Origin of the sequence: Prosthecobacter debontii, assembly GCF_900167535.1 — a bacterium.
GTDB lineage: Bacteria > Verrucomicrobiota > Verrucomicrobiia > Verrucomicrobiales > Verrucomicrobiaceae > Prosthecobacter > Prosthecobacter debontii.
Genome location: NZ_FUYE01000005.1, coordinates 288356 through 345827, shown reverse-complemented (window position 1 = coordinate 345827; position 57472 = coordinate 288356). Strand labels below are relative to the sequence as shown.

Genomic DNA, 57472 nt, shown 5'->3' with positions numbered 1-57472 from the left:
TATGGTAGAGCAAGTCCACCACACCATCCAAGACGGCATCGATCGAAAACGCTTCATTGACCAAGTCTAAACGTCGAGCTTCGATTTTCGAAAAGTCGAGGATATCATCAATGATGGTCATGAGTGCTTCGCCACTGTTTCTGACGGCCTCAGTCATCTCTCGTTGAGACGGCTCCAATCGCGACTCCAGCAGCAAGGAGGACATCCCGATGATGCCATTCATCGGCGTGCGGATCTCATGGCTCATCGTCGCCAAGAAATCACTCTTGGCCTGATTGGCTGCCTCCGCGAGTTCCTTAGCCGCCACCAGAGCCTCAGCAGCACGCTTCCGCTCCGTGATGTCTGAAGCTACCCCCATATAGCCTGTGACCACACCATGAGAGTTAAACAATGCGGTGACACACAGCAAAGCGGGAAAGGTCGAGCCATCTTTCCGCACGTAGGTCCATTCTCCTTCATCAGGCGTGCCAAGTTTCGCTTTGGCCACGAATGTCTCAAAACCCGGCTCGACGGGGTAACCTAATTCTTGAGTCAGTTGTTCAGCACGTTTTTCGATTTCTTCTTTGAGGTGAATGATCGCTGGAGTTTGTTTACCCACCATTTCCTCGGCTTGATAACCTAACATTCGCTCAGCCGCGTGATTGAAGGTTCGGATCGTCCCATCCAGATCCGCCGCAATGATGGAATAGGTTGCTCCAGCCAAAATGGCACGTTGCAGCGTGTGCGCTTCTTGGAGGGCTTCTTCCGCCTTTTTACGCTCCAAGAACTGGCCAAATTGATTGCCAATGCCATTGACCGTCTCCAGCAGATTTTCATCCGGTTCTTCAATACGGCTGCTGAAGAACTCAAGCACGCCCAAGACCCGTCCCTGGTTCACAATAGGGAAGGCCAAGCCACCATGCAGTCCGGCCTCCTTAGCCACGCTAGCGCGGAGAAAGCCCGAATCTACAGCCACATCAGGGATCCAGACGCTCTTACCCGTTTCCCACACACGCCCGGGTAAGCCCACCCCTTTCATAAAAGCATACTGGCGGCTCGTCTGAACGAAGTGGGCCAAATCCTGGGACTCGTCATACCAAGCTTCCACAAGCGAGAGGTGTTCTCGCGCCTCATCCAGCATCCACATCCCACCCTTCGCCCAACCTAACCGACAACAGACATCTTGAATGATCCTAGCACTGGCCTCCTCGATGGAGTTCACCTCTGTCAAAAGTCGTGACACCGTGAATTGCAGGTCTCGACGTTTCTTATCCCTCAATTCTTGAGTGATATCACTCTCGATCGCCATGAAGTTCGTGACCTTCCCGTCTTCATCGAAGATGGGCTGGACCTCTAAAGACAGCCAGTAGCGCGAACCATTTTTGTGATAGTTCAAAATTTCCCCTTTGAATCCCTTCCCCGCAAGCAACTGCTGGCGCATGTAAGCCACCATGACCGCATCCGTATCGGGACCTTGCAATACGCTGCCAGGCGTTTTGCCCATCACTTCTTCAAGTGTCCATCCAGAGATTCGCACAAAGCCATCATTCACCCACTCGATGCATCCCTGGGCATCGGTCACCACGACCGCGTTGTCCGTGCGTGCAGCAACCAGGGCTAACTTTTTATACTCAGCCTCTCGCTGGCGTAACAGTGAGCGCTGCTCGGTGAGTCGATTCGTCAGCTTCTGCAAATCCTCATTGGCCATCTGCTGAGTTTGCAAAAGCTGAAGCAAGTCCAGCGACGAATCATGGATTGCAAAGTCTTCAAAGGTGATTCCCAATGCCTCCATCTCCGCCGTGCTTTGCAGCCACGGGGAGCAGAGCATCACCATCACCCCGGATTTCGGCAGTTCGACGATCTGTCCACGGAAACTCGTTTTGCTTTTCCGATGGCGGAAGAAAAACAGCTCCTTCAGATGTTTCTTCAGGACTTCTGCTTCAAAACCGACCTCTGGTCGGATCATCTCAAATAACTCTCCGATCCAAATCCCCCGTTGGACATCTTCACAAATCTTCCCCAAAGACGGACCAAAATTCACAATCCGCTGAGTTTCATCCCACGCGAAAAAGAATGGGAAGACCCTGAGGAAAGTCTCCCCGGGAAGCTCGATGACGCGTGATAAGGGGATGGTCTTGTTCGTCATACTAGAGTCCAGGCCACCTTAAAGACATCGTGCTCGGCGCCTTGATCCTGCCGAGCCAGAATCTCACATGTCGCTGGTGTGTTAAAAAGTTTGCCCAGCCCTTGCACGAGCCCGACAACGAAAGTCGTCAATCCTGGACGATGGGTGAAATAGTGCAGCTTGAGAGAACTATCCTCAATGTCAGAACACTCGAAACGCGGGGGTTTGAGGTCGGGGTAAATCATGGCCACGCGCGTGTGAAAGTTAGGCAAGTTGATGAGAAAATCGCGCAGGTTCTTCCCCCCCGCCTTCATCATTGGGCCGTAACTTTCACTCGCGGTCTTCAAGACCCAGTGCTCACCAAAGGCGATTAAAATCTGCTCGGCAGAAATTTTCAGCACTTCACTAGCTGCCCCGACGAGGCGGTAGGTGATTTCATCGGGGTAGGCTTGATTACTGACAAAGACTTCCACATCCACACCTGCGGTGGCTTTGATAGCCTCCCATTTGTCCTGACCGAATTGAGTAATGACCAGTTCTTCGACCGCTTTGTTGACGAGGCCATACATAGTTTATGAAAAGTCTTTGAATTATGGAAAATCTCTTCTGAATGAGGCCAGATAGCAACCTAAAGATGTACCTAACATTGTCAGATTAATATCCTGAATTGCCCCTCCACCGCATCCCCTCACCTGGGGGGATGGCGGCATTGATGGTTCCACGACAGTTTTGGAACCATGGCAGCCCGCATCATTCACGTCCCTCGCCGCTTTGTGTCCCATGAATGGGGAGGCACGGAGACTGTCATCACCGAAATCGCCCGCCAGCAGAAGCAAGCCGGCTTCGAGCCGAGAATCATCACCTCCATGGCCCTGGCTCATGAGGCCCATGAGATCATCCAGGGTATCGAAGTGCAGCGACATCGCCACTGCTATCCGTTCTTCGGGCTCACCGACGCTGAGAAAGCCGCCCTGGATAAAAAGGGCGGCAATCTGCTTTCCCTGCCCCTCTTCGGAGCTCTGATGCGTGAGCAGGACGTGCGGCTTTTTCACGCTCACTCGCTCAAACGCCTCGGTGGCATGGTCGCGACAGCGGCCCGGCTTCGCCGCAAACCCCTCGTCGTCTCCCTCCACGGCGGTGTTTTTGACGTTCCCGCCGAGGAGATGCAAACCATGATCCAGCCCATCTCGGGCAAGTTTGAGTGGGGGCGTCTCTTTGGCGCAGTCTTCCGCTCCAGGCAGCTTCTCGATGACGCCGACATGATCATCTGTGTGGGCCAGAGTGAACTGGAAGCAGCGCAAAAGAAACTTCAGCACAATCGAATCGATTACCTCCCGAATGGAGTCGAGAGTCACCGCTTCACTCAGGGCGAAGGAGCCCGCTTCCGCGCCGCACACGGCATCCCTCAGGATGCCTTTCTGGTCATGAACATCAGTCGCATTGACGCGCAGAAAAACCAGATGGTTCTCGTCAATGCCTTCTCTGACCTGGCCAAGGAAGATGCAAGCGCCCATCTCGTCCTTATCGGCCCAGAAACCCAGCCTGACTATGCCGCCAAACTGCGTGCACGCATCGCGGAATTAGGTCTAGCTACCCGCATTCATCTCCTCCCAGGTCTGCGTAATGACGATCCTGCTCTGCTGGATGCTTATCAGGCCTGCAATGTCTTCGTGCTCCCCTCCATGCATGAACCCTTTGGCATCGTCGTGCTGGAAGCTTGGAGCGCAGGCAAGCCTGTCATTGCAAGTCATGTGGGCGGTCTGAAAACGCTCATCAACCATCAACGTGATGGCTTGTTCTTCCATGATGAGGCGGACCTAACCGCCGCCCTTCGTGAACTCAAAGCTCACCCGGAACGCTGCTTGGCTCTCGGCCAGGCAGGCCAAATGGAGGCCAGGACGCACTACGACTGGAAGCGCATTCATCAGCGCCTAGAGACTCTTTATCAACAAGCCGAGGAGCACCACAACGGACGCTACCGCTCTGTTTCCGCCCCCACCTACTCCACCCGTCATGTCTGAAGCGAACATTCATCATCAAATGGTGAGAGACACTCTCTCCAACTATGTACGCACCGCCGTGGCCATGGCGGTGGGGCTCGTGACCTTTCGGCTGCTTTACCAGCATTTCGACCGGGAGGAATTTGGCTTTTGGTCGCTGCTTTGGAGCGTTTTTGGTTATGGCATTCTCTTAGATTTCGGGTTCGGTTTTGCAGCTCAAAAAAGAGTCGCAGAGCTTTCCGTGCAGCATAAGTGGGATGAGCTCGGTCATGTCCTGAGTTCCATCCTGATCTTCTATTCGGGCATCGCAGTGCTTCTCGCGGGAGGTGCCTTGCTTTCAGCGCCTTGGCTCGTGGAGTGGTGCGGGGTGCCAGCCCAGAGGGCGGCTGAGTTTAAGACTGTGCTCGTGGTTTTCTTCGTGGGTATCGGCTTAGCTTTCCCGTTGGGCATTTTCCCTGAAATCCTGCGTGGGCAGAGGCGCATCAGCCTGGTCAATTGGATCACTACCCTCGCCTTAGTCACCCGCCTTGCGCTCATCCTCGTCGCCTTGTGGAAGCAATGGAGCTTTCTGAGCATCATGCTCATCGCACTCGGCTCAGCCCTTGCCCCCGACTGCATTTCCGCCTTCTTCGCCCTCCGCCGCATGCCGAAAGTGAAGCTCCGACCCACCTGGGCAGCGATGGGAACCATGCGCCACACCATGGCCTTCTCCCTCTTCGCGTATCTGGGCACAGCCACCAACTTGGTGTTAGGCAAAACCGACCAACTCGTCATCACCAGTGCTCTGGGCGTGGCCGCTATCGCCCTTTATCAATCAGGTGCGAAGGTCGCTGAAGTCTTCCGAGAATTCACCCGCCAAGTTCAGGACACCCTCTCACCTGTGGCTGCCCACTTGCATGCCGGCGCTCAGCACGAAGCTCTCCGAGCCCTCTTGGTGCAGGGCACACGCTGGAGTATTCTCATCGCAACACCATTATATTTGATGTGTGCTTTCTATTTGGATGAATTGTTGCATCTCCTCACGGGCGATGCCGCACTGACCCATGAAACTTGGCTCACCGGACAGATTCTCCTCGTCTGGTATTACACCACCATCCTAACTCATAGCGTGTCGAAGCGCGTCTTCATCATGACCGGCCACGAGAAGAAGCTGATGTGGTTAGGGCTGGCCGAGGCAGGTGCCAATCTCGTGCTGAGCGTAGGACTGGTGATGTGGCTCAAGAGCGTGACCGCTGTCGCTCTCGGTTCTTTAATCCCGACCTTATGGTTGGGCTGGCTCTATCTGTGGCCATGGCAGGCCCGTGAATCGGGCATGAGTAGCCTCGCCCTTTTAAGGAAAACCGTGCTGCCTGCTTGGACAGCCTCACTGCCAGTTCTGGCCGCACTTCTGCTTTTGAAAAATCTACCGCTGATTCCAGATGGGCATCCTCTGCTGGTGTTGTTGAGTGAAGGTTCCATCGCCGGTGTTGTCGCCCTCGTATCGCTGTGGTTCCTGGCCATGAGCCGAGATGAACGGCAAAAAATCAAACGTCGTTTCATCCGCAAGCGCGTCACTAAGGTCTCCGTCGTCATCCCTATATGAAGGACCCTCTCGTCAGCATCATCATGCGCAGTTTCAACGAGGCTTGGGCTCTCGGAGACACCTTAGCTGCCCTGCAATCTCAGGAATACACGGACTGGGAACTGATTGTCATCGACAGTGGCAGCACGGATGGCTCACAGGAGCTGATTCGTGCCGCGCGCCCCGCAGAATTCGTTCAGATACGACCTGAAGAATACAACCCCAGCCGAGTGATGAACCAGGGGATGCGGCTCGCTCGTGGAGAAATCTGCATTTTCCTCAATGCCGACGCCACACCGCAAGGCCCCAACTGGCTGCGGCCGCTGGTTGAAGCGCTTCAAGATCCCGCGGTGGGAGCGTGCTTTGGTCGGCAAATTCCGCGTCCAGATTGTCAGGCTGTTTTCGCTTGCGACTATGATCGCTGCTTCGGTGAAAATCGTGAATCCATACATTGGGATCACTTTTTCAGCATGGTCAGCAGCGGCCTGCGCAAGGATGTGTGGAGTCAACGCGGCTTCCGGGAAGACCTCCAATACGCCGAAGACGACGAATACACGCGTTGGTGTAAGCAGCAGGGTTACCACGTCCACTATGTGCCGGAATCCCTGGCCATGCACAGCCACAATTATACGCCTGAACAAAGCTATCGCCGATCTTTCGGAGATGCGCGCGCGATTGGCCGCGCATGGCAAAGATCCCCACAGGAGTTTCGTTGGCTGAAGACCGTCTTCCTGGGCTTCATCAGCGACTTGCGCCACGACGCTGCGTATTGTCTCCGCCAGCATCGTTTGCGGGAACTTCCGCACGCGCTGCATATCCGCTGGCAGCAGCGCCGGGGTAAGCTGGCTGGTTTTCGCCAGGGCTGGCACGAAACCCACACAGCTTGAGTGAGTGGGGAACCGTTACGTTGCTATAAGCTTGCCCGATCGAGGATCACATTCGCGTTGCGAAGTGATTGACGTGGTCTTCTGGGCAAACGTTCTACCTAGCGGCCTCAAATTGGGCCCAAGGCTCAATAAGTTTACACATCGCACGGCGTCGAACGCTACGCCCTTTCCTCGGAAGGGTTAGCGTTTACAGCACCTCTTTCAACGCCGCAGGTGTGACTGGACTCGCAAGAATGGTCTCAAATCCCGGCAGGACTTGATCTTCCAACTCCGCGTTCAATCCGATCACTCGAACAGACCCGCCACAGAGGGCCGGAAGCTTTTCCACACCCTCCAAATGCACATCGGCGAGAATGAGCGATGCAGGTTGCTGATGCAACGCGACTTCAAGCTCTCCCAAGGACTTTACCAAACGCACATGACATCCTTGTTTCGACAAGAACCCACGAACGATGATCCCGGTCATGCGCTCTTGAGTTAAGACGATGGCTTGTTGGAGCTCTTGCGGAGGCACCTCTGCTACGAAGCGACAGGGTAACACCAAATGGAAATCAGTGCCCTTCCCTTCGACCGTGTTCATCCATAGACGTCCCCCCATGGCCTGGCTGAGTTTTTTGCACAAAGCCAATCCGATGCCCATGCCGCCATGACGACGTGTATTGGTAAAGTCGGCCTGATTGAACGGCTGGAAAAGTATGGTCTTCTGTTCACCGCCAATACCAATCCCCGTATCGGACACTTTAAAGTGCAGGCTAGTGCCCTCGGTGACATCCAAATGCACCTTCACACTGCCTTGATCGGTGAATTTCACCGCATTGGCGATCAAGTGTCTCAAGACTTGACGGACACGGTCACCATCCATCAGGACCTTGGTGGGGCATTTCGGGCTGGTTTCAAAATGAATGCGCAGCCCTTTCTGACGAGCGAGAGGCTCAAACTGCTCCTGCAGTCCAGCCAAGAGCGCACGTGGAGCCACGGGTGTGGTTTTTACCGTAATGCCCGTCGCATCCAACTGACTGAAATCCAGAATGTCAGTGATCATCTGAAGCAACGAATCCCCTGAGCGGCGGATGGTCTCGACGAATTCCGTCTGCTGCTCATTCAACGGGGTATCAGCCAAGATTTCACTCAACCCGATCACCGCATTCATCGGGGTTCGAAGTTCGTGGCTCATGGCCGCCAGGAATTGACTTTTGGCTTGGGAGGCTGCCAGCGCTGCATCACGAGCGATGACTGTCTGCCCGATCGTTTTTTGCAGCCTGCGGTGGTAGCCGGCCATAAAAATGCCGGCGAGGATGGCCAGAAAAACCGAACCGATCGCACTCAATCTCGTCACATGATGCAGTCCGCGTAACTGAAGCTGGTAATCCTTCAGCTCCATATCCACACCGACGACAGCCACGACATTTCGGCGAGAGTCAAATATCGGCGCATAGCCGCTCAAGAAGGTTCCCCAACGGTCCGTGTAAGGTGTCGTGTCCACCGCTGCCACCCCACTGACCAAAACATCCCTCAGCGTGGCGCTCGCTTCATCATAGCTTTCCATGATGTGGGCTTTGTCATCCTGGCCATCATGATCGGCATCTCCGGGCGGTGTCGGATCCAAGACCAAATAGATCTGATCATCTTTTTGGACGCAGGTATAAACGAAGCGAATCATGCCCTGGGTATTCAAGGCATCTTTCATGCGTTCCATGTGCATAATGGCCTGATGATAAGGAGCACTGGCTTCCTGATCCTGGCGCTGAAACTGCCCATGAGTATCCCCATCCACCACCTCAGCGATGCTTTTGGCAGCAGAAATTAGATTGCTTTTGATCGACTCCTCCAGAACCAACTCAGCTCGCTCGTGCACGTTCCAAATGACCGCTAGCGCAGGGACAGCGAAGAGGAGGAAGACCAGCACTCCGACTACGGCGGGATGCCATCCCAGCCAAACGTCTTTCGCCTTGCGGCTAGCCGATGGGGCAGAAAGAACGTTTGGCGGGGAAATGGCGGGGGGCATTGAGGATTCAGTCGAAACTTTCCTAAACTACGCAGAAAGGCACCCCCCACCATCCCCCGCAAATGGGGGGGATGGATTCCCCCCATGTCCCCGCCGTTGGGGGGAATGACGAACGCAGGATGAAACAGCAGACTGACGGCATCCCATTCGTCATGCGCATTCTCGTCCTTACCAATCTCTATCCCCCGCACTACATCGGCGGCTATGAACTACGCTGCCGAGACATCACCGAAGCCCTGCATGCCCGGGGCCATGAGGTGTGTGTGCTAACCTCTGACCACCACATCTCCAAGGCTGATCCCGAACCGGAACGGTCCTACCCAGTGCGGCGGTCACTCAAACTGCACGGGTTTTTCGGGCATCCATGGTTGGGTATTCATAACCTGCAATCTCAGGAGCAGTATAACAACAGCACCCTGATGGCCGCCATCCAGCAATTTGAACCCGACCTCGTTCACGTCTGGAATCTGGGCGGCCTCTCTAAATCTCTAGCCCTCACGCTTCAGCGCCTCAATATCCCCACCGTCTTTGACGTATCAGACCACTGGATCGCCCGCAGCCTCACGGCTGATGTTTGGCTGGACTGGTGGAATCGTCCGCAAGGTTCCCTACCCAGCCGTCTGCTCCGCGGCGTGTGGCAGATCAATGGAACCCGCCAACGCTGGGACCGCACAGCCCCCACCAACCCCGTCCAGCATTTACGGTTCTCCCGCATCTACTTCTGTAGCCGCCGTCTGCGTGACATCACGGAAGAGGCCGGGTATCCCGTCCATCATGGAGCCGTGATCCACTGCCCTGTGGATATCGAGCGTTTTCAAGGCCAGCCCAAACCAGCATCCGCTCCCCTCAGCAAACTTTTATATGTCGGCCGCCTTGCTGAAGACAAGGGCGTGCTCACAGCCCTCAAAGCCCTGCATGCTGTGAGAGGTCGCTTCAAAGGCAGCCTCAGCATCTACGGCCATGGGGATCCGTGCTACGAAAGCATGCTGAAGGATTATGCAGCCACCTATGAACTTCCGGTCACGTTTCATCACGCCACACCAGCTCAGATGCCCGAGGTTTATCGCAACCACGATGCCCTTCTCTTCACCTCAGAATGGGAGGAACCCTTCGCTCTCACGCCTCTGGAGGCCATGGCCAGCGGCTTGCCCGTCATTGGCACAACGACCGGAGGCAGTGCTGAACTCCTGCGCCACGGGGATAACGCCCTGACCTACACTGCGGGCAATGCCCGTGAACTGGCTGCAGAGATCTTAACCCTCGAGGAAGACAACCTCCTGCGTGCTCGTCTCGCCGCTACGGGTCATGCCGAAGTGCGCGAGAAATTTCCACTCCAGACCATTGCCACCCAGATCGAGGATTATCTCCAGGAATCGCTACACAGCTGGAGAGTGTCTTCACTTCCCCAATATCAATGACCTATGAGCAGCCGATTCACACGTGATGGCAGTGCCGCTCTGGAAGCCCGACTGGCAACCATCTGCCGGGATACGACCAAACGCCTCCGCAACCGACTGCCTCCATCTATTCTTGAAGGTATCGCTCTGGGCGGCGGGTATGGCCGGGGAGAAGGCGGAGTTTTCAAAACGGCCACCGGAGATGCCCCCTACAATGATGTGGAATTCTTTGTCTTCGTCAGCGGCCCGCTGCTTCTCCAGCAGCAACGCTGGGGTAAAACGCTTCAACAAACGGCCCATGAGCTCACTGAGGATTACGGGATTGAGATCGAATTCAAGATGCTCACACTGGCCAAGCTGAGGCGCAGCCCCACTAGCATGTTTTATTATGACCTCGTCATGGGGCACCGCTGGGCCCTGGGAGACGACTCACTACTCACCGGCTGCGAGCACCACCGAGACAGCTCCAAAATCCCTCTACATGAGGCCACTCGCCTGCTGATGAATCGCAGCTCTGGGCTGCTCTTCGCCAAACAGCGCCTAACCAAAGACATATTCACCGATGAAGACCGGGATTTCGTCGCTCGAAATCTGGCCAAAGCTCAACTCGCACTCGGAGATGTGCTCCTGGCCGCACACGGCTACTATCACTGGAGCTGTCTGGAACGCCGGAAACGACTGATTGCTCTCGACTTGCCGCTCGTGTCGGCCTTGAACCTGATCCCTCATCACACGGCAGGGGTTATGTTCAAACTTCATCCCACCGTGAGCCAGGCCCCTCGTGAGGAACTCGCCGCACTCCATCACACTCTCACCCAGGCCACGCGAAGCCTATTCTTATGGCTGGAATCACGTCGTTTGCGCCATCCTTTCACCACAACGGCCAGTTATTTGGAAAGCAATCTCGATAAATGCCCGGAAACAGATCCCCTGCGCAATCGTCTGATCAATGCCCGCCAATTTGGCTTCCGTGCCCTGAGCGATACCCGCTATCCGCGTCAACGCCTTCTCCACGGACTCTGCGAGCTCCTCTGGGAAGATCCATCCTCCGAGCCGACCTCCATCGACATTCAAGAATACGAACGCCTTTGGCACCACTTCAATTGAACGGCCATGTTCGAAGACCTTCGCCAAGACATCGACCGCAACCTTGCGGACTACGGCCCGCTTTCACCGGTCAAGCGCTTCCTGCTTTGCCTAACATTGAATAGCATTCATGTCGTTGTGTTGATTCGCCTTCAATTTTGGTGTGCTCGTCATCGTATCCCGACGTTCTTCGTGGCCAAGATTCTCTTCTGGTTCTTCAAGATCGAGGTCAGCAGCAAGGCCGTGATCGGTGCTGGCTTGCGTCTGCCGCACCCCATGGGCATCATCATCGCACCATTTTCGCAGATCGGTCGGAACTGCGACCTCTACGCCGATGTCCGTCTCGTACTTTCCCATGGCCGCAAACAAGGCCCGGTGCTGGAAGATGGCGTATTCATGGGAGATGGGGCCAAGGCAGTCGGCGCCGTGCGCATCGGTCAGGGTGCCACCATTGGTGTCTCTGCCGTGGTCACTCGAGACATCCCCCCAAATGCGGTGGCTGCGGGCATCCCAGCGCGGGTGTTAACTTCATCACGTTCCACAGAGCCATGAACATACTCGTTGTTTATCCCTACATTCCTTTCCCTCTGGATCGCGGCACCTATCAGCGCACGTTTCACCTGCTTCGTGAACTCGCACGCGAACACACCGTGGACTTGATCGCTCTCAGCGAGGAAGGCGAGCGTTTGGAGCAACGTCCCGTCTTCGAAGAGTTTTGCCGTGAGGTCCGCTTCGTATCCTTTCAGCACCCGAAATGGCCGAAGTTACTGACGGGACGTCTTTTCAAAGCCCTCCCCTCCACCATCCGGCACTGGAGTCTTCCGCAGATGGCGCAGGCCATTCGGGAACAACTCAAAACGAATCATTACGACCTCGTGCATGTGTGCGACATCGTCATGGCGCAGTATTTCCTCAAAGAGCATCGCGACATTCCTCTGTCCATTGATCGCAGCCGAGTCGATCTCCAATTTCAACAGCAACAAACCACTCATCACACCCGCTCCTGGAAAGATAAATGCCTCGCTTATGAAAACATGGTCAAGCTCTGGTTCTACGAGCGTCGCGTGGCTAAACGCAGCCAACTCCAGGTGCTCTGTGGACCTGATGATGAAGTGTTCGTTCGGCAGTGGATCAGCCGCAAAGCCCCCCTCAAAGTCGTGGCCAATGGCGTGGACCTCGACTTTTTCAAACCCAATCTCATTCCTGCCCCCCGAGCCGCAAAACCCACCATCCTCTTCTGCGGAGCCATGGACTACACGCCCAACGTGGATGCTCTCCGTTGGTATTTCAGCGAGATCCACGATGGCGTGCGCGCTCAGGTGCCTGACCTTGAAGTGTTGATCGTGGGTAAAACGCCCGTCGCTGAAGTGCAGGCCTATGCTGAAAAGTCAGGCGTCACCGTCACCGGCAGTGTCCCTGATGTGCGCCCTTACTATCAGCGGGCCTGGCTTCAGATCGTGCCTCTACGCATCGGTGGTGGCACACGCCTCAAGATCGTTGAGAGCCTCAGCATCGGCACGCCGGTTGTCTCCACCACCATTGGTGCCCAAGGTCTGAACTTGGACCATGACTCCCAGATCTTACTGGCCGATAAAGCCGCCGACTTCATTCATGAAACCGTGCGGGCTTTAGCCACACCACCCCTCCGGGAAAAGCTTCGTGAAGCTGGCATCCGCACCGCCCAACGCCGGTTTTCATGGAGCCAAATCGGTGCCGACTTGGCCAAGGCTTATACCGAACTGGTCCCTGCTCAGCCCGAGCGCATTCACTTGATGGATATCCCCTTTGACCGGGTGACGATGGCCCAGACGCTTGATCGCGTGGGTAACATGATTACCTCCCGTCAGCCTCACTGCATCGCCACCGCGAATGTGGATTTCCTCGTGCAAGCCAAAGGCGATGGCGATCTACGTCAAATCCTCCATGAAGCCCATCTCGTCGTATGCGATGGCACTCCTCTGGTGTGGCTTTCACGGCTCCTGAAAAAAGCTCTGCCGGAGCGTGTCGCCGGATCAGACCTCGTGCCTCAACTTCTCCGTCAGGCCGAACAAAAAGGATGGAGTGTCTATTTCCTCGGTGGTCAAGAGGCCGTTCTGAAGACAGCAATCCAGAACGTCCAGGCCAAGCATCCCGCCCTGCGCATCGCAGGTAGTGAATCACCACCCTTCCGCCCCTTGGCTCAGATGGATCATGAAGGCATCTGCGCTCGCATTCGAGAAGCCAAGCCAGACATTCTCCTCGTGTCGTTTGGCTGCCCCAAGCAAGAGAAGTGGATTCGTCAAAACTATGAGGCCGCAGGAGTGCCAGTGAACATTGGCGTCGGAGCCACGATTGATTTCCTCGCTGGAGCCATGAAACGCGCTCCCCGCTGGATGCAGGTCTGTGGCCTGGAGTGGGTCTTCCGACTCTGCCAAGAGCCCCGCCGCCTCATCAAACGTTATGCCCTGGACCTCGTTGTCTTTGGCATCGGTGCCTGCCGTGAACTTCTACATAACCGCCGCCCTGCCCACGTATGAAAATCGCCCTTTCTACCAGCGTCATTCAGAGGGGGAAGACCGGGATTGCCCAGTATGTCTTCGCTCTGGTGCAAGCCATGCTCCAACAGGCTGAAAATCACGAGATCTATCTCCTAGTCCTCGAAGAAGATCTGCCGCTTTTCGCCTTCGCCAAAGGCCGGGCCACCCTGGTTCCAGTCAAGGAATCCTGGCGTCCTGCGCTCAAGAACATCTTTTGGCATCAGTTCGTTTTACCACGCTGGCTGAAAGAGCATGGCATCGACGTCCTGCATGTGCCCAGCTACCGCCGTATGGTCTGGAATGCCCCCTGTGCCACCGTCTCGACGATTCACGATCTAGCTCCGTTCCATGTGAAGGGCAAATACGACCTCGCCCGCATGATCTATGGGCGGGTTATCGTCAAGCATCTGGCGCGCAAGCAGGATGCTGTGGTCGCCATCAGCCAGAACACCGCACGAGATATCGAGCGCTTTTTTGGCATTCCGCAGAAGCGGCAAAACATCATTTTAAACGGTCTCGATCACCTGCGCTTCCACCCTGAGTTGGAGATGCCTCAGCAGGAGCCTACCGATCCCTCGGCGGCACCGTTTTTCCTCTACATCTCTCGCTTGGAGCACCCGGCTAAAAACCATGTTCGTCTGATTGAAGCGTTCAATCGGTTTAAAGCCGCGACGGACTCGCCTTGGCAATTGGTCTTGGGAGGCAGTGACTGGCATGGAGCCGAGCACATCCACGCGGCCGCTGCGGCCTCACCTTACTCGAAGGACATTCGCTTTCTGGGTTTTGTGCCGGATTCCGATTTACCCGGCTTGTATCGCCGGGCCGGTGCCTTGGTTTATCCCTCCTTATTTGAGGGATTTGGAATGCCTCCTGTAGAAGCGATGGCCTGCGGCTGCCCGGTCATCAGTTCAGCAGCCGGCTCCCTAACCGAAGTCGTGGGTGACGCCGCTCTCATCATCGATCCTGAAAGCATCGATAGCATTCAGAACGCGCTCGCCATGATGGCGTCTGATCCCAACACCCGCCAGAGATTGATCCATGCCGGCTTTGCCAATTCTTATCGCTTCGATTGGCGCGACAACGCTCGCAAGGTCCTGAAAATCTATCGAAAGTGCGTCCCCTCGCTTGGGGGGGTTGAGGCTAGGGTTGCTGAAAGCGAGACTGAGGACGAAATTCCATCCCACTATGCTCGACCTACTTCAACATTGGCAACTCGTCACGCGGCCATTTGAGGCCACGTGGGACACCCGTTTCTTTTTCCGCAGCACGTCGCACCAAGAGGCGCTCGATCGCCTCGCCTACGTCGTGCAGGAGGGCGGCATGAATATCGGCATGCTCACCGGCGAGATCGGTTGTGGTAAGACGCTGACCCGCGCCGTTCTCCAGGCCAGCCTCCCGGCTCAGGAGCATCACGTCATCGCTCTCGAAAACAGCGGCTTTGCTTTTGAAGATCTCCTCGCGGCCTTGCTACGCCGTTTAGGCCCGCAAGGCCTGGAGATTCCGCCCAGCCAACTCGCTCGGCTGGACCTGCTGGAAACCTTGCTGATCAAGCAAGCCCAGGAGGGTCGTCAAGTCGTCGTGATGTTGGATGAAGCTCAGGACATGTCCATGCAGACCCTGCATGAGCTGCGCTGGTTAACCAACTTGAATGGGGCAGGGCAAAATCTCATCACCATTCTACTCATCGGTCAGCCCAACCTGCGTCCGATGGTGCAGTCCTGCACCGATGTGGATCAGCGCGTCGGGCTGCGCTATCACCTGCAACCCCTCTCGCTGGAAGTGCTGCCCGAGTATCTTGCTCATCGTCTCCATGTGGCCGGGCATCCCCATGGACTGTTGTTTGATGCATCTGCCATCGCTCAACTTCACGAACTTACCCGAGGAGTCCCTCGCACCGTCAATCGTCTCGCTAAGCTGGCCCTGGAATATGGCTGGACGAAAGATGCCCACCAGATTACAGGTTCCCATGTGAATGCTGTAGCTCAAGACATTGCCCTTCATCAGGCCGTGCCTTTGGCTGCTTAATGACTACCCCATCGCCATGGACTCGAATGGTTCAGACTTTAGCCTCAGCGCAGTGCGAGGCAGACGTGGTGTTTCCCCCGCGTCGTCTGCCATTCAAGAAATCCCTTCTGGGGTGTCCATGCCTCCAGCAAGATTGGATCGTGGACCTGCCGAGTTTGAGGCAGGTGGTTCCTCCGGGGGTTTCTCGCTTCCTTTCGATCCGTTGCGGATCGTCGATGCCATTTACCGCCATCTCTGGTGGATGCTTTTGGTTGGTTTGGTCGCTGCCGCAGGTCTTGCCGCCGTCGGCTTGAAAAGGTTTGACACCCATTACATCGCCACGGCTCAGTTGATCAAACAAGCCCCCTTGGGAGCTTTACGTCAGTCTGAGCAGGGGGATCCTTACCAAGCCCACGAACTGAGTCTGCCCACGCTGATCGCGCTCATGCGCGGTTCGGTGCTGATGGAAAAGACCAGCCAACACCTCGGTGGGAAAGTGTCGGAAGGCGTGATTAAAGCGGGCCTACAGATCGTGCCCGAACGAAACAGCGACATCGTCAGAGTCAGCATGACCTCGGATTCCGATGCTGACACCGCGCTAAACATCCTGAGTGCTTACACGGATGAAGTGCTCACCCTCACCCGTGACATCCAGCAGCACGATGCCGCCGAAATGCGCGCCCTGTTGTCCAAGCAAGTCGAGCAGACCGATCTACAGCTCGTTCATGTGAACGAAGAACTGCTCGACTACGCGAAGCGGGAACAATTGGTCGATGCGGATAAGCAGATGGATGCCTACCTGACCGAGCTGGGCAATTTCAACCTGCGTTATGAAACCATCCGACTGGATCGCGAAACCGTCGATCTGAAGATTCAGAGCATCGAACGGGAATTGGCCAAGGTCAGCGTCGCGGCAGCAAAACTACAGCAGGCCCGCGAAGAACTGGCTCAACTGGAACTGCGCTACACCCATGAGCACCCGACGCTGATCGAGGCCATGGAACGCGTGAAGCACATGGAAGCCGCGCTAGCGGGTGACAAACCCAATTTGGATGCACCACCCAAGCCCGGTGAGAGCACCGTCGCCGAGAGCCTCTACCTGGATCTGGTGAAGCTGCGCAGTGAAAAAAACGTGCTCAACGAGCAAATGAGCAAGCTCGAAAAAGTGCGTGATAACATCAACGCCAAGCTCGAACAACTTCCCCGAAAAGCCCTGGAATACGCCAAGATCCGCAGCCGTAAGCAGGCGCTTGAAACCAGCCGCTCACTGCTAGCCGCCCGTGAGCGGGAGGCCGCCGTCCAGGAAGAAAATGCACCTGGCTCCTATCGCCTCCTATCGCTATCCCGACTGCAAGACGTCGCTGTCGAAAGCCCCACTCAAAAGCTCGCCATGGTGACCGCCGCCGGTTTTGCAGGCACTGTCGGTGGACTCGCTTGCCTTGTCGGTCTTATCGCTGGGCTGGATCGCCGAGTGATCAGCCGCTATGATCTCAAACGGGCCACAGGCCTCACCGTCATGGGCAGTCTTGGAGCTAAAGAAAGCTCTCCAGAAGAATGGGCTTTCCAAACGTGGACTAAACTCCAACCCAGCTTACTCATACCCGCCTCAGGTGGAGCCGCCATCTGCGGTCTGCTGATGCCCAAAGCGGAGAGTCAATCTCAAATGCCCATGCTCCTGGCCAAAGCGGCCGCCAGCCGTGGCATGTCCGTCATCCTGATGGCTGCACCTCACTCTGAAACCGCCTCCATCACGGCACCGCTCGAAGGTGCTGTCTGCGAGCCGGAGAGCGTGCTCCAGCACCTGCGTCAGAGCCCCCAGCAAGTCATTCACTTGGTCATGGATGACACCTGGACCTGGACACATGAGCAGCGTCAACAATGGCAGCGTGCGCTCGTGTCCTGGGCACCCGCTCGCGGCACTGTCATCCTCGTCCAACTGGCGTCTCCTGGACGGCCTGAAACTTTGCTCGTCGCGGAAAGATTACCCAATCTCGTCTGGATCGGCCAAAGCGGCAGTGATGAGGTGGAAAGCACCCAAGCTGTCTTGAAAACGTGTCGGGCCGCGGGTTGCAGATTGGTCGGAGCCGTTCTCGATCAAGCCCCACGCTATCGTTTGGGTCTGCTCAATAAGATTACCTTAGCCGCTGCGCTGTTCCTCGGATGCTTTTCATCTGTTCAGGCAGCCGAGTCCCTGACGCTGGGTCCGGGTGATGCGATCAACATCACGGTCATTGGTCAGCCGGAATATGCCCGCACCGGTGTGACCATCGGCCCCGACGGCCGACTCACTTATCTCCAAGCTCAAGGCATCCAAGCCGCCGGCCTAACCATTGATGAGTTGCGTCAAAAATTAAGCTCCGATCTGAGCCGCTATTACAAAAATTTCAATCTGGTGGTCACGCCCATGACTTTCCAGAGCCGTAAGGTCTATGTGCTGGGAAAGGTTGTCAAAAAAGGAGCCATCAATCTCGACCGACCGCTGACTCTCTTGGAGGTAGTGGCCGAAGCAGGAGGGCTGGAAACCGGTCTCTTCCAACAGAACACCGTGGAGTTGGCTGACCTCGGTCGCAGCTTTCTCATACGCGGTCAATCTCGCCTCCCCGTCGATATGGAGGCACTTTTTTTGAAAGGGGACATGACCCAAAATGTCCTCGTTCAGCCCGGGGATTACCTCTACTTCCCTTCGGCCAATTCGAATGAAATCTACGTCATGGGCGACGTCAAAATGCAGGGCACCCAGGGATTGTTAGCGCACACGTCCGTACACAGCGCCATCGCTCAAGCAGGTGGTTTCACGCCTAAAGCGTACACCAAACGCGTTCTTATCGTTCGTGGCTCATTAGAAAAGCCCGAAACCTTTGTGGTGAATATGGATGATATCCTCAGCGCCAAGGAAAAAGGCTTCCGTCTCGAGCCCAAAGACATCGTTTACATCGCCGACAAACCTTGGGCTAGGGCTGAGGAACTTCTTTCTTTTGCCCTCAACGCATTCACGCAAGGTGCGGTGTCAGCTTGGGCTGGTGGCAATGTCGGCCCCCTAATTCAGGAAGCAATTTTACCTACCTTAAGGTAATTTCGCAACTTGCATTCAGCAGATGGTTTGTGGTTAATTACTGCATGGCCACCCCAGCTCCCGAATCCTCCTCTCCTTCTACCCGAGTTCTCCGTGTTGCGGTCGTTGAGGATGATCCGACTCTCCGGCTATTTCTAGAAAAACTAGTAACGAAAAAGGGCAATTTCTTCGAATTCGTCGGCGCTTGGGAATCTGCTGAAGCCGCTGCTGTCACACTGCTCAGTGAGCGCCCTGACGTTATTGTTGTGGATCTCGAGCTTCCTGGGGTTTCAGGCATGGAGTTGATCAAGCAGCTCTCCCCTCGCCTGCCGAACACGGCCTTCGTCGTGCTTACCATTCATGATGATCCGCAGAAGGTGTTTGCGGCTCTTCGTTCGGGGGCCAACGGCTATCTGCTCAAATCGGCTCGCCCCGCGGACATTGCCGCCGGTATCCGGCAGGCCAGTGAAGGCGGTGCGCCTCTGAGTCAGGACATCGCTCGGTTGCTCATCCAGTCCTTCCAAGAAGAACCGGCCAAGCCCGAAAAGAAAGAGATCCCCGGCCTCACGCCACGTGAAACCCAGATCCTCGAACTCCTGGCCCATGGCAAGGTACCCAAAGAAGTGGCCTATGAACTCCACCTCAGCTACGAAACAGTGCGGGATTATCTGAAATCCGTGTATCAGAAACTCCACGTGCGCTCCCGCACGGAAGCTGTCATCAAATACCTGGAGCATAACCCCTAATCACCCTCATCTGCGGGGATTGTTGATACAGTTCGTTAGGCCATCATGCATCTCGTCATCGTTGATTTCTTGTTGAATTCAAAGGATGATGCGATGGCATGATTCTCACCGTGAGGGATTGTGTCATCGCTTTTTACTTTCCAGACTTCTCATTCAGCCGTCATCATGTCGTTCCGTCACGTTCTACTGTGCGCAGGCTTGTTGAGTTGGGGCATCTCCTGCACCAGCACGAAGAGTCAGTTTGATCCTCGCGATGACACCTCATCGGCGATTGATCCTGCCTTCTCTCAAGCTGCTAAGGAATCTCCCCCAGCGAGCATGCTCCAGGCGTCTGCGGAGGAGTTCAAACTCGGGCCCGGAGATAAACTCGACATTGAGATTCTAGGGGAGACAGGCTCACGCGCGGAGACCTTCGTCACACCGGATAACAAGGTGTATTACAATCTGCTGCCTGGCCTCGATGTCACCGGTCATACCACCGGCACTTTGAAAAAGCTGCTCGATGAGAAACTCACGCAGTTCTACAAGCATCCGCAGGTTACCGTCAATCTCGTGCAAGCGGTTAGCCAGCGCATCTGGGTGCTGGGCCGGGTAAATCAGCCTGGTATCTACCCCATCACTCGCCCTCTACGTGTCCTGGATGCGGTCACTCTAGCAGGGGGGCTTTTCACCTCGCGTTTCACCGGCACTACGGAGGAACTGGCAGATCTCGCCCATAGCTTCGTCGTCCGCCAGGGTGCACGTTTACCGGTCGATATGGCCAAGCTGCTCCGAGATGGTGACCTCAGTCACAACATCTATCTCCAGCCCAACGACTTCATCTATCTGCCCTCTGCACTAACCAACGAAGTGTATGTCCTGGGAGCGGTGATGGAGCCTCGCCCTGTGGGTTTCATGAACGATATGAATCTCATGGCCGCGCTCGGTCGTGGCTTAGGTCTGCGGCCAGATGCGGATCTCCGTCGGGTCAGCATCATTCGTGGCTCGCTCTCCTCACCGAAAATCGCGACCATCAATGCCGCAGATATCTTGAACGGCAAGGCCACCAACATCCGTCTTCAACCCGGAGACATCGTCTTTGTACCAGGCGCAGGGCAGATCTCCGGTATGAACATTGCCAAAGAGGCTGTGAACACCTTCGTCCGAGTAGTAGCTGCGAATGAAGGTAGCAATGCCGCCTTGGGTGACACCAGCTCAGGGGTCGGGCTCAATATCAACGTCGGCGGTTCAGGTTCTTCCAATTGATATGCCCGATGCGAAGCCCATTCGACCTCTGCTCATCGCGGAGGGTGCTAACCCCACCCTGACCAGCGCATCGCTCGTCGGCTGGTCCTGCGCACGAGCCATCGCTCAGGTTACCGATGCCCACATCGTCACCGAGTGGCGAAATCGCGATGACTTCCTAAAGGCCGGTCTCGTCGAGGGCCAGGACTTCACCGCCATCGATATCCGGCGCATTCAGAACCTTGCGTGGCGCACGACCAAGCTGCTCAGCCGTGGTGAGCACTTTAGCTGGAGCCTGTATGCGATCTTTTCCAATCTCGTTTATCCTTTCTTCGAGCGTGAAGTTTGGAAGCAGTTTGCGGGGCGGCTCAAAGCCGGTGAGTTCGATCTCGTGCATCGCATCCTCCCCCTCTCTCCAACCACGCCGAGTTGGATTTCCAAGCGCCTGCAGGAGATCGGTGTGCCCTGGGTATTGGGTCCCTTGAATGGGGGTGTGCCTTGGCCTCACGGCTTTGACGATGTGCGTAAGCTGGAAAACGATGGGGCTGGTCGTCTGCGCGCCCTTTATCGTCTCCAGCCTGGCGTGCAGCGCACGCGCCGGGATGCCCAAGCCATCATCACCGCAGCACGCACAACGCTGCGTGAGATGCCAGAGCCGCTCCACACTCAGTGCGTCTTTATCCCTGAAAATGCCATTGATGCCCAACGCTTTGATCTCGCCCCCAGCCTCCCCCGCTCCCCTGGCCCGCTCCAGGCCGCCTTCGTAGGTCGTCTCGTGGCGCTCAAAGGTGTGGACATGCTCATCAACGCGGCCGCCCCCTTGGTCCGCGAGGGAAAGCTACGCCTCGACATCATCGGAGATGGTCCAGAGCGGGAACGCCTGCAAAGCCTGGTGCAACAGGAGGGTATCCAGTCCGGAGTCCGGATGGAAGGCTGGGTGGATCACAGCGTGCTACAGCCTCGCTTGCGCGAGAGTCACGTCCTTGCTTTTCCAAGCATCCGAGAATTCGGCGGCGGTGCGGTTTTAGAAGCCATGGCCCTCGGCGTGCCCCCCATCGTCTTGGATCATGGAGGACCACCGGAGCTCGTCCCTCCGACAGCCGGCTTCGTGTTACCCCTCGAAAGTCGGCCACAGATCGTGCGTGATCTCGGTGCTTTGCTTGCGCGTCTGGCAGAGGCTCCTGAGCAGCTCGCCCCTTATTCCGCCGCCGCGCAGGCACACATCCGACGCTTTTACACCTGGGAAGCGAAAGCGCAGCAAATGCTGGAAGTCTATCGCTGGGTGCTGGGTCAGCGTCCCGATAAACCTACCTGGGGCATCCCCATGGGATTTGAATAAAGGCTCTAGTGGGGAGATTTCACAGATCTTGAGGCTGGCATCTGGCGACGATTCATCTCCATCCCGGCCACCACGCCTGCGAGCATCAACCATTGCGACAGGTTCTTCGTCTGTGTCAAAATACGCTCGACGGTGCCATGAAGGTAACAGATGCCTAGAGCCACCAAGAGTCCAGCAGCGACGGCCCCCATGAGCGTGCCTCTCTGTGCCCAGGCATTGCGGAGTGCCCACCAGAGCGTCATGAGGATGAACAAGATGAAACTCCCAAAACCTAACCAGCCCGTTTCAGCCAGCCACAGCCAATAGAGGCTTTCGGTCAGCGGATTAGCATAGTAATTTTCATCGTAGATCGTGAACCCACGATCGCGATCCCATTCTTCCAAAATCTCGCTGTAGAGATCTCCACGTGGTCGGCTATTCGCGATGCCGAAGTTGTTCCAGCCGACGCCCGTCATGGGATGGTCGTGCAACATCGCAGCGCTTTGTTTATTCAAAATGTCACGCAGATCTTCCTCGACCGTTTCGCTGCTCGCAGCGACTTCGTTCAACCGAGCCTTGAATGAATCGAGCGCGAAGAGAAACACGAGAGCTGCCCCCAAAGCTCCGAGCAGTGTCAGACTGGCCACCCGCACCCCTCCACCTCGTAGCCAGGCCAAGCTCATCATCACCACAGCGCCTGCGGCATAGGCGGCTAAGGCGGCACGCGACACCGAAAGGATGATGCACAACCCCGCCCCTCCGAAACCGGCCAAGCATAACCCAAACAAGGCCCCTTTCACCCGCTTATCCAAGAGTGTGGCGAACACTGGAATGGCTCCCAAATAACACCACATCGCCATCGGATTTTGGTGCTCAAACCATCCTTTCACCTGCCAGGAGCCATCCAAAAGGCGCATTTTAAGGCAGAGCAACCCATGATGAAAAAGAGCTCCCGCCAGCGCCCCGATTGCCCAACGTAGATCGTCTTCATCTCTCAAATAAAGCGCCGCTGCCGCGAAGATGAGCGCTCCTTTCACAAACCTTGTCGCAGCCATCAGCGCATAGGTCGGCTCATAGCTGCCAAAGGCTGAAAACAAGCACACGAAGCACCAGCCTAGATACAACCAAAGCCCCGGAGGAGAACCTCTCCTTCCCTGCCCGCTCGAACGGCTTACGGCGAAAATCAACGCGATGGCAAGCACTTCGATCAATGAGATTTCATACCCTTTGGTGTGCCCCCGATAAGTCTCGATGCTGCCGAGCATCATCATGAAATTCCCAGGCCTCAAAGCAGTCATGACGATCATCGTGGCAAACACCGCCCGCTGCCAGACACGGCGTGGCCCTAACCACAAACCAAGCAAAGGCGCCAAGCCTGCATAGGCGCCTAGAGCGAGGATGAATTTGATCAGGTCTTTCATGAACAATACTAGCATCGTCTCTTTAAAGAGATCTGCCTTCCCCTCAAATGCGGGCCTGTCCTGCGGAATCAGGACGGGGTATCTCCATCCACAGCCAAGCCTGAACCACCGTGAAAATCCCCCCCCTCTCCTCCCTTAGTCTAGCAGTCATCTCCTTGATAGTGGCTACAGCCGCTCCTGCGGCCGTCATCATCACCTATGCCGAACAGCCAGATGCCACGACCTCATCACTCATCGGCACAGATGTTTTTACTTTCGACAACCTAAAAACTGGCGTGAATACGAATGTCAGTTGGGCGGGGGTGGGCACCTTCGATCAGCTCTACATCAAGTCTGCGGATGCCTACGGAGGTGCCGCGACAGAAACCTCTCCCAATGGTTCCCGCTATTCTTTGCAAGGTGCTGGCACTCAAGTGCTCTCCAGCACGTTGACCTTGGACACGGCCAGTTCCTATTTCGGTTTCTGGTGGTCCGCTGGCGATCCCTACAACGTCTTGAGCTTTTATAATGGCGATACCTTGGTGGGTCAGTTCACCACCGCCAGCTTGATGGCACCTCTGCCAGATGCCTATGATGGTAATCCTCTCAACCGCGCCATCAATGGCAGCGAGCCTTATGCCTTCATCAACTTCTTTGGCGATAGTGAAACCAGTTGGGACAAGATTATCCTCACCAACAATCAGGCCTCCGGCTTCGAATCCGACAACTACACCACCCGAGTCGAGGCCTGGGACCCGCTCGTGGACGGTGCCCTACCAGGTGTGCCTGTAGCTCTGGTTTCAGGGAAAGACACCCAACTCGTTAGCTCTGCCGATCTCGAAGGCACCCTCTGGAGCGCCGCACCTGGTGCCCCGTTACCCCCGTTCTCGTTGCTCGCCTTTTTCGGTCTCGTGGTCATCGCTCGGAGTCGCCACTTGCTCGTTCGCCAGTCGGCCGCGGTTTAATGAAACACTGACTCCCGCGCCCTCCATGAACATCTGCCATGAACTCTCCTAGTCCTTGGTTCAATAATCTCAGGCTTCTCGCTACAGCGGCGATCTCGGGATTGCTTCTGGCAGGTGCTCCTCGATACGACGGATTCACGGATCTCACCCGACCTTTCATCGTGGGATTACTTCATCTGTTCGGCGCGCCCGCTTCGGACTCCGCTGAAGGTTTGACGGTAGGTCGCTTGACCGTGCCTTGGACTCAAGACTGCTCAGGCATCAATCTTTTGGTTATTCTCTTGAGCCTCACCGTTTGGATTCATCGTCATGCGCCGCCCGATCGACGTTTCTGGCTCCGCCTCGCGGCTGTCTTTCCAGCCGCGCTTCTGGCAAATGTTTTACGAGTGTTCTCTCTACTGGCCTATCGCCATTTGTTTTTTCCAGCCGTAGAAAGCCCGCAGCTTCATTACTTTCTCGGCTTCCTCTGGTTGGTGCCCATGATTCTCTGCCTGACGCCAAATCAGAATCGTAGCATCAGCGTGCGGAGTTTGGAGACCCTCCATGCAGCAGCGATTCTCGCTTGGTTATCGCCCATCATGGCAGGCATCGGCGGACTTTGGATCACTACCGCGGCTCTGTTGCTACTCTCACAGTGCCAGTTCTCCACCGACCACAAGTCATGGCGTATCGCTCTGACCTTGGGCTGGGCTCTCGCAGGTTTGGGTATCGGTTTGGTGAGCCTGGAATCTCTCTGGCTTCCCTGGCTGCTCATGTGCCCTCTGATGTGGCCGTTCGCCAGCCTTCAGCGTCCATCGATTTGGCTTACTTTAGCAGCCACACATCCTTTCCTGACGCTGATGCCAGGCGGTAAAGGGATCGCAGCGATCGGCATCGCTTGGCTTCTATGGCAAAGTTTTAGTTTGTCACATCCCTCTGCGTTCTCGGCCAATCTTCAACTCGACATTCGCTTACCGATTCAGGGCGTCGCCGTGCTGGCGCTTTTTTTACCTTTTACCGCCTCCTCCTTCTTAGCGGGGCGTTATCCGCCGCTGATGCCTCCTTCTGAACTGGTCATCTCCTCCCTCGGAGCCCAAGGCTACGAACTTAGACTACCCGATCAAGAGGCCAACATCCGCACGGTCTGGTATGCGGCTCAGAATAATGACCGACATCACACCGTGCAGGTTTGCCTGAAATACCGCGGGCGCGATCTCGATCTCTCCGCCGATGATGCCGAGGTCTTCACTGACGGGCATCTGTGGTTACGCGAGTATTTCATTCAAGACGGTAAGCTTTTAAGCAGCTATTCATCCTATGCTAAAAACACACTCGCTCCCCGATCCCACCCAGGCGCTCACATTATCTTCGTGACGTCACAGAGAAGCATGAGTGCATCGAAGTTTAACCAAAAGTCTCACCATTTGGCCGCGGCGCTGCATGAACGCTTGCGTCAGACGCCCTCTGCTTCCGAATCTTCCATCGCCTATCAGCCATGAGATCGATCTTCTCTCCCAGTCGCCTCAGTGTAGGAGTGCTCATTCGCTTTGCCAATTCGGCAGAGACACTACCCGCCGTGCTGGCCGCCTTGAAAAATCAGACCTTGCCTCCTGATGTCATCTTGGGTGTGGCCAATCAAAGCACCGACGGTTCGGCCGATCTCCTAACCGAGGCGGGTGCCTGCATCGTCGAGTGGAAGGAGGCCTATGAACACAGCCGTGTGCTGAACTACGGCCTGCATTACCTCACGACGGATCTCGTGCTCATTCTGAGTTCCCATACCGTGCTCAACTCCCCAGAAGCGATCGCTCAGATGGTGGCCTGCTTTCAAGACGAGCGTGTCGCCTGTGTGAGTGCCTGCTGGGACTCAGACCCTTACTATAGTGATGCCGTGACCTGGGACGAGCTCAAACGCCGCGGTCTGCGGTTCGGCTCCATCTACAGCAACAGCATGGGCATGATCCGCCGCAGCCTTTGGCGGCAAAAGGCCTTCGACGAGAAACTGCCCACCGCAGAGGATTATGATTGGGCCATTTCCCAACTGCAAAAAGGCAAGATCTGCCGTCGGTTAAATCTGCCTTTCAGCTATCGGCGGAGTGGCAATGTCCGCGATGCCGAGTTTGCCCAAATTGTCTTTCAATTCGCGCGCAAGTATCGCCTCAAGGTGGCTTGGCTTGGAGTTGTGGGCAGCCTCAAACACCTTTTGAAACGCCCCTCCAGTGAGGATACTCGGGCCGTGAAAGAACGGCTGAAAGCTTGGCGCACTCACATTTGGCTTCAAGTCACGCATCATCACGCGACTTGAACAGCCAAAGCCGAGACGTTCACTTCATCGGCTCCATGTAATAGACCCCGGTGGTCATGGCAAAGGCATTGGCCACAGGCATGCGCTTGAGAGCATGTTCCGCACCCCACGAGTCCGTGTAGAGGATCTCTGAGGTCTTCAGATTGTAACCGATGATGAGGCGCATGTGACCGCCAGAAGCCTGGGGAATCTCTGGCTCGGGTAGAAGACCGAGCATCACTCCCCACATGACAGGCACCCCCTCATCGATAAGACCCGCGATACTCCGCTGAAATTTGCCAAAGCCGGATCGGTCGCGCTCCGTGCGGGAGGTCTTCAGCACCTCTCCATCCATCGCTCCGTAGATCTCATCGATGTAGATGGTGCCGTTACGAGGCTCTGCACTCACTTCACGCTTACTCGCCCGTTTGGCTTCACGGTTGTAATCCCCCACCATGTCCACAAACTTTTTGTATTCCCAATTCTCCACCACACGCACCCGCACTCGCAGCCGACCTTCAAGTTTATTGAGAGCCTCATACATCTTGCTCGGACTGGTTCCGCTGCCATCTGACGTATCCGCCACCTGCGCCATCTCATGCTGGTCCACTGGGATGCCGTAATACTTGAATACACGCTCTGCGGTAGCGACTGCACAGTAGCCCTTGGGCCCTTGATCCACCATCGGCACATTGGCGATGAACACATCTCCATTGGCCTCATGTTTCACATTGGCCACCAGGGCTTGCTTCGACACCATGGGCAGACGTGCGTTCGCCGTTGCAAGCGGGGCTCCAGTCTTCGCCACAGGTGCCACACGCAACCGGATGAACTCAGGCCGGAACTCAATGCCGCGAGAACGCATCTCTCGCTGAAAGCTATACTCGAGCAAATAAGCCGAGGGTGGTTTCATCCACACAAAACCCTCTGCTGCCACCGCGCTCGTTTTATCCTTACCTCGCTCTGTTGAGGGCACGGCCAGCTTCTTACTGATGCTCTCTTTCAACTGGCTTACAAGACCTTCGAAGCGTTCCCGATTGAGCGTCTGGTCCTGGGTATCACCACGATTGAAAATGGAAAAACTCATCCGCGCCGGATTCCCCTCTGGGGAAAATTCGATGATCGCCTCATTGAGCGGCACCGCCCCCTCCCACAAGCTCAGTCCAGGGCCAAAAAAACGTGCCTGATCCCGCCGCTCTGAAAGCCATTGAAAACGCGACGAAGCGAACTGTTGCTGAAACTGATCCGCCGTCATCTGCCAGACGGTGTCCTGCATCAAGGGATCCAAAGGCCTCTTTGGAGCTTCCTGAGCCATCGTCTGCGTCCCCACCGAGAACGCCAAAAGGTATAGGAGAGAAAGTGCTGTCCTCATGCGGTTGTTTAGAATTAACGAATGGCAATGCCATTCTTTGGGACAATCTCATACGAAAAGGGATGAAAAAAACTCATTCAAGACACGAAGTTCCTGAATGAGTTGACCGGATTTATGGCTTGAGCCCTAGGCACAGCCTTCTGACGGGCTCGCTGAGCAGATGCGCCTTAGTGCTTGGCGTCTTCTTTCTTTTCACCATGGGCTTCAGGGGCCGCATGAGCCTCAGGCTTAGCGTGCTCACCTTTAGCTTCCTCAGCGTGATGAGTGTCACCGTGATGCTCATCGCCATGGCCTTTGTGCATGCCTTCATGCAGCACTTGGGTCTCTTCCCAGGAGTGCTTGTCACAGGAAACGGAGGCAAAAATCAGAGCGGCGGCAGCAAGGAGGGCGGCTGGAGCAGTTTTCATGAATGGGGAGATTCCATCCTAGAGCTAGTTCAGCCGCCTGCAATCACCTTTTGCCACCCGCCATTATCCGCAGACTCCCCTTTCTGTCAGGTTGCCACGGCAGATTTCCCATTTACCATCTATTCTTCCCCCAAAAAATTTCCCGCCCTACATGGCAGATCATACCTTCCGTTTGTCCTCCGGACGCTTGCTCGGTTACGCTGAGCACGGTGATCCGCAGGGGACGCCATGCTTTTACTTTCACGGGTGGCCCAGCGCGCGCGTGCAAGGAGAGCTGATGGACGAGGCGGGGAAAAAATACGGACTGAGAATCATCTCGCCAGATCGGCCCGGGATCGGACTGTCGGACTTTCAACCCCATCGACAGCTCAGCGATTGGCCTCCCGTTTTGTCGGAGTTAGCCGCACATCTGGGCATTGATAAATTTCATGTCATTGGCTGGTCGGGAGGCGGCCCTTATGTCTTGACGACAGCCTTAGCCATGCCAGATCGGCTGCTCAGCGCCACCATCGTTTGCGGGGCACCTCCCCTCACATTCCTAGGCTATGAGCACATGTTTTGGGTTTACCGCTTGATGATCCGGCTCCGCCATGCCTTTCCCACGGTCCTTGGGCTTCTGCTCCGTGCCGGAGAACGCATCTGCCAGGGGCAGCCGGATCGTGCTCCGCTCAAGTGGTTCATGGGCATGCTGGGAGAAGCCGACCGCAAAGTCCTCTCCAATCCGACCACCTTTGCCGTCATCCGTCAGGGCATTCTCGAAGCCCTTTCTCGTGGCCCCAAAGCCGTTATTGCCGATGCAGATATCTATCTCTCGGAGTGGGGCTTCGAGGTCAGCTCCATCACCCCGCTCATCCACTTTTGGCATGGCAAGCAGGATCGCAACATCGCCTGGCAATACACCGATAAGCTGGCCAGCATCATGCCTCACACCACCACCCGTTGGTTGGATGAAGAGGGACACTACTCCCTCCCCATTACCCATCTCGATGAGATCCTGCGCCAGGCACTCAATCTCCCGGAGCCGAGCTAATCACTCAGAGCCTGGGTTCATCACTTCCACAAAGTCCGAAAAGTGATCCGCTATCGCCTCCTGGTCTTCAGGCGCACACCGCAGCCGGATGACTCGATGCCCATTCGCTTCGTTCAACGGCTCTAGGTAAAGGGTCAAACCATCGTCATAGGGCACGAAATTATACCGGACGAAGCGCCAAGTTTCTCCCACCAGATGTTCCTTCCGATCATAATCGACAAACGCGGCCTTCACCCGATAGATCTGGCCCGGCTTCAGTGAAAACGCTGTAAATGAATTCGGCATGGCTTGAATAACAAAAACGTTTCACCGCAAAGCCTGCGGCGGTTGAAAGGTATGATCTGAGACCAGTTTGACTCCGCAGTGACTGCAATACCCAGTCGCGACCGCAATGGCCATGGCCTGAGCATGCACCATCTTGTCACATGAAGGGCAATTCAAACCAAAGGAACGCACCCGCCTTTTAAGCAGATACACCATCAAGGGGAGGTTACCGATCAAAACCACCATGAACAATCCAAGCCACGCGGGTTTGACCCACACAGGCAGTGTTGCATTACTTTCGATCCAATTGACGAAGGGCACATTCGCGAACAGAAAACCGAAGAAAAGGATCAAGAAAACAATGGAGGATCTCGACTCCGCTTTTACACACTGATCCCGTCTCTGCTTGAGCTCCTCCAGGGAAATAGGCCACTCCGCTTGGGTATATCGGAAAGATCGAATCATGAGTGAGATCCAAGCATCGGCTCGTGTTGTTTCCTATTATAAAATGCTCCTCGGAATGCATTCCCACTTCATTTTGTCAAGAAGCCCAACCTTGGGAAGAGCCTTCGCCGAGTTGAGCATTCATCCAACGACTTGACGTGCGATTGTCGAAATCAATCTCCTGCCCTAAAGGCAGTTAGAGGTCTTTAAAATTCGGATTCCAGACGATCTCCCAAACATGGCCATCCGGATCTCGAAAATAACCGGAATACCCACCCCAGAAGGTGTCATGGGCCTCCTTCACAACGCTCGCGCCCGCCTGCCTTGCCTGCTGCATGATGGCACCCACTTCCTCCCTCGTCGCCACATTATGACCGAGCGTCATATCCGTGGATGATGCCGGGCTTTGTGGGAGACCCGTATCGTAAGCGATGCTGCTGCGTGGCCAGAGCGCGAGTTTCAGTCCCGGCTGAAGATCGAAAAAAACCACTGCCCCATGCTCCAACTCCTGACCGATAATCCCCTTCGTGGAAAAACCCAATCCGTCCCGATAAAAGGACACAGCGCGTTCGAGATCATCCACGCCCAGGGTGATGACAGTGAGGTGAGATTTCATGGTCGCGAATGCCTGATGTCAAAAAGCTCTTCATTAGCACTCTTATCTTTCATGACACCACAGAGAGACGAAACTGAGCCCCTTCTTTCACGGCGGCATCCAAGACACGGATGAACTCGGAAAGTTCTTCCAGAAGGTAAGGCACCGCATCGGGATCACTCAGAGATTCAGGATCATCTTTCAGATGCGCGTGCAGTCGCGTCCAGGTTTCTTCGCCTGCTGTGGCAGCAAACCAATCCGTCCAGGGTCCAAGAACCTCATCCAGTTCCCAAGGTGCCCCCTCATAACCCTCCGGCGCCTCGCGGCAATCGCTGAAGTCAGCAAGCGATGCCACGCCGAGTTCACCCGCCAGCTCATCCAATTCCTCAGCAAAATCCAAGGTAGTGCTGCCATCAAAATCGAAGTTGAACTTCGTGGTCTTAAGTTCTGGGAGAAAAACAGGGATGATACCGAGACTCATAGATGCATGGATTGGAATGGGAGAAACATCGCCTCACGGCTAATGGCAGACAGATTCGGCAACGCGAATGATGCCATAGGTCATCACCGTATGAAAAGCTCCGTCTTTAAAGACTTCATCCACCAACACGCCTTCACGGGTTAGGCCTGACTTTTCCATCACCCTACCAGAGGCGGGATTCCCGGCGATGTGACAGGAATTGATCTTGTGATAACCGAGCCCCTCAAACCCATATTGAATCACGGCTTTTGCAGCTTCTGTGCAATAGCCCTGTCCCCAAAACGGAACGCCGATCCAGTAACCCAGCTCGGCTCTTCGATGTCGCTTACAAGCGACGAAGCCGATTGCGCCGATCAGTTCTCCCGTCACTTTCAGCACCACCGCCAGATTGACCGCCTCCCCGCTTTCAAACAAAGCCGGATGCGAAGCGATCCAGGTCTCCGCCATGCCCTCCTGATAGGGATGCGGCACATTCTGCGTCGTCGCGGCAATCTTCGGATCCCCAGCCAACGTCCTCACCCGTTCCGCATCGGAGAGATCAAAAGGCCGGAGAATCAGCCGACCTGTCTCAAGGGTGGGTAAAGAGGACTCTTGCGTCGGATGATTCTTAAACGGCATGGTAATGCCCCAATAGCACATGATCCATCCAGCGAAATCAATGATGTTCGTAGATATTTTGTTGAAACCAAATCTTTTAACCCGCCACTCCTGCCCAAGCCAACAGATCAGATCCTATCCGATGTCATACCTTTCAGCAAAAGTGCTCATGTCAGGATAAGCTCTCAGCGCCCCATGAGGATGGATGGTGATGAACGGGGGAGGCACCTGCCGCCAAAATCGCTGCCAAAAGTGCACCATCCTTGAAGGGGGGCCCCCTCGCTTCAGCGCCTCTCTCAAGGATCGCTCAAAACGAGGAAGAATGCGCTCCACCCAACGCCTTCCATCATCCACGGAAGCCGGACAACAGCCAGAGCAATACTCAAGCAAGCTAAACCCAGCCTGCCTGTCATGGCTCCAAGAACGGAACCACCCCACCTGCACTCTAAAGGTAGGCGGGGTCAGCTCATCGAGACCAAAGATATAAAAACCCGCCCCCAGGGTGACATCGTCCAACGGTAAGTGGCTAGCATCCAAACAGATCCCCCCGTCGGCGAACTTCGGGCCTATCTCGTAAACCCCACACTCCACCAGCCGAAAGCGACCCTGGTGGCTCACGGGTTCTTGAGCAACCGACCAAACCCTCTCGAACATAGGAAAGCAGGCCTCGGCTATCTTTTCCGTCAGAGTGGTCATGAGGTTTCTAAATCTCTGCAAACGTCGAAACCGAGCCGGGCTTCGGATGTGAATGTGATCTCACCTCCCACTCCCGAGCCAAAAGCGCAAAGACATACTCGCTGGTCCACGTGCCCTTGTAGGCTCGGTGCTCCACATGATGAGCCTCCTGCCGGAATCCCAGCCGCCTGAACAAGGCAGCTGCCGGCACGTTCAGGACATCCGTCGTGGCGAAAATCCGGCGGGCAGATCGCTCGGTAAACAAATAGTTTAGCAAACACTCCAGTGCCTCGGTCGCATACCCCTGTCCTTGCCAATCAGGCGCAAAAGTGACGCCAATCTCAAACTGACAGGGCTCGTCAGCGAGACAGTGCAGGCCGAAGTCGCCGATCATCTGACCTGTCCTAGTCTCGACGACAGCCACCTGAAGCCATGTGCCCGGCATACCAATGTCACGATCCTGCTGATCGTGGAGAAGACGCGCCGCGTCCTCGGGGCCATAGGTCTCCCATGACTGATACCGAGCGACCTCAGGCAGCGAACGATAGGCACAAAGGGACTCCGCATCGGCTCTCTGCAAACGCCTGAGTTGCAACCGGCGAGTGGGCAATGAGATCGGAAATGGCAGGTTCTTGGGTGAGATGCTCATGGGTTGTCAGAGTCGCTCGAGCACTCGCCACCGGCACTTGGTTCGGCTTGAACAGATGTCAGGCACCCTCCGACGACCATCCCGATAAATCCAATCGCCGAGTGGATCAGCCAAGTATGGAGTCCCTCCTTCTCAAAGTAGCGCGCATAGTCTTCATTGCTTTCAAAGTGCACCGCTAACCCTCCCTGTTGGCGGAACTCTTCAGGGAAATCGGCTCCCGTTTCGCGAATGGCCTCCATAAACGGTACCTCGAGAATGTCAGTGATGCTCGCCCCACCCGTATGCAGGAAGCGATAAGATTCGACCCCGGAAAACTCTAACCAAGTCACTCGTTCGGGTTCGCCTCCACGGATCAGATCAAGAACGATTGATCTCCCGTAATCGCGAACCGTGTAGCCACGAAGCTGGAAATCGTGATCCTCGAATCCTTCTACAAGCTGGGACGAACTCATCGATATGTTTTGCCCAAATGTCTAGGCCGTGGCGACGGCGAGCGCAAGACTAGGATCATGTGACTGACGGCTGCGAGCCTTGCCTCCAGTGGGGTAATGAGCGATGCAAGGTCGGCCCCATGGTTAGGCTTTTTCATGAAGTTTCGATCCCATTCGTTGGATCACTCTGGCTACACGCAGACGATTCCATCTTTGGGTAAGCAGAGGATAGACATGAAAAAATAGGGTGATCACGGCAAAAGAGAGTGCGACCGCCACATGCCCGGTCATGGCAGATCCGATGGAGAAACCTAGTGTCATCACCCCCCCGATCAGGTGGGCACCTTCGGCAAAATTCATTTGTCTCAGCAGGTTTTCGAGGCCCGATCTCTGGCCTGTCAGCCGGATGGCAGGATTAAGCCAACCCAGCGGGCTATGCCGCAACAACCAACAGAATGCCTCAACGCCAACCCAGCGGTAAACCTGGCCAGAGCGTTCCCATGACGCAAAACGAAAATGCCAAGGGTTCCTGCGAAGGAGCGTGTTTTGAGTGAAGAGTCCGACAAATCCACTAACAACCCATGAGACCGCAAAAGCAAAGCCCATCGGGTGCTTGTCAATCTGAGGCACTGCCATAACCATGCTGACACTCGCAAGAGCAGACAACACCCAAACGGTCCACATCCACTTTGCTTTTGCCTTCGCATCGATAGGGGTTCGCCACGCGTTCATACGAGATGGAGACCTAACGACTAAGCGGTGGCGGCGGCGAGCGCAAGACTCCGCTGAGATGACCAACGGCTACGAGCCGTTGTCACCAGCATTTTGTTCGGCTTCCTCCTGTGTCTTATCTTTGAGATAAGACTGGGTTGCGGTGACATATTCGAAAAAAGAGCAGCCAACGCGGACGAGCCCGATGCATATCCACATGACAAATGTGTAGATGATCAAAGACCACTCCGGCCCTGAAGTCCTCAAAAGCCAGAAGACGGGCTGAGAAATGGGAGCGGTGGGTCGCCAGATGGCAAAAAGCAGAGGACCGAGAAAAAGTCCCGCAAATGCACCCAACATCCATACGATCTGGCAGATGAATCCGACAATGATCCCGATACGCTGAATCAACTCTCGATGCTTCTCCGGTGTCACACGTAGAATCCAAGGCAACTGCGGCCGAGCCGTTGAAGAGATCTCCAGAGTGTGGTGCTTCATAAGACGATAGATGACCTGCCAGTGTTAGGCGAGCATGGAAAAGGTTTCGAACCAAGGAAAAGCTATGAACAAACAACAGATCAGTGGAATGACCTGCCTCCGTTAGTTTTCCTTTGGTTGAGGGTAATGATGTCTCATGCTCTGGATAGTCTGGCTCTGATGTCCTTCACCGTTTCAACCCATGATTCAAAATCATCCGTGTCCTCCCAACAATCCTTCAGATCCGAGGAAGTCATCACTGAATCGATAGCCTGGATCGCCAGTGCGACGATCTCGTCTGTGACCTTGATGTCTGGCAAATCCGCTAAATCTTCCATCGCATCAACGGCTGGATGGCCTCGAAGTGTAGCGAGGATCTCTGCAGCGGCCAATACGTCTTCACCATCGAGTTCAGGAGGTGAAGCGCTCGAACCACCGCCAAATAACTTAGAGAGGAAGCCCTTCGGAGGCTGAGGTGCAAATGTCTGGCGAAACTTCGCCTCAGACGGAGCATCTCGAAAGTCCCCCAGCCAATCCAACGCGCCATCGTTTTCAAAAGTCTTGATGCCCCATGCTCCCATAAATGTATTTTCGGTTAGATTGGTTTTGTTGAAAACGAGTGACGCATCGAAGTTGGCAGAACGTCTAAACGACAACAACGGCGAGCGGGCAGCGTCGATGACACGACTGATGCCATTCAGCGTTGATTGCATCCGTTTTGTTCGCCCGTGTTGTTGGATGTGTGCCGCTCATGCCCAAGGCTCGATAGAGTGCCCCTTCCCTCCCCAGAACTGAAACCACTCGCCAGCAGTCCGAAAAATCTCGACTTGGCCAGCGATGGAATCCAAAGGGTCATCATCTGGCGATACTGCGACCGTCGCAACATCTAGGCTGTGCTGTCGAGCTGCCTCACGGGCTCGCTCAAGAAGCTGTCTTCCGTAATCCACGGCTTCTTCTGCTGTGAATGATCGATACCCGCGGTTGGCGATCTCATCGGTAATGAGATCCTTGGAGTCCATCACAAACTGCCCCCGATAGCTCGTCGGGTCCGCTCCGGCGTAGAGGCCCCCATGAGTGAACTGGGGCAATCCGGGAGACTTTACCAACTGCAGCACGTCGTAACCGTGCATTCTTTGAAGAAACTCTTCCTCACTACAATCCTTGTGGGCCTTCTTGGCGTAACGTGCGCGAGCCCACTCGTCTGCCACCCGGTCAACGCCCACCCTCGGAGCTCCAACACTAGCGTGCGCAGGAATCACAATCTCATTGTATCGCTTCCGCCATCGAGCGGTGAAGTAGGGGAGATTCCACCTGATGCGCTGACGGAGCTTCGCTCTCTCGCCCTCGAAGCCAGGTTTAGCGATGTCGATCGGTATCCAGTCAAGTCCCATGAAGTGATGTTGGAGTGTGTTGGGTGGCCAAGACTCTATGACTGCAGCCCCGTTTGGCCCATGGTCTGCTGCGTCGCGATCATGCGAGGAAGACTATGAAGGACGTCGGGCCTCTCGCCAAGCACGAAGACGTTCTCGGGTGGCATCAAATCGCTGCTGAAGTCTGGCTGGCAGTGCCTGCCTCTTGAGTCGTCGGGTAAACATGTCTCGCGTGTATTGGGCTCGGAAGTAGAACGGACGCAGTTCCAAGTATCGAATGGCGGTCTCAATTGCCTGCATGTCCCCAGCCTCGATTCTGCGAAGCCCCGACTGCAAGCCGCCCGGAAAAGCAAGCTCATCCCACCGCTGGTGAAACTCCCTGCACGCCCGCTCCCAAGCTACGAGAGCTTCCGGCCCCTCGGAGCGATGTCGAAATGTCTCATGTATCGCCTGGTGGAGCTCACGAAGTGAAGCAGCATTGGACTCGATGATGGATTGCATTGGAAGCGAGGGTATTCTTCGTTAATTAACGGCTTAACTTCGAGTCCTTCCACGCCGGACCAGGGACGAGGCTTCGACTGCGGCTTGAGGTGATGAAGACTGCAACTGAGGACAGGTCAGACGTTAGGAGGGAAGTCTTGTTCGCCACTTGGTGGCTTCGGTGGCGGAGTCTCTCCTTCAAATGCGAAATCGTCCCCATGAAAGTAGATATCGAACCATACTTCAATGTCGAGCGCAGCAAGACGTGACATCTGAATGGGTGAGAGAGTAGGTCCACCGTGGCCGGATACGGAATCCCAGCGAACACAAAGATCTACCAGATATCCACGGCTATGAAGCACGCTAAAACCAGCATCTGAATCAGCAAGCTTGGAGAGAATGAAGTCAATGTGATCTCGCGAGTCTTTCGACGATATCAATCCCTTTGACGAAATCCACCATCCTGTCTTATTGTAGGCCTGCTGCCTTGAAGCCGACCGTAAATCCCCCTTCTTCTGGGTTTCTGTTGGCTCGGCCTTGACCAGTGACGTCACCTCCTCAAGGTCCATATCATCCGACATGATTCGGAGCCACGCGTGAGTATAGTGACACGTAGCATACTCGGGATCATGTGGAGTCTGAATGCGCATTTCTAGGCGAATGTCTAACCTGTGGCGACGGCGAGCAAGACTCTGTTTATGCGACAGACAGCTACGAGCTGTTGCCTGCATCCTGAATCCATTTGTTCGGATTGGTTGGTTTTATTTGGCTCGCTTTTCACGAAGTTCTTTTGTAGCAGATTTTGCTTGGGATAGCGCGTCTGTTATGGTGATGAGACGGTCGCTTATCTTTGTCTCGAGGGAATGCAGGCGGATGCCATCAATCAAATCTGCTACATGCCCTTCAATAGTTCTGGCCTGCGAAAACTGATCAACTCGGTCGAAGTGGAAAACTCCCACCCCCTGTAATACAACTCCGCGAGTCAGAATATCACAACTATACGTGTAAATTAACCTACCTCGTTCAGCATCAATGGTTGCGGCTTCGGTAGTCCAATTGGCATGACTCGATCCTGTTTCAGTGAACGATTGACCACGAATGGTCAACCCATCAATAGTCTGTTCAAAGTGCTCGACGATATAACGAATATCTCCAGCCCTCCCAGTAAAGTGCCCAACCCACGTCCCCTGCATGAAATAAGGGCCAAATACAAAAGACTTCAGCCAGAGCCAACGCTCAATTAGCCAGCCAAGAAACCACGCAAAAACTCGATATATAGCTATGGATGAGAGTATAGCAGCAAGGGGAGCCGACCATCGTGATCGCATTTCTGGAACAATTACCGTCAAGGAAAACCAAGTGATGAATATCGTAACGGTGGTTACTATCATGCTAAACTTGGCGGCTGGTCTCATTGCTTGTGAGGTTCTTTTAGTCTATTTAATGAGAACCAATTTTGTTGAGTGCGTCAATAGCGTTACGGACAACAATTTTGTCTGAGTACTAACTCAGTTCCCATGGATGTCTCTTTAAGCCCAAATACCAACGATAAGCAATATCATAGTCGATGATGACGGCAATACGCTTCATCATCTTTTGAAATGAGCCCGTGGGATGGGAGCCGATGAGTGGCCAGCGTGACCACGTCAGAAATCGTGGCCGCCGGTGACCTTGTTCATGTACCAATCCACGACCTGCGGACCATAAAACACCCACAGACCAGCCCCGGCAGCGAGGTAGGGGCCGAAGGGCAGTTTGCTCCCCCACTCGGCACGCCCGGTCACACGGGTGAGGGTGGAGATGAGGGTACCCAGAATGGAGGCGGCAAAGATGGTGAAGAGCACGGCTTTCCACCCTACGAAGGCGCCGATCATCATCATGAAGTGGACATCGCCCAGGCCCATGGCCTCGCGCGGGATCATGACCTCGGTGGCCTTCCCTTCCAGCAAGGTCACCTTCTCCAGATCAAAGGTCTCTTCCTTGCCGGTGCTATCTTTGATCTTGAGCGTCTCCACATACAGCTCAGCGATGATGTCGGAGAACGTTTGGTCATTGACCCGCAGGACGGGGCATGTGACGACGAGGCGATCCGTGGGCCGCTGCATGCCAAAGAGGTCCACCCACTCGATCTTATCCTCTCCCACCGTCACGATGGGCGGCTCGTTTTCATCCGGCTGGGTCACGCTCCAGGCTTCGGCCTGAGCAAACTTCAGGCGTTTGCGCCCAAAGGCGAGTTTGCCAAGCTCGACCACGATGCGCAGCCCGCCAAAACCGACCGCAGCACTGGCGATGGCCATGAGCCCGCCACGCCACCACACGTCCTGATCCTGAAAAGCAGGCACCCAGAGCGAGGCCAAGATGCCGGCAATGGTGCCATTCCGTGTAATCTCGGCGGGCAGCAGGTAGTGCTCGATATCAATGAAGGTGCCAGCAATGAGCAGGCTCATGAAGACCCACAGGCAAACCACTTTAGGTCCCCAAATGACAATCTCGGCCCAGTCACCACCGAAGCACCAAAGCACGGCGTAAAAGACCAACCCGGTGAAAAGCTCGACCCCAAGATAACGCGGAGAAATCGACACCCCACAATTGGCGCACCGTCCCCGCAGCAGCAGCCAGCTCACGATGGGGATGTTGTGATACCAGGGGATCTGATATTTGCAGCTCGGGCAAAAGGAACGCCGCGGTTCATTCACGGAGAGATCCCGCGGCAGGCGGTAGATGACCACATTCAAAAAGGAGCCAATGCCCGCCCCGACGAAGAAAAAGAGGAAGTGCAGAAGGGCATTGAGAATCTGGTAACGGGTCATGGGCAAGAAGACTGGAAACTTGCCTCGCCCTGTGGGACAGAGGAAGCAAAAAATCATCGGATGCGCTCACTCCTCCAGATTCTGCTCATCAGCCTCCTGGCTCTCCCCCTAGCCTGCTCCGCAGCCAAGAAGAACAAAGGGCTCGTCGAGGTCAGAAAACGGGTGCCTGGAGTGATGGTAGATCTGCGCTACAGCACCACGCAGAATGTCCTCGGGCGTCCCGTTTACCCGCCGAACATGCCCTGCCTGCTGAGAGCCTCCACGGCGAAGAAGCTGAAGAAAGCCCAGACTCAACTGAAGCGACAGGGCTACGGGATCAAGATCTGGGATGCCTGGCGCCCCCCGGAAGCGCACCAGTTGCTCTTTGGGCAAGCGGACAGTTCAGGTATGTTTCTGGATCCCATCCATGGCTGGTCACGGCACTGCGGTGGCATCTCCATAGATGCGACCTTGGTGGATCTGCAGGGTCGTGAGCAACGCATGCCCACCGCCTTTGACGAAGACCTTCACCAGGCTTCCAGTCATCAGCAACCGAAGGACCCTGAGATCCGGCGCAATCTCACCCTCCTGCACGAAGCCATGACCGAGGCTGGTTTCAAACCTCTGCCCGGAGAGTGGTGGCACTTCGATGACCTGGAGTTTCTCTACCGCAGGATACCGGTCATTCGCGCCAAAGATGTCGGGGTGAAGATCATCGAATGAACTCCGCCGTTCCAGCTCAGGGGTTACTTCACCGCAGGCAACTTGTCATAGGCCGACTGCGGCAGTTCCAGTACCTTCTGCCGACTGCCCTCTCCGCGCAGGAGGGTGATCTGGCTTTTGGAACAGCCCAGGGTTTTGGCGAGGAACTGAATGAGCTCTGTGTTCGCCTTCCCGTCCACCGGCGGTGCGCCGAGCTTCAGGAGGAGAACCGAGCGGCCTTTTTCATCCATGCCCCAATTCAGGATCTCGGACTTCCGCGCATTGGGCGTCACACGCACCACCAACTGGGTCAGGTTTTCAGCATTCATTTATCCACGAGTCGCCAAGATGCCCGCAGCGATGCCTTCTGCAATCGCTTGTCGATGACTGGGGCTGGCACAGCGTTTGGCCTCGGTGCGATTGCTGAGATAGCCACATTCGATGACTGCCGCCGGCATGAGCGTGGAGCGGAGGACCTTGAAGTTGCGGTTGAACACGCCCCGATTCGTCCCCGTCACGCGACGATCCATGGACCGCAGGATGCTGGCCGCCAAGATTTTCCCTCGGCTGCTCCGGTAGTAACCCTCCATGCCCGTGATGCTGGTCTTGCGGTTGGCATTGAAATGAATGCTGACGAAGACCGACTTCAAGTAGCGGTTGGCGATGCGAGCGCGGTTATCCAGTTCAACAAACACGTCGCTCCGACGGGTCATCACCACCCGCACGCCCTTGGCCTTCAAGATCCGCTCCACGCGCTGGGCCACATCCAGACAGAGCCGTTTTTCCACCAGACCGTGCCACGCCGCGCCGCCATCATGACCTCCATGCCCGGCATCCAGAATGACCGTGCTGAACGTCAACGCCTGGGCAGCACTGAGCCCAAAGCCAGCCATGATGAGCCAGATCAAGCCGAGACGGAGCAGCGGAAAACGGTTCATTTATTAAAACTACTAAGAATTCAAGAAAAACGAAACTCAAAAAAGGCGGAGCTTTTACCAAAAGAGAGCAAATTTTCACCTTTGTTAGCCGCCAGCCTCTGCTAAAAACGATCTCATGTCCGGCCTCGCCAAACTCGATCATCTCATCTCCCTCCTGGACGATGACTCCCAGGTCGTCCAGGAAGCGATTCAAAAAGAGCTGCTGAGCATGCGCCAAGAGTTGCCTGAGCGACTGCGGCTGATGGACCGGCCTCTGACCGAAGAAGAGGAACAGCGGATGGGCCGCCTGCTAGAGCCTGCCCGCCGAGCGGAACTGGAGGAACGCTGGATGCGCTGGCGCTGGCTGGATCATCCCACGACACAGCTTGAGGAGGGCATTGCCCAGATTTCCGCCTATCTGCATAGCTGGCGCACACAGCCCGGCGAGCTGTCTCAAAAGCTGGACGCCTTAGCTGAAGAAGCCTTTCGTGACCAAGGCCGGATGGATGCCCGCGAGCTGAGCGATTGGCTCTTCTCCCCCGTCAATGGCACCGCGCGCTTCCGAGGGAACAGCAAAGACTATTACACGCCTCACAACAGCAACCTCTTTTGGGTGTTGGAAACCGGTCTGGGCAATCCCATCAGCCTCTGCTGCCTTTATCGCCTGTTAGGCCAAAGATTCGGCCTCGACATCTACGGCTGTAACTTTCCCGGTCACTTTCTGGCTCAGGTGGAGCACGCTGAGCGCACCTGGCTGGTGGATTGCTTCAATCGCGGCCGCTTCATGCTCTCCACCGATGTCGCCCGGCATCACCCAGCGGCAAATCCGTCCATCGAAGATGTGATCCGCACAGCAGCTAGCACAGACGCGATCCTCCTCCGCATCCTACGAAATCTGGATGAGGCCTTTGATCGCATCGATAACTTCACCAGTCGCCAAGTGATGCGAAACCTCGCGGTGAAATTGATGGAAGACTAAGGCGTCGGTGCAATGTTGGCGCTCCAGCGCATGCAGATCGGATATGATCAATGGCTCCTAACTCCACCCAACTCCGTGAGCGCTTCCTGCGTGCCTTGGCCCCGGAGAGCCAATTTTACCGGGTGTTAGACCACCTGCCGGGCATCTCCTTTTTTGCCAAAAACAGCCGTTTTCAGATCGTCTGTGCCAATCAGCACTTCGTGGAAAGCCTCGGTTATAAAACCGAACTGGACCTCATTGGAAAAGAGGATTTCGATATCTTCCCCACCCGACTTGCGGAGAACTTCCGCCGCGATGATGAGCAAGTGCTGACGACAGGTGAAGCGCGTCTGAATCTCGTCGAGTTATTTTTCAATCCGCAGGGAATCCCAGACTGGTTCATCACCAACAAGCTCCCAGTGAGAGATCGCAAAGGCAAAGTGATCGGCATCATGGGCACCACCCAGAGCTACAGCCATGCCGCTCAGACAGTGCATCCCTATCAACAGATCGAAAAAGCGCTCACCTACATCCGGCAGCACTTTCGCGAGCGCATCACGGTGGAGGAACTGGCAGGCATGGTTCATATCTCCACACGTCAGCTCCATCGGAAGTTTGTCGAGACGTTCGGAGTCAGTCCTCAGACCTTCATCATGAAGCTGCGCATCCAAGCCGCGTGCGATGCGCTCCAGCATGAAGATGCCCAAATTGGCATCGTTGCCACCGAGATGGGATTCTGCGATCAGAGCAGTTTCACTCAGCACTTTCACCGCCACGTCGGCATCACGCCTTTAAAATATCAGCGCCAATTCCGCTTGGTTAGAAAAACTGGAGAATGACCCCACAAACTGTCCGCGAACCCACCCCCCTCTTTGCTTTTCTGACCACTCAATGGCCAGAAGTTAAACGCACCAAGCTGAAACAATGGCTGCGCTTCAGCGGCATCCAGGTCAATGGCCATCCCGTCCACAAGCATGATCACCCCCTTCAGCCCGGGGATGTCGTCAGCATCCATCCGCAAAAAGCGCCGCCTCCAGTCACCGTGCCCCTTCCGAAAGGCCTGAGCATCATCCATGAAGACGCGGCGCTTCTCGTGATCCAAAAACCAGCAGGCCTGCTCACCATCGCCACAGAGACCGAGCGCACTCGCACTGCGTTCCGCGTCATGACCGACTATCTGAGAGAGACGTCACGCGGCCGTCAAGAGCGCCTGTGGATCATCCACCGTCTAGATCGGGAAACCTCTGGCCTGCTTGTTTTAGCCAAAACCGAGGAAGCGAAAACCTGGATGCAGGAAAACTGGGCACGGATGGAGAAGACCTATCTAGCCATCGTCGAAGGCAGCCCCTCGGCCACATCTGGGACACTCCAAAACCACCTGGATGAAACCCAACCCCATCGAGTGTATGTGACTCAGCGGGCGACCTCGACTACTCGCGAGGCGATCACCCACTACCGTCGCCTCGGTCAGGGCTTCGGCCGCAGTTTACTCGAAGTGACCCTCGATACGGGGCGCCGCCATCAGATCCGCGCTCAATTGGCCGCCGCAGGGTGCCCCATCGTGGGAGATGCTAAATATGGAGCCAGCACAGACCCTGCAAAGCGCATCGCCCTCCATGCCTGTCGCTTAAAAATACTCCACCCTGATGATGATGCCGAGATGGTTTTTGAATCGGCGCTACCCCAGGAATTAGCCCGCTTAGTGCCCAGCACCCCATGCTAGACCGATTTCGTTGTTGCCAAAAAAGGTTGTTTAAGATGAAAATCGTATTTCCCCCCCATGAATTTCTCTTTTGCTGATTTCGGGGTCCTTTCGAGGACCATGCTCGGACTGACCGCCTTGGCGATGGCTGCATGCACCTCAAGTCCGTATGTCTCGGACTCGAAAGTCTTTGACGCTTCTCCTTCCGTGAAGCGTGCTCGTTTTCCGAAAGTGCAGAAGATTGGCGTGGTGGAACTATCCGGTGCCCGTATCACTAGCCGTGCTTATCAAGGCTCAGCCGATCAGCTAGAATACATCGCTTCAGGCGGCGCTCTCTTGGAAAAGCGCATGGATTCACCCATCTGGGCTCAAGCCGAAGAAATTCTCGTCACTCCGGATGCCGCCATTCTGAAAGGTCGGCAAGCCATGGTTAAGAAAGCAGGACAACTCTACAAAGCCGAAGCCGAGAGCACCGAGTTTGTCATCGATGGCACCCAGGTCAAAGTCGAGGGACCTCACAGCATTCAAGACCTAGGCAGCGAAAAAACAAAGATGGTGGGTGTAGCCGCCCCCCTGCCCGCACCAAGTGTCCCTGAGAAGCCAGCTAAAACCGAGGTCAAAAAAGCCCCGCCTAGCAAGCCTATCGCTGAGAAACCCACGGTTAAACCCGCGCCTGCTCCAGTCGTAGCGACCAAGCCAAAAGAGACAAAACCCGGGCCTCAGACCAAGCCAGAGCAGAAGCCCACCCTTTCCGCAACGCCAAAACCGAAGCCACCGGCAGCGTCGGCGCCGAAGCCGACAACACCGACTAAGCCTGCAGCCAAACCGGAACCCAAGGTGAATCGTCAAGAATTGCTCAACTTGATGCGGGAGCCTTCTGAATAGACCCCGTCAAGTGCAACGCATGTACATACTGTAGCAAGGCCATCTCGCTTAACCGAGAGTGCATCAACGAGGCTCAATCGCCACTCGTTGGATACCCCTAGCGTTGAGCAAGGCGTCGGACAGTGCGTGTCCAAAGTGTAAAACGGCAGTAATCTGACAGGCTCTTGTAAGATTTCTGGCTCGACAGGGTTTCAGAGATGTAGTTGTAAATAAAAACAACGGTGGCCATGGCATGCCTTCTGCATCCAGAAACCATCTCAGTTTGCCGGAGCCGGTTTGTTCTTTCAAGGCGGGTCTGTCACTGAAAAAAACACAGCACAACGTTGACACTCAAGTCGCAGCCAACCTATAGTAATTCATGCTCAGGCAAATCATCGGACAACCCTCTGAAGGGCAAAAGGAAACAGGCCGTGTTGAGGCCCCCGCACCGGTCTCATTCGCGGATCGTGGCCCCAGCTTCACCGCTCCAGCTCCTGCTGCACAACCACAACGCGCATCCTCATATAACATGACCTCCAGCAAAAACGTTCTCGCCAACGACGTCGAGATCAAAGGCTCCATCAAATTTTCTCATGACCTCATCATCGATGGTAAAATCGAAGGTGAAGTGCACTCCGACGGCAGCCTGACCGTGGGTGAAAATGCGCTGATCAAGGGTGAGATCCGCACCCGTTCCGTCATTATTTTCGGCAAAGTCGAAGGTAACATCACCGTCACTGAGCGTTGCGAGCTGAAGAGCAATGCCATCCTCGTCGGTGACATCGAAGCTGGCACATTGTCCATCGAAGAAGGCGCCACCTTTATGGGTGCCTCCAAAGTGGGTCGCAAGCCAGAGCCTGCCAAGCCAGCTCCTCTGGGGGGCCGTCCTGCCGCTCCTGCGCAACCTTAAACTGATTCACACGTCGAAGTGTTCCGAAGTTTCTTCGGCTCTAGTAGCGACAAACCGGGCCCACCCAAGAACCAAATTGAGGTGGTGTGCCCGGCCTGTGGCGCGGCTCAATACGAGCCGCGTCTTGTTGTGTCCACATTCTGCAAAAAGTGCGGTGTGCACCTGACCATTCATCGCAAGAAGGTCACTGCGTCCACCGTCACCCGCTCAGGCATGGGCATGCCTGATCCATGGGCAGATTCTAAACCCAAGCCTCCTGCCGACATCCCATCTTCGCAGCAAGAGGAGGACACGGCACCGACGGGCTCGACACCAGAGCCCAGCGCACAGCCCGCAGCAGCCGATCCACTCGTTGCAGAGATGCAGCTGCCTGTTTCCGAAGAAGAAGCAGCCGAGGGCGGATTTGGCGTCTTCCTCAAACAGCAAGCCACTCAAGGGACAGGCCCAAGCGCCAGTGAGAAAGCTCCTATTCCAGAGACTCCACAGGAAGATGAAAAGCCGGTAGATCTCACGAAAGACGACGCCCCTGCGGAACAAGCAGCTTCATTTGGCGAACCTGAGCCCCAAGAGGAAGGCACAGAAAATGAGGCCCAAGAATCCACATCTGAGGAAGACAACGAAAACCTCTCCGAAACGGAGGCTCCTAGCACGGGCGATGTGAAGCCCAAATCGTTTCTGGCATCCCGCCGGCCTCAATCCAATTCCCCGCCGCCCACCCCGGCCCCTGCTCCGATGAGCGCCAGCACTCTTCAGAAAATGAAGAGTGAAGGTATGTATCGGAACCAGTATTTCAAAGACGCTGAGTGCTTTGAATGCGGCCATAAGTTCAAGGTGAGCCGCTCGGCTCGGTCAACCACCTGCCCTAACTGCAGTGCCACAATCCCGCTGGATGATGTGGAGGTGAATATGCCGACTGGGGAGTCCATCCGCACGCGTGGAGATGTCCTCATTCGAAAACGCGGCCAGGTATCCGCCGAACGCATCGAGTGCAAAGACTTCCGTTGCCAGGGTATCCTGGAAGCGAATGTCACCGCATCAGGTGACGCCATCTTCCGTGCCACTGGCACCATGATCGGTGAGATCCATTGCCGCCGCTTCATCATCGAAAAAGGCTCTGATGTCGTCTTCCTCAATGAGATCCATGCGGAAGAAGTGGAAGTGCAAGCCAAGATCACAGGCACCCTTTTCTCAAGCGGTCCCCTCGTCATCGGTATCAATGGCTCCGTGAATGGCGATGTCACCGCCCGCTCCGTCTCCATCGAACCCGGGGGTGAACTCAACGGTGCGATGAACATCGTGCGGAGTAAGACGCTCCCACCACCGATTTCTGAAGTCTAAAGTTTTTAACCGAGCGCTGATTGCAGCGTGTTTTTCTCCCAATATCACTTTCTCGATGGATCACGCCCTGCTCGCCTTAGCCCAAAATATCGGACTCACAGCCTTGGACGTAGGAGCCAGGGGAGGAGTGAATACAGATCTAGGCCCAGTGGCTGAGGCAACGAAATACGTGGGATTTGAGCCGGACGCCGTAGAATGCGCAAGGCTACAGAATGCAGGTATCGGAGGAGGATGGAAGCAGGTTCAGTTCGTCCCTGTCGCTCTGGCCGATTATGAGGGGACTTTCGATCTCAACCTTTATTCGAAGCGAGGCTGCTCATCCAAGTACAGAGCCCGCCAAGATCTGGGAAAACTTTTTTGCCGAGGAGAGTTCTACAATCTGGATCAAATTGTCAAAGTGCCCTGCTCTCGTTTGGACGACGTTCTTCATAAAGAAGGGATCCTTGAACCTGCCTTCATGAAAATCGATGTTCAAAGCATGGAGGTGGAAGTTTTCAATGGCGCTCCACGCACACTCAAAGAAGATCTCGTTGGGATTCGCACCGAAGTTTCTTTCTTCCCAATGTATGAAGAACAACCGCTGTTTGCTGAGATCGATCAGCGAGTCCGCCAAGATGGGTTTGTTCCGATGCGCTGGCTTGAAAACCATGAATGGAGGCGTGCCACTGGAAAAAAACCTTATTCGATGGCCGATGGCCCTCTACCGTTCTCACGCGGACAATTGATGCATGCCGATGTCCTCTATTTGCTCCATCCCGAGGCGTTGCCGACAAACGACGAAAAATCCTTGCGCCGCTTGGTGCGTTTAGGTTTGGTCGCTTCGTGCTATCAGCATTATGACCACGCGATGGCCGCATTTGCGCGACCTTATGTGCGGCAGCTGTGCCAGGATCAATGGAAAATCGATCCGTTCAAAGCCGTTGAGCGCATGTCTCAAGCCGAGGTCACTTTGACCCGCAGGCTAGCTTGGCGTTTGATGAAAACGTTGCAAAAGAACTTTGCCTAGTTTTCGAGGAGCGACCTATGCTTCCTCAAATCGTTTTCGTCCAAAACTCAGTCCATCTGGCGGGAGCTCAGAAATCTCTTTCGCGGCTTCTCTCCGCGCCTAGCTTGCAGGACCATGCGCCGTGCTTACTGACCGGCCAAGTGGGATGGTTAACGGGCTTTTGTGATGCGAATCAGGTGCCTTGGGTTCAGTTGCCCTTCCCGGCTTCCCGAAGTCTGGGCGGGCGACTGTTTAAAAATCACCAGTTTGCGAAACAAGCCGCGAAGAGACTGAAGTCCCTTCTCGATCCACGTCGGCCAATTGTGGTACATACAAATGATCACCCTGATAGTTTGTTAGGCCAAGCAGTCGCACATGAACTCGCGGCCATTCCCATCATGACGCTACGCACGCCGGGAATGAGTCAGCGTGATTTTGAAAAGTATCACTGCTCGAAGCACAAACATCTGATCGCGGTGGGAGATCAACTGTTCCAAAAAGTCCGTCCCTGGATCGCTGGCCAACCGCCTCTGACGCTCGTCCATAATGGCATCACGGAAGATGAAATTCTGCCCCCTCCATCTCAGCCATCTCATGCCTTGGAGCATGTGCTGGTACTAGGATCAATCATTCCCCGGAAAGGCTGGCAGGATCTCATCGCAGCCCTTCAGCGGTTGGAGGCCATCGTCCCTCCAGGCCCGGTTCCAGAAATTCATTTCCTGGGGGACCTCTTACAGCAAGACGCATCCACGACTCTACACACCCAACGACTCAGTCGCTTCAAGCTAAACTTCCTGGGAGTAGATCCCAATTATCGGAAACGACTGAGACAATATGCCTTAGCGATTCATCCCTCGCGTGATGAGAGTTTTGGTATGGCCGCTCTTGAGTGTGTAGCTGCGGGGGTGCCGCTGCTGGCAGCCGCTACCGGATTGATCCCTGAATTTATCCCGCGCGATTCGTTCCTCTTTCAGCCCGAGGCTTCGGATGAATTGGCTTCTAAGCTGGCATCCCTTCTTTCGCTGACAATGCCAGAGATTCAGAGTGCGTTCGGCTTTACGGAAGCTCATCAGATCATCCGTGAGCGGTTCTCCACACCGGAGACGGTGCGCAAATTGAAGGTCATTTACCGCGAGCACACTGCCTCTGGATCATGAGTGACTCCGCTGCCATCGTAAGCGATAAACAGCTGGGAGATGTGCTACTGCTCCAGCCTAGCGCTGCCTATCTGGCGAGTCAGACAGGCACACCAACCGCATTGTTTGTTCGTGATGCCTTCCGCCCACTCATTGAGCTGATGCCTGATTGCCAATGGGGACCTGATGCGGGCAAAAAATTTAGCTCTATTTGGACGACCAGTTGGAGTTCCCGCGCTGTTTGGCAGGCCTTCAAATTACGCACCCGGCAGCGCAGACTCATCGTCAACAAACCTCGCCATATCCGCTGGTGGTATCGCCTACTTTTCCATGAAATCAGGCTCGAACCCCCAAGTGCCGAGTATTGGGCTCGCTACTTTTGGCGTGCCGTCAGCGGCCTTCCAGGCGAGCAATTTATGCCGCCTCGTCTGCTTTCCCCTCCTGAAAGTTGGCGGCATTCGCAGGCACCTCAAGAGCCCTACATTCTTATCAATCCCACGGCAGCTTGGTCGAGAAAGTTTTGGAGCGAACCGCAATGGGCCGAAGCACTCTCGGAGATGTCGAACAAAACCGCCCTCCCCATCGTCATCGCAGGCGGAGGTTCTGAGCGAGAAAAAAACCATTGTCTGACCATCACGCAAGGCGCTGCGGTTCCGACACTCAATCTCGCTGGTCAGACGTCCATGCAGCAATACTTACATCTGTTGGCCAGAGCTCGTGTGGTGGTTTGCATCGATGGTGCTGCCTCTCACTTAGCCCAGGCTTTTGGTCTTCCTACGGTGACTCTCTTTGGCCCAACTCATGAAGGCAAATGGCACTGGCCCACTCCAAGGAATGCGGTCTTAGCAGCCAGAGATTTCAATGGCACAAACCAGCCGGGACCAACATCAGCCATCCCCGTTGAGGCTGTACTCAAGAGTTTCGACGCGGTGCGCCAAACGTCACAGACCGCCGTGTAATAGAGATCATTTCTGAAACGGCCGTATCTCAGGCGGGTGGCGCAACCAAGCGTAAATATCTTCGGTCATGCACTCCCGCACCACTTGCTCGAAGACGCGCATCTTGTAAGCCCACACCTGATTCATACCGATACGCACCTGACGGACATGCTGCACCATCAGAGGATGAGCAAAGAACTTCGCATTACGGTCGCGCTCAAGCTCGATGCCTTGGTAAGTAACAAAGAGGTAGAAAGGCTCGATCACCACTTCTTCGCTGCGCTTGACCGGATGAAGAAACTCCTTCGTGTAGCGATAGGGCACGGCCATCGTCATCTCCAAGTGATGAACCAGACTGCAAGTGGTCTGAGGCGGCATCCCCACGCTGAGGCTCCACGCATCTCGGTGAAGGAGGCGCTCATAAGGCGTATTCGGCCCATAGGCATGCCGGGTTGTTTTTTCACAAATCAAGCCGGCAGATGCACCCAAAGCCGTCACCGAACCAAATGGATGAAACTGACGCACAGCTCCCGGCATCTGCCGTATGAATTCTGTGAACGGTCCTCGTTGGCTAGGCGTCACCTTGGAATCAAACACGATCTCCGTATTGCAGAGGTCAAATGAATGCGTCGGAACCACGAGCGTACCTTCGGGGCCGATGACAGCCCTTATGGCCTCGTGATGGGCTTCGAGTGTACCGGTTTTCGATTTTGATTCATGAAACCCAAGCGATCCAAAGTTACCAGAAACATAAACATCATCGCCCGAAGCGACCCCTAATTCGCATAGGGCTGTTTTGATATCCTCCGTCGTATAATGGGTGCGTGAGGTCATACGTCAGTTCTTTTCTCGAATCAGTCCGTGATGCAACAACACATCCATGAGTTCAAAGAGCTCCCACGCTGGTCGGTTCAGAATATGAGCGAGATCAAAAAGGTCATTCGTACCATCACAATACGCCAAGATATCCACCAGCAATCTCGCTCGCCCCTTGCTGACGTTTCCATTCATCGCAATCGTCGGATAGAGATCACGTTTACCCATCTGAGGTTCGCCTAAGACCGTTGTTATGTAGGTCTTGTTTTTCTCCAAGCAGTCGATGGTCATTAGCAGCGCTTGATATGCTCCTTGCAAGCCGGATTCAGTGACAAAGGTCAAGTCATCCGCAGAAGTATGGTATTCAGGGAAGGTCGCATATTTACTGCGCATAATCGAGCACATGGGTAGATCGATACCCGGCCAACAATAATTGCGTTCATCACTACCACGCTGAAGATAACTGAACTTTTGATACCCCGGATGCAGATGGTCTAACACATGCAACGCCGCTTTGTCTGCCAGTGTCCCCCCGCAACGGGAGGGCAGGTAGGAGTAGGCACGATCATCCCCCACGCATGACAGCACAAACCCCGCCTTCACATGCTGTTTGAGATGGTCCATGTGGCGGGCCAAGTAAACGATACTACCGATCGTTTCCGGGATGAAAACGATGCGGTATGTGTGCCGCCGTTTAGGGAGAGCTTGGAGGTGCTTGGCCAGCCAAGTGGCAACGACAGGGCCTGACAACTCATTGTTAGCCATCGACGGATGACAAACATAGGTAGACAAGAAGATTTCATCTTTCGATTCCCCCGGTAAGATCAACTCACCATAGGTTAGGCTGCCAGGAGTCAGCGACGAATCAATGTGGGCATGATAACGCCCGGGTTTGAGTGTTTGTCGTTGCTTTTCGGAAATGCAGAATCCCCACGTACGCTTGTAGTAGCTTGTCACATAAGGAATTGCCTCCGGCATTTTGGCACTGGAGTAGAGATGCTTTTGGAGTTCCTCCAGTTCAAGTTTCACATCGACAGGCTCTGAGTAACCCACCACATGCAGGTTGTGCGTATCAAAATCGGCGATGACTTCCCCATCCGGATTAGTCAAGCGCGCGGAGCGGATATTCCATTCGTCCGGCACCTGCCAATCCAAACACGTCGTCCCACTGGGGACTTCGTGAATCGTAAGGCCCGGCATATGCTCCTGTAAGATCTTTAATGTCGTGCGCACGCCCTCTCCCGTAAGGCTCCTGCAAATGGGAAACAGCCGACTCATGAGGCCGTGCATGGATTCTGTGGATGTCATTTAGTTCGTAGGTCGAGCCGATACGAAGGGCTGGCAACCTTATCAACTCTTAAAGCAATGACATGCCTTCCAAGACGGCGGATTGCCTCACCCCAGTTTATTCAGACAGGATTGGATACCTTCCACCAAGGAGGGCCCCGGCGGCCAGTAAACCGTTTTGAGAAACCGGCGCTGGTTATCAACCAGTTCTTGTCGTACATCGGAGCGGGACACCAGATCACGGATGTGCTGAATTAATGTTGGTGCATCTAGAGCGAGTCTACAGGCATCGAACTCTTTAATGCCAATGTAGGAAGGCGCATCTGGCGGAGGATCTTTGAGAAAGATCACCGCAATTCCCATCTCGAAGGCTTCAATCGAAGCCGTCGAGCCGACATGCAAAAGAATCGAGGTGCGATTTAACATCTGACTCAAGTTCACCTCAGGATCGATCAATTTGACATTACGCGGTGGATGTAATTGTCGGAAAAACTCTTGCCGACCAAGAACATCTTTTTCATCAAAGGCAGTGAATCCGAAAGAGGCTTCACGCTTTCCTCTCAAGGGATGGAGCTTGATCGCAAAGTCCAGTTCAGGCAAGGCTCTGGCCGCTTGGACGATCATCTCATAACAGGGAAACCAATAACGCGGTGAAATATCCGCACGCACGCCGGCATAATAGCTATCTGCAAAAACCACCAAGGGACGGCGAGTCGGGATCAAAGATCGTGAGAGGTTGGCTTGACGATGCGAGCGAACAGGGATCAAGATGTCCTTGGAGAAGCCGCGTTCTGTGACTACGCGGATAGTCCGACCGCTATCACAGAAGAGAAAATTAGGAATGAAAGACTGCTTAGGATCCGGCAGGTGATCGTAAACATAGGCGGCCACAGGAATACCCGCCTCTTGGGCTGCCAAAGCCCACATTCGCTCAGTGGTATCCACCTGGGTATCACACAGCAGAAGCTTAGGGCGGTTGTCAGCCAAATAGCTTTTGGCTCTCAGATAAGAGATGGCTAATTTTGGACAGCTGTTTTTTACGACCATTGCCCCCAAATCACGGAGGATACGAAGGCAGTGGGGGGCAAGAGCCTGATGCACCGGACCTTCGTTTAAAAAACGTTGTTGCCAAGCTTTCCACCATTCATCGTAAAGCTTTGTGTAGTGGTTGAGGTCCTGGCCACCTGCGATATTCTTTGTTGGAGCCAGTTTGATGTTCAGGGCGGTAGCGGATGGGTCTTTGGCAAGAAATCGTGCCACCCGCTCACTCGAGCAAAGAATGGCATCTTCAATCTGTTGGCTGTCGGCCGACTCAAACTCCAGCACTGGCTGATTCGTCGCGACAGATCGTTGTTGCCTTTTATACCACCACTTTTTCAACAGCCGCCACGCATTGAAAGGCGTCGGCTCCGGGTCAATACAGGTGACGGGGATCTCCATCTCACTAGCCACTTCCAGCCAAGCAGAGAATTGGACACCGTTTCCCGCAATCGCCACGATACGAGCAATCGAGTCTGATTTTAACACTCGAAGTGCCGCGATGCGCCCGACGATATGGGCAAGCACCAACCGTTTAGCATCCATCGACAAACACCCCACACGAAAGGCACGATGCACAGGAAGGTCACCTAACGGCAGGTGATGCTCTAAAAAATAGGTCAGCACCTGATCAAGTTCCTGATGAACTTCAGTGACCTGATCACTCCCGATGATATCGCTGTAGGCCAACCAATTTTTAATTTGGGGGTAGCGGGATCGCTCCAGTTGAGTGTCGATTTCCAGAACCAGATCCGCCTCTTTGAGATAGCGACTCAGAGCATTCGGCGCCAACGAGCCGGCAACTAATAGCGTTTGACGTCTAGCCATTACTTCAAGAGCTAACCAAATCAGCTTTCTCCACCTACGGGTGCCAAGACCACGTCGAAAGGCAATAGTTTTCCACCAGGCCGCGAGGTGTCGTCCAATTCACTCAATGAAAATGAAAGCCGGGTCAGATGGGAATGCGGTGTTCTCAAATGCTTGAGCAAAGGCACCGCAGCGCAAGCGGCCGGTTCCCATTCGACCTTGAAGCCGCGCCCAGTATTATCAAGGAGCATCACCTGACCATCGGTAGCGCCCATGGCCGAAGTGCTAGAAACGAATTGGGAAGCAGGCTGGCCGTGATTGACGTCACTACTGACCAGAAAATGCTCCGTCTCAGTCCCGCCATTTTGACAATGCAAAGAAAGTGGCAGCCCCATGAACCCAGGGATCAATGTCAGCACCCCGACACGTACGATACCCAGGGGCCTTGGAAAGTCCTGAAACTCGTAGGTCATTCGGATCGCCTCCGATTCTAAGTCGATAATGATCGTCTTTTTCAGCTTCCCTTTGGCTAGTGGAAGCACGCCAACGATCTGCACACTGTGGTCCGTATGCACGATTTCAGGGCGAACCCATTCTAGGTCCGTCAGCCGGACGCGCTCGCCCGGGATCTCAATCAAAACCCCGCCTGAATAGTAATCAGCCCCCAGTTCAATCGAATCGAAAAAACCTTGAGGTATCGTGCCCAACAGAGGCTTGAATCCTTGTGACTTGAAAGCGAGCGATTTAATGGTCAAACCGCGCCGAGCATTCAGCACTAAATGAGTGTGCGCAGTGTCAAAGGACCACAAGATATCATCCTCACCTCGCTCGATCTTACACTCAGGTAGATGACTACTGGCAGGCACCCGTGCTTCAGCGTCATGCTTGCAAGGATAGGGCGGAAGACTTTCTCTGAAGCTGTCGATACGGGCTAGAATATCTAGCCAGCGATCCTCGGTGATGTGAGTCCTGAGATCACTGGCCCAAAATTCACAAAGCTCACGCCATTGTTCAGCCTTGGCTGAACCTTCACGCACGAGACGTTGGCAAATCTCATGGCAGGTCGTGTTCAGCCAGAGATCATTCCTTCCCGTCAAGGCCCAACGATTGATGTTATATTTCGCCTGCTTTTTGACTGGGATCGGGTGAGCGACGGAGGAAAGTATCCTCGGCTTAACTTTACGGCCTTCATTCTGAGCGTGTAGAGCATCACTCGGAGACACCCACTGAATCCCTAAATCGGTCGCTACAGCCGTATAAACCCTTCGCATTCGGGTCCACTCGCCCTCGGTATGCAGTTTGGCTTCTGTGGTAAAACGGCCAGGTCGGAAGTCAAAGATCTCCACATCATTGCAATAAGCCGGGAGAACTTGGCAATCTTCGGAAGCACGCTTGCGCACGTAGTCTAGATATTCGGACACCGGAATATCGCCATGGACCACGCGCTGCAGCCGTTGAAACAAAATCGAATCTGACCAGAGAACCGGAAACACCTGTTTCTGTAGCCCCAAGGCGTGGGTCGGGACTCGGGAGGCAGGCTGATGATCGAGATCCAAAGCCAGCCGCACATTGTCTCGATCCATGATCATGCCTTCATATCCCGCCGACAGATAGAGATCCACCATACTCGTGGAGTAAGCCATCTCATTGACCAACACGAGACGCGGGCGCAGGCCCAGAAGTTTCTCATAAGCCTCCACACCGAGCTTCTGATTCCAGTGATTGGCCTCTGGTGCCGCCAACGGGCCGATCATCTGAGTCCACCCGCTGCCGATCAACTCACACTGTTGAGCATGGAGCATTTGTTTGAAATGCTCCACCCACGAAGGATCGATCTGGCGAATTTGATCCAAAGTCCAACCTGTCAGTTCGACGCCGATCGGAATGCACAGATCTTCGGCCATCTTCAAAAGCGGCCAGTAGCAGCGCTGGATGACCTCGGGCCTGCTCTTGGCCGGAATGGAAGAGAAGGCCAGATTGAGATGGTAGATTTGGAAGGCTTTCACGTGAAGCGTGATTGGGGACAGCACATTGTGCCACTCAAATTATTCAGTGACGATCTTCAATGTTTTGTAAACCCATTCGGCTCGATTTTCCGCTTCAGCCCGGTCAGCTCCTTCCGCAATGAAAACCCCAAACCGGTCGGCATGGCTGCGCACTTGTGGAACAATATCTCCCTCCTTATACCAGAGTTCGAATTTGCGAATCCAGGGTTGTTTGCGGATTTCATCAGCACCTTCGATGCTTTTCAGCACGCCAGGTTTGGGAAAGAAATAACGATTCACCACCCCTCGGCGCCACCGTGGCTGGAGCTTTTCAAAGTCGGGAACGCGGCCGATGGCAATGTTAATGCCTGCCTCGATCAAATTCACCCCGCAGCCGATGGGCACCAGACTTTCCGCAAAGTCACCTCCAGAGGCACGCGCCGCCATCTCGATCATCATCGGGCCATCGGAACCCACCACCACGTCGCCTTTAGCAATGCCATCCGTGACCCCCAGAGCAAGCGCAGCTTTTTCCACCAAGTCTTCCACTTGTTTTTTCATCTCCGGAGAGACACATGAAGGCACCCAACCTCCGTTCTCGATGATATTCGGCGCGAAGGCATCAATCATTTCATAGTTTCGGTCCGCAAAACCTGGGGTGACACCACGCCCCTGGTGCATGATCGTTTCCGTGCTGATCTGGAGTCCGGGAATATAGGCCTCAGCCAAAACCTGACCGCAAAACGAGAGCTTGAGAGATTCTTCAAACAGACGCCGGTAGTCCGACTCCTCGGTGATGCGGAACACCCCGCGGGCTCCAGAGCGGTCCACGGGTTTGATCACCAGGGTTTTGTATTGACGCAGTGGCTCGGCGAGATCCTCCGCCGAGGACAGTAAGGCAAACCACGGGATCGGCACGCCACGTTCTTTAAAGCGCTGCTTCATCAGGTATTTATCCGTGGCGACTCGGGCCGTCTCTGCCGAGATCCCTGGAGTGCCTAGATATTGAGCCAGTTCAGCAACGATGAAGGGGATATCGCTGCCCATGACAAACACCCCACGAATGCGCGGGAGATCACCTTGAGCATGGTAGCGATCCACAAACGCCTTGAGAGCCTCTGCATCTCGGGTGCTGACAGGCTCATGATAGTCGGCTTCAAGAAAGCCTGGAGACTGGACATTCCCATCGACTACGACGGTGTAGAGTCCCATTTGTTTGGCCGTCCGGATCGCAAAAAGCTGATCGACACTGGCACCGAGTAATAGGACCGCTGAATCAGGCGCACTACTCATAGGTCAGGCCAGATAAGCTCCTCCGCTGACGCTGATCACTTGTCCCGTGATGTAGCTCTGCTCATCCGAAGCCAAGAGGACACAGGTGCTGGATACATCACTCAACTGGCCAGGCCGCTTCACCAAGGTCATATTGACAATCACCTGACCACCGGGGCTCGCCAGTTCATCTGCCGTCTGTTCTGTCCACATGATCCCCGGAGCCACGGCATTCACCAAGATGTTATGCTCAGCTCCGTAGCGGGCTACCACCTTGGTGAGGCTATTCAATCCCGCTTTGGAGACCGCATAGTGAACGGTCTTTGGCCCGTGATACTGCCCAGCTACAGAGGAGATATTGATGATGCGCCCCCCCTTCTGTTCCTTCATGTAGGGAAACACCTCCTGGCTGCAAATGAAGGGCCCTTTCAGATTGACGCCCATGATCATGTCCCAGTCTTCATCCGTAGCTTCTTCGAACCAGCCACGCTTGTTGATACCGGCATTGTTGACCAAG

The 57472-nt window shown here is 55.0% G+C and carries 55 protein-coding genes (2 of these 55 cut by a window edge); 27 read left to right on the top strand and 28 right to left on the bottom strand.

Annotation, left to right across the window (positions count from 1 at the left end; translation table 11 throughout):
• Nucleotides 1-2125: the 5' portion of a PAS domain S-box protein gene (locus B5D61_RS10125; protein WP_078813259.1), read on the bottom strand. Its footprint begins 1667 nt before the window's first position; only the first 2125 of its 3792 coding nucleotides appear in the window; it begins with the start codon at nucleotides 2123-2125; its stop codon lies beyond the left edge, outside the window.
• Nucleotides 2122-2673, bottom strand: a complete 552-nt coding sequence (locus B5D61_RS10120; protein ID WP_078813258.1) for a heme NO-binding domain-containing protein — start codon at nucleotides 2671-2673, stop codon at nucleotides 2122-2124. The genes B5D61_RS10125 and B5D61_RS10120 overlap by 4 nt, the downstream gene beginning before the upstream one ends.
• Nucleotides 2674-2841: 168 nt before the next feature.
• Between B5D61_RS10120 and B5D61_RS10115 the strand changes: the two genes are divergently transcribed.
• The 3 genes from B5D61_RS10115 to B5D61_RS10105 are packed head-to-tail and all read left to right on the top strand — an operon-like array spanning nucleotide 2842 to nucleotide 6552.
• Nucleotides 2842-4125 (top strand): glycosyltransferase family 4 protein, encoded by a 1284-nt coding sequence (locus B5D61_RS10115; RefSeq protein ID WP_078813257.1) that lies wholly within the window; start codon nucleotides 2842-2844, stop codon nucleotides 4123-4125.
• Complete coding sequence (locus B5D61_RS10110) at nucleotides 4118-5686, top strand: lipopolysaccharide biosynthesis protein (RefSeq protein ID WP_139373173.1); 1569 nt, start codon at nucleotides 4118-4120, stop codon at nucleotides 5684-5686. Before B5D61_RS10115 ends, B5D61_RS10110 begins: the two co-directional genes overlap by 8 nt.
• Complete coding sequence (locus B5D61_RS10105; RefSeq protein ID WP_078813255.1) at nucleotides 5683-6552, top strand: glycosyltransferase family 2 protein; 870 nt, start codon at nucleotides 5683-5685, stop codon at nucleotides 6550-6552. The genes B5D61_RS10110 and B5D61_RS10105 overlap by 4 nt, the downstream gene beginning before the upstream one ends.
• Before the next feature lie 187 nt (nucleotides 6553-6739).
• Here B5D61_RS10105 and B5D61_RS10100 read toward each other — a convergent pair whose 3' ends face one another.
• The gene (locus B5D61_RS10100) at nucleotides 6740-8557 is read right to left on the bottom strand and encodes an ATP-binding protein (RefSeq protein WP_078813254.1); all 1818 of its coding nucleotides are present in this window, start codon (nucleotides 8555-8557) and stop codon (nucleotides 6740-6742) included.
• 152 nt (nucleotides 8558-8709) lie between these two features.
• Between B5D61_RS10100 and B5D61_RS10095 the strand changes: the two genes are divergently transcribed.
• The 10 genes from B5D61_RS10095 (at nucleotide 8710) to B5D61_RS10050 (ending at nucleotide 21921) form a co-directional block, all read left to right on the top strand.
• Entirely contained in the window at nucleotides 8710-9975 is a 1266-nt protein-coding gene (locus B5D61_RS10095) for a glycosyltransferase family 4 protein (protein ID WP_176159335.1), read from the top strand.
• A 3-nt stretch (nucleotides 9976-9978) separates the two neighbouring features.
• On the top strand, nucleotides 9979-11061 hold the full coding sequence (locus B5D61_RS10090; RefSeq protein WP_078813252.1) for a hypothetical protein: 1083 nt from the start codon (nucleotides 9979-9981) through the stop codon (nucleotides 11059-11061).
• A 6-nt stretch (nucleotides 11062-11067) separates the two neighbouring features.
• Nucleotides 11068-11592: a serine O-acetyltransferase gene (locus B5D61_RS10085; RefSeq protein ID WP_078813251.1), complete on the top strand. Its 525-nt coding sequence runs from the start codon at nucleotides 11068-11070 to the stop codon at nucleotides 11590-11592.
• Nucleotides 11589-13556 (top strand): WecB/TagA/CpsF family glycosyltransferase, encoded by a 1968-nt coding sequence (locus tag B5D61_RS10080; RefSeq protein ID WP_078813250.1) that lies wholly within the window; start codon nucleotides 11589-11591, stop codon nucleotides 13554-13556. Before B5D61_RS10085 ends, B5D61_RS10080 begins: the two co-directional genes overlap by 4 nt.
• Nucleotides 13553-14788: a glycosyltransferase family 4 protein gene (locus B5D61_RS10075; protein ID WP_078813249.1), complete on the top strand. Its 1236-nt coding sequence runs from the start codon at nucleotides 13553-13555 to the stop codon at nucleotides 14786-14788. The genes B5D61_RS10080 and B5D61_RS10075 overlap by 4 nt, the downstream gene beginning before the upstream one ends.
• The gene (locus B5D61_RS10070) at nucleotides 14742-15581 is read left to right on the top strand and encodes an ExeA family protein (protein WP_078813248.1); all 840 of its coding nucleotides are present in this window, start codon (nucleotides 14742-14744) and stop codon (nucleotides 15579-15581) included. Before B5D61_RS10075 ends, B5D61_RS10070 begins: the two co-directional genes overlap by 47 nt.
• A gap of 16 nt (nucleotides 15582-15597) precedes the next feature.
• The gene (locus tag B5D61_RS10065) at nucleotides 15598-18633 is read left to right on the top strand and encodes a polysaccharide biosynthesis/export family protein (protein ID WP_139373172.1); all 3036 of its coding nucleotides are present in this window, start codon (nucleotides 15598-15600) and stop codon (nucleotides 18631-18633) included.
• 44 nt (nucleotides 18634-18677) lie between these two features.
• A complete protein-coding gene (locus B5D61_RS10060; RefSeq protein ID WP_078813246.1) occupies nucleotides 18678-19358 on the top strand; it encodes a response regulator in 681 nt (226 codons plus the stop codon).
• A 165-nt stretch (nucleotides 19359-19523) separates the two neighbouring features.
• Nucleotides 19524-20603, top strand: a complete 1080-nt coding sequence (locus B5D61_RS10055; protein WP_078813245.1) for a polysaccharide biosynthesis/export family protein — start codon at nucleotides 19524-19526, stop codon at nucleotides 20601-20603.
• A gap of 1 nt (nucleotide 20604) precedes the next feature.
• Entirely contained in the window at nucleotides 20605-21921 is a 1317-nt protein-coding gene (locus tag B5D61_RS10050; protein ID WP_176159334.1) for a glycosyltransferase family 4 protein, read from the top strand.
• Nucleotides 21922-21926: 5 nt separating this feature from the next.
• Here B5D61_RS10050 and B5D61_RS10045 read toward each other — a convergent pair whose 3' ends face one another.
• Entirely contained in the window at nucleotides 21927-23321 is a 1395-nt protein-coding gene (locus B5D61_RS10045; RefSeq protein ID WP_078813243.1) for an O-antigen ligase family protein, read from the bottom strand.
• Between the two features lie 110 nt (nucleotides 23322-23431).
• On the opposite strand from B5D61_RS10045, the gene B5D61_RS10040 reads away from it, so the two are divergent.
• From B5D61_RS10040 to B5D61_RS10030, 3 genes are read left to right on the top strand one after another with little or no spacing between them, the layout of a single operon-like run.
• Nucleotides 23432-24265 (top strand): Npun_F0296 family exosortase-dependent surface protein, encoded by an 834-nt coding sequence (locus B5D61_RS10040; RefSeq protein ID WP_078813242.1) that lies wholly within the window; start codon nucleotides 23432-23434, stop codon nucleotides 24263-24265.
• Nucleotides 24266-24303: 38 nt separating this feature from the next.
• Nucleotides 24304-25743 carry an exosortase Z gene (gene xrtZ, locus B5D61_RS10035; protein WP_078813241.1) on the top strand — a complete coding sequence of 480 codons (1440 nt, stop codon included), beginning with the start codon at nucleotides 24304-24306 and terminating at the stop codon, nucleotides 25741-25743.
• Nucleotides 25740-26549, top strand: a complete 810-nt coding sequence (locus tag B5D61_RS10030; protein ID WP_078813240.1) for a glycosyltransferase family 2 protein — start codon at nucleotides 25740-25742, stop codon at nucleotides 26547-26549. The genes xrtZ and B5D61_RS10030 overlap by 4 nt, the downstream gene beginning before the upstream one ends.
• A 19-nt stretch (nucleotides 26550-26568) precedes the next feature.
• Here B5D61_RS10030 and B5D61_RS10025 read toward each other — a convergent pair whose 3' ends face one another.
• Both B5D61_RS10025 and B5D61_RS10020 read right to left on the bottom strand, forming a co-directional pair.
• Nucleotides 26569-27900: a cysteine peptidase family C39 domain-containing protein gene (locus B5D61_RS10025; RefSeq protein WP_078813239.1), complete on the bottom strand. Its 1332-nt coding sequence runs from the start codon at nucleotides 27898-27900 to the stop codon at nucleotides 26569-26571.
• 167 nt (nucleotides 27901-28067) lie between these two features.
• Nucleotides 28068-28307: a hypothetical protein gene (locus B5D61_RS10020; protein WP_078813238.1), complete on the bottom strand. Its 240-nt coding sequence runs from the start codon at nucleotides 28305-28307 to the stop codon at nucleotides 28068-28070.
• Between the two features lie 151 nt (nucleotides 28308-28458).
• Between B5D61_RS10020 and B5D61_RS10015 the strand changes: the two genes are divergently transcribed.
• The gene (locus B5D61_RS10015; protein WP_078813237.1) at nucleotides 28459-29337 is read left to right on the top strand and encodes an alpha/beta fold hydrolase; all 879 of its coding nucleotides are present in this window, start codon (nucleotides 28459-28461) and stop codon (nucleotides 29335-29337) included.
• Here B5D61_RS10015 and B5D61_RS10010 read toward each other — a convergent pair whose 3' ends face one another.
• The 14 genes from B5D61_RS10010 to B5D61_RS09935 all read right to left on the bottom strand — a co-directional run bounded on the left by B5D61_RS10010 (nucleotide 29338) and on the right by B5D61_RS09935 (nucleotide 39321).
• Nucleotides 29338-29622, bottom strand: coding sequence for a DUF3601 domain-containing protein (locus tag B5D61_RS10010; RefSeq protein ID WP_078813236.1), 285 nt, complete (start codon nucleotides 29620-29622; stop codon nucleotides 29338-29340).
• A 21-nt stretch (nucleotides 29623-29643) separates the two neighbouring features.
• Nucleotides 29644-30066 (bottom strand): hypothetical protein, encoded by a 423-nt coding sequence (locus B5D61_RS10005; protein ID WP_078813235.1) that lies wholly within the window; start codon nucleotides 30064-30066, stop codon nucleotides 29644-29646.
• 175 nt (nucleotides 30067-30241) lie between these two features.
• Nucleotides 30242-30661, bottom strand: a complete 420-nt coding sequence (locus tag B5D61_RS10000) for a VOC family protein (RefSeq protein WP_078813234.1) — start codon at nucleotides 30659-30661, stop codon at nucleotides 30242-30244.
• 49 nt (nucleotides 30662-30710) lie between these two features.
• Nucleotides 30711-31121 (bottom strand): hypothetical protein, encoded by a 411-nt coding sequence (locus B5D61_RS09995; RefSeq protein ID WP_078813233.1) that lies wholly within the window; start codon nucleotides 31119-31121, stop codon nucleotides 30711-30713.
• Nucleotides 31122-31160: 39 nt separating this feature from the next.
• Nucleotides 31161-31739, bottom strand: coding sequence for a GNAT family N-acetyltransferase (locus B5D61_RS09990; RefSeq protein ID WP_078813315.1), 579 nt, complete (start codon nucleotides 31737-31739; stop codon nucleotides 31161-31163).
• Nucleotides 31740-32421: 682 nt separating this feature from the next.
• On the bottom strand, nucleotides 32422-33042 hold the full coding sequence (locus B5D61_RS09980) for a GNAT family N-acetyltransferase (RefSeq protein ID WP_078813231.1): 621 nt from the start codon (nucleotides 33040-33042) through the stop codon (nucleotides 32422-32424).
• A complete protein-coding gene (locus B5D61_RS09975) occupies nucleotides 33039-33494 on the bottom strand; it encodes a hypothetical protein (RefSeq protein WP_078813230.1) in 456 nt (151 codons plus the stop codon). The genes B5D61_RS09980 and B5D61_RS09975 overlap by 4 nt, the downstream gene beginning before the upstream one ends.
• Nucleotides 33495-33617: 123 nt before the next feature.
• Nucleotides 33618-34205, bottom strand: a complete 588-nt coding sequence (locus B5D61_RS09970; RefSeq protein ID WP_078813228.1) for a glycosyl-4,4'-diaponeurosporenoate acyltransferase CrtO family protein — start codon at nucleotides 34203-34205, stop codon at nucleotides 33618-33620.
• 69 nt (nucleotides 34206-34274) lie between these two features.
• A complete protein-coding gene (locus tag B5D61_RS09965) occupies nucleotides 34275-34682 on the bottom strand; it encodes a hypothetical protein (protein WP_078813226.1) in 408 nt (135 codons plus the stop codon).
• A 134-nt stretch (nucleotides 34683-34816) separates the two neighbouring features.
• Nucleotides 34817-35374: a DUF4259 domain-containing protein gene (locus tag B5D61_RS09960; protein ID WP_139373170.1), complete on the bottom strand. Its 558-nt coding sequence runs from the start codon at nucleotides 35372-35374 to the stop codon at nucleotides 34817-34819.
• Between the two features lie 36 nt (nucleotides 35375-35410).
• Nucleotides 35411-36052: a hypothetical protein gene (locus B5D61_RS09955; protein ID WP_078813220.1), complete on the bottom strand. Its 642-nt coding sequence runs from the start codon at nucleotides 36050-36052 to the stop codon at nucleotides 35411-35413.
• 596 nt (nucleotides 36053-36648) lie between these two features.
• A complete protein-coding gene (locus B5D61_RS09945) occupies nucleotides 36649-37092 on the bottom strand; it encodes a DUF4279 domain-containing protein (protein WP_176159333.1) in 444 nt (147 codons plus the stop codon).
• A gap of 180 nt (nucleotides 37093-37272) precedes the next feature.
• Complete coding sequence (locus B5D61_RS25660; RefSeq protein WP_139373169.1) at nucleotides 37273-37902, bottom strand: hypothetical protein; 630 nt, start codon at nucleotides 37900-37902, stop codon at nucleotides 37273-37275.
• Nucleotides 37903-38157: 255 nt separating this feature from the next.
• Nucleotides 38158-39321, bottom strand: coding sequence for a prepilin peptidase (locus tag B5D61_RS09935; protein WP_078813314.1), 1164 nt, complete (start codon nucleotides 39319-39321; stop codon nucleotides 38158-38160).
• 60 nt (nucleotides 39322-39381) lie between these two features.
• Between B5D61_RS09935 and B5D61_RS09930 the strand changes: the two genes are divergently transcribed.
• Nucleotides 39382-40023: a M15 family metallopeptidase gene (locus tag B5D61_RS09930; RefSeq protein WP_078813211.1), complete on the top strand. Its 642-nt coding sequence runs from the start codon at nucleotides 39382-39384 to the stop codon at nucleotides 40021-40023.
• A gap of 23 nt (nucleotides 40024-40046) precedes the next feature.
• Here B5D61_RS09930 and B5D61_RS09925 read toward each other — a convergent pair whose 3' ends face one another.
• Together B5D61_RS09925 and B5D61_RS09920 are read right to left on the bottom strand one after the other, a co-directional pair.
• Nucleotides 40047-40331, bottom strand: a complete 285-nt coding sequence (locus B5D61_RS09925; protein WP_078813209.1) for a DUF167 domain-containing protein — start codon at nucleotides 40329-40331, stop codon at nucleotides 40047-40049.
• Nucleotides 40332-40940, bottom strand: coding sequence for an N-acetylmuramoyl-L-alanine amidase (locus tag B5D61_RS09920; RefSeq protein ID WP_078813208.1), 609 nt, complete (start codon nucleotides 40938-40940; stop codon nucleotides 40332-40334).
• 115 nt (nucleotides 40941-41055) lie between these two features.
• Here B5D61_RS09920 and B5D61_RS09915 point away from each other — a divergent pair, with 115 nt between their 5' ends.
• The 9 genes from B5D61_RS09915 (at nucleotide 41056) to B5D61_RS09875 (ending at nucleotide 49771) form a co-directional block, all read left to right on the top strand.
• Complete coding sequence (locus tag B5D61_RS09915) at nucleotides 41056-41898, top strand: transglutaminase-like domain-containing protein (protein ID WP_078813206.1); 843 nt, start codon at nucleotides 41056-41058, stop codon at nucleotides 41896-41898.
• Between the two features lie 50 nt (nucleotides 41899-41948).
• Complete coding sequence (locus B5D61_RS09910) at nucleotides 41949-42716, top strand: AraC family transcriptional regulator (RefSeq protein ID WP_245846519.1); 768 nt, start codon at nucleotides 41949-41951, stop codon at nucleotides 42714-42716.
• A complete protein-coding gene (locus B5D61_RS09905; RefSeq protein WP_078813204.1) occupies nucleotides 42713-43600 on the top strand; it encodes an RluA family pseudouridine synthase in 888 nt (295 codons plus the stop codon). The genes B5D61_RS09910 and B5D61_RS09905 overlap by 4 nt, the downstream gene beginning before the upstream one ends.
• A 57-nt stretch (nucleotides 43601-43657) precedes the next feature.
• Nucleotides 43658-44464, top strand: a complete 807-nt coding sequence (locus B5D61_RS09900) for a hypothetical protein (RefSeq protein WP_078813203.1) — start codon at nucleotides 43658-43660, stop codon at nucleotides 44462-44464.
• A gap of 508 nt (nucleotides 44465-44972) precedes the next feature.
• On the top strand, nucleotides 44973-45353 hold the full coding sequence (locus B5D61_RS09895) for a bactofilin family protein (protein ID WP_078813312.1): 381 nt from the start codon (nucleotides 44973-44975) through the stop codon (nucleotides 45351-45353).
• A 129-nt stretch (nucleotides 45354-45482) separates the two neighbouring features.
• Nucleotides 45483-46691: a polymer-forming cytoskeletal protein gene (locus B5D61_RS09890; RefSeq protein ID WP_078813201.1), complete on the top strand. Its 1209-nt coding sequence runs from the start codon at nucleotides 45483-45485 to the stop codon at nucleotides 46689-46691.
• Between the two features lie 55 nt (nucleotides 46692-46746).
• Nucleotides 46747-47697, top strand: coding sequence for an FkbM family methyltransferase (locus B5D61_RS09885; protein ID WP_078813199.1), 951 nt, complete (start codon nucleotides 46747-46749; stop codon nucleotides 47695-47697).
• A gap of 302 nt (nucleotides 47698-47999) precedes the next feature.
• Entirely contained in the window at nucleotides 48000-48833 is an 834-nt protein-coding gene (locus B5D61_RS09880) for a glycosyltransferase family 4 protein (RefSeq protein WP_176159332.1), read from the top strand.
• Nucleotides 48830-49771, top strand: a complete 942-nt coding sequence (locus tag B5D61_RS09875) for a glycosyltransferase family 9 protein (protein WP_078813196.1) — start codon at nucleotides 48830-48832, stop codon at nucleotides 49769-49771. Before B5D61_RS09880 ends, B5D61_RS09875 begins: the two co-directional genes overlap by 4 nt.
• 6 nt (nucleotides 49772-49777) lie before the next feature.
• Here the strand turns inward: B5D61_RS09875 and B5D61_RS09870 are convergent, their stop codons facing one another.
• The 6 genes from B5D61_RS09870 to B5D61_RS09845 form a co-directional block, all read right to left on the bottom strand.
• Entirely contained in the window at nucleotides 49778-50584 is an 807-nt protein-coding gene (locus B5D61_RS09870) for an AAC(3) family N-acetyltransferase (RefSeq protein WP_078813194.1), read from the bottom strand.
• Between the two features lie 3 nt (nucleotides 50585-50587).
• Entirely contained in the window at nucleotides 50588-51844 is a 1257-nt protein-coding gene (locus B5D61_RS09865) for a DUF4910 domain-containing protein (protein WP_217698956.1), read from the bottom strand.
• A gap of 117 nt (nucleotides 51845-51961) precedes the next feature.
• Complete coding sequence (locus B5D61_RS09860) at nucleotides 51962-53719, bottom strand: hypothetical protein (protein WP_139373167.1); 1758 nt, start codon at nucleotides 53717-53719, stop codon at nucleotides 51962-51964.
• 20 nt (nucleotides 53720-53739) lie between these two features.
• A complete protein-coding gene (locus B5D61_RS09855) occupies nucleotides 53740-55704 on the bottom strand; it encodes a hypothetical protein (RefSeq protein ID WP_139373166.1) in 1965 nt (654 codons plus the stop codon).
• Between the two features lie 39 nt (nucleotides 55705-55743).
• On the bottom strand, nucleotides 55744-56976 hold the full coding sequence (locus B5D61_RS09850) for an ATP-grasp domain-containing protein (RefSeq protein ID WP_078813186.1): 1233 nt from the start codon (nucleotides 56974-56976) through the stop codon (nucleotides 55744-55746).
• 3 nt (nucleotides 56977-56979) lie between these two features.
• Nucleotides 56980-57472, bottom strand: partial view of an SDR family NAD(P)-dependent oxidoreductase gene (locus tag B5D61_RS09845; protein WP_078813184.1) — the 3' portion only. It continues 257 nt past the right edge of the window; the window shows 493 of its 750 coding nt (coding positions 258-750); the start codon falls outside the window, past its right edge; the stop codon is at nucleotides 56980-56982.

Bases quoted from the DNA above. Each gene is read 5' to 3' on its own strand.
- B5D61_RS10050 (WP_176159334.1), top strand. From the start codon at position 20,605: ATGCCCGATGCGAAGCCCATTCGACCTCTGCTCATCGCGGAGGGTGCT.
- B5D61_RS10120 (WP_078813258.1), bottom strand. From the start codon at position 2,673: ATGTATGGCCTCGTCAACAAAGCGGTCGAAGAACTGGTCATTACTCAA.
- B5D61_RS10100 (WP_078813254.1), bottom strand. From the start codon at position 8,557: ATGCCCCCCGCCATTTCCCCGCCAAACGTTCTTTCTGCCCCATCGGCT.
- B5D61_RS10020 (WP_078813238.1), bottom strand. From the start codon at position 28,307: ATGAAAACTGCTCCAGCCGCCCTCCTTGCTGCCGCCGCTCTGATTTTT.
- B5D61_RS10085 (WP_078813251.1), top strand. From the start codon at position 11,068: ATGTTCGAAGACCTTCGCCAAGACATCGACCGCAACCTTGCGGACTAC.
- B5D61_RS10110 (WP_139373173.1), top strand. From the start codon at position 4,118: ATGTCTGAAGCGAACATTCATCATCAAATGGTGAGAGACACTCTCTCC.
- B5D61_RS10005 (WP_078813235.1), bottom strand. From the start codon at position 30,066: ATGATTCGATCTTTCCGATATACCCAAGCGGAGTGGCCTATTTCCCTG.
- B5D61_RS09925 (WP_078813209.1), bottom strand. From the start codon at position 40,331: ATGAATGCTGAAAACCTGACCCAGTTGGTGGTGCGTGTGACGCCCAAT.
- B5D61_RS09900 (WP_078813203.1), top strand. From the start codon at position 43,658: ATGAATTTCTCTTTTGCTGATTTCGGGGTCCTTTCGAGGACCATGCTC.
- B5D61_RS10105 (WP_078813255.1), top strand. From the start codon at position 5,683: ATGAAGGACCCTCTCGTCAGCATCATCATGCGCAGTTTCAACGAGGCT.
- B5D61_RS09965 (WP_078813226.1), bottom strand. From the start codon at position 34,682: ATGAAGCACCACACTCTGGAGATCTCTTCAACGGCTCGGCCGCAGTTG.
- B5D61_RS25660 (WP_139373169.1), bottom strand. From the start codon at position 37,902: ATGATAGTAACCACCGTTACGATATTCATCACTTGGTTTTCCTTGACG.
- B5D61_RS10025 (WP_078813239.1), bottom strand. From the start codon at position 27,900: ATGAGGACAGCACTTTCTCTCCTATACCTTTTGGCGTTCTCGGTGGGG.
- B5D61_RS09885 (WP_078813199.1), top strand. From the start codon at position 46,747: ATGGATCACGCCCTGCTCGCCTTAGCCCAAAATATCGGACTCACAGCC.
- B5D61_RS10000 (WP_078813234.1), bottom strand. From the start codon at position 30,661: ATGAAATCTCACCTCACTGTCATCACCCTGGGCGTGGATGATCTCGAA.
- B5D61_RS10090 (WP_078813252.1), top strand. From the start codon at position 9,979: ATGAGCAGCCGATTCACACGTGATGGCAGTGCCGCTCTGGAAGCCCGA.
- B5D61_RS09980 (WP_078813231.1), bottom strand. From the start codon at position 33,042: ATGAGCATCTCACCCAAGAACCTGCCATTTCCGATCTCATTGCCCACT.
- xrtZ (WP_078813241.1), top strand. From the start codon at position 24,304: ATGAACTCTCCTAGTCCTTGGTTCAATAATCTCAGGCTTCTCGCTACA.
- B5D61_RS10030 (WP_078813240.1), top strand. From the start codon at position 25,740: ATGAGATCGATCTTCTCTCCCAGTCGCCTCAGTGTAGGAGTGCTCATT.
- B5D61_RS10095 (WP_176159335.1), top strand. From the start codon at position 8,710: ATGCGCATTCTCGTCCTTACCAATCTCTATCCCCCGCACTACATCGGC.
- B5D61_RS10115 (WP_078813257.1), top strand. From the start codon at position 2,842: ATGGCAGCCCGCATCATTCACGTCCCTCGCCGCTTTGTGTCCCATGAA.
- B5D61_RS09960 (WP_139373170.1), bottom strand. From the start codon at position 35,374: ATGCAATCAACGCTGAATGGCATCAGTCGTGTCATCGACGCTGCCCGC.
- B5D61_RS09895 (WP_078813312.1), top strand. From the start codon at position 44,973: ATGACCTCCAGCAAAAACGTTCTCGCCAACGACGTCGAGATCAAAGGC.
- B5D61_RS09910 (WP_245846519.1), top strand. From the start codon at position 41,949: ATGGCTCCTAACTCCACCCAACTCCGTGAGCGCTTCCTGCGTGCCTTG.
- B5D61_RS09970 (WP_078813228.1), bottom strand. From the start codon at position 34,205: ATGAACGCGTGGCGAACCCCTATCGATGCGAAGGCAAAAGCAAAGTGG.
- B5D61_RS09905 (WP_078813204.1), top strand. From the start codon at position 42,713: ATGACCCCACAAACTGTCCGCGAACCCACCCCCCTCTTTGCTTTTCTG.
- B5D61_RS09945 (WP_176159333.1), bottom strand. From the start codon at position 37,092: ATGTCGGATGATATGGACCTTGAGGAGGTGACGTCACTGGTCAAGGCC.
- B5D61_RS10065 (WP_139373172.1), top strand. From the start codon at position 15,598: ATGGACTCGAATGGTTCAGACTTTAGCCTCAGCGCAGTGCGAGGCAGA.
- B5D61_RS09920 (WP_078813208.1), bottom strand. From the start codon at position 40,940: ATGAACCGTTTTCCGCTGCTCCGTCTCGGCTTGATCTGGCTCATCATG.
- B5D61_RS09865 (WP_217698956.1), bottom strand. From the start codon at position 51,844: ATGAGTCGGCTGTTTCCCATTTGCAGGAGCCTTACGGGAGAGGGCGTG.
- B5D61_RS09990 (WP_078813315.1), bottom strand. From the start codon at position 31,739: ATGCCGTTTAAGAATCATCCGACGCAAGAGTCCTCTTTACCCACCCTT.
- B5D61_RS10075 (WP_078813249.1), top strand. From the start codon at position 13,553: ATGAAAATCGCCCTTTCTACCAGCGTCATTCAGAGGGGGAAGACCGGG.
- B5D61_RS09915 (WP_078813206.1), top strand. From the start codon at position 41,056: ATGTCCGGCCTCGCCAAACTCGATCATCTCATCTCCCTCCTGGACGAT.
- B5D61_RS09935 (WP_078813314.1), bottom strand. From the start codon at position 39,321: ATGACCCGTTACCAGATTCTCAATGCCCTTCTGCACTTCCTCTTTTTC.
- B5D61_RS10045 (WP_078813243.1), bottom strand. From the start codon at position 23,321: ATGAAAGACCTGATCAAATTCATCCTCGCTCTAGGCGCCTATGCAGGC.
- B5D61_RS09860 (WP_139373167.1), bottom strand. From the start codon at position 53,719: ATGGCTAGACGTCAAACGCTATTAGTTGCCGGCTCGTTGGCGCCGAAT.
- B5D61_RS09975 (WP_078813230.1), bottom strand. From the start codon at position 33,494: ATGAGTTCGTCCCAGCTTGTAGAAGGATTCGAGGATCACGATTTCCAG.
- B5D61_RS09870 (WP_078813194.1), bottom strand. From the start codon at position 50,584: ATGACCTCACGCACCCATTATACGACGGAGGATATCAAAACAGCCCTA.
- B5D61_RS10070 (WP_078813248.1), top strand. From the start codon at position 14,742: ATGCTCGACCTACTTCAACATTGGCAACTCGTCACGCGGCCATTTGAG.
- B5D61_RS10080 (WP_078813250.1), top strand. From the start codon at position 11,589: ATGAACATACTCGTTGTTTATCCCTACATTCCTTTCCCTCTGGATCGC.
- B5D61_RS09850 (WP_078813186.1), bottom strand. From the start codon at position 56,976: ATGAGTAGTGCGCCTGATTCAGCGGTCCTATTACTCGGTGCCAGTGTC.
- B5D61_RS10055 (WP_078813245.1), top strand. From the start codon at position 19,524: ATGTCGTTCCGTCACGTTCTACTGTGCGCAGGCTTGTTGAGTTGGGGC.
- B5D61_RS10015 (WP_078813237.1), top strand. From the start codon at position 28,459: ATGGCAGATCATACCTTCCGTTTGTCCTCCGGACGCTTGCTCGGTTAC.
- B5D61_RS10060 (WP_078813246.1), top strand. From the start codon at position 18,678: ATGGCCACCCCAGCTCCCGAATCCTCCTCTCCTTCTACCCGAGTTCTC.
- B5D61_RS09955 (WP_078813220.1), bottom strand. From the start codon at position 36,052: ATGGGACTTGACTGGATACCGATCGACATCGCTAAACCTGGCTTCGAG.
- B5D61_RS09995 (WP_078813233.1), bottom strand. From the start codon at position 31,121: ATGAGTCTCGGTATCATCCCTGTTTTTCTCCCAGAACTTAAGACCACG.
- B5D61_RS09875 (WP_078813196.1), top strand. From the start codon at position 48,830: ATGAGTGACTCCGCTGCCATCGTAAGCGATAAACAGCTGGGAGATGTG.
- B5D61_RS10010 (WP_078813236.1), bottom strand. From the start codon at position 29,622: ATGCCGAATTCATTTACAGCGTTTTCACTGAAGCCGGGCCAGATCTAT.
- B5D61_RS09930 (WP_078813211.1), top strand. From the start codon at position 39,382: ATGCGCTCACTCCTCCAGATTCTGCTCATCAGCCTCCTGGCTCTCCCC.